The organism is Sphaerisporangium rufum, assembly GCF_016863395.1.
In the GTDB taxonomy this organism is placed as follows: domain Bacteria; phylum Actinomycetota; class Actinomycetes; order Streptosporangiales; family Streptosporangiaceae; genus Sphaerisporangium; species Sphaerisporangium rufum.
Genome location: NZ_BOOU01000009.1, coordinates 1 through 40949, shown reverse-complemented (window position 1 = coordinate 40949; position 40949 = coordinate 1). Strand labels below are relative to the sequence as shown.

52 protein-coding genes are annotated in these 40949 nt (G+C 72.1%); 41 read left to right on the top strand and 11 right to left on the bottom strand.

Annotated elements, in window-relative coordinates:
* The 32 genes from rplD to truA form a co-directional block, all read left to right on the top strand.
* Nucleotides 1-547, top strand: a 547-nt coding sequence (gene rplD, locus Sru01_RS03280) for a 50S ribosomal protein L4 (protein WP_203982326.1), incomplete at its 5' end; no start/stop codon positions are given.
* A complete protein-coding gene (rplW, locus tag Sru01_RS03275) occupies nt 547-849 on the top strand; it encodes a 50S ribosomal protein L23 (protein ID WP_203982325.1) in 303 nt (100 codons plus the stop codon). The genes rplD and rplW, both read left to right, overlap by 1 nt.
* A gap of 42 nt (nt 850-891) precedes the next feature.
* Nucleotides 892-1728 (top strand): 50S ribosomal protein L2, encoded by an 837-nt coding sequence (rplB, locus tag Sru01_RS03270; RefSeq protein ID WP_203982324.1) that lies wholly within the window; start codon nt 892-894, stop codon nt 1726-1728.
* Nucleotides 1729-1739: 11 nt separating this feature from the next.
* The gene (gene rpsS / locus Sru01_RS03265) at nt 1740-2018 is read left to right on the top strand and encodes a 30S ribosomal protein S19 (protein ID WP_203982323.1); all 279 of its coding nucleotides are present in this window, start codon (nt 1740-1742) and stop codon (nt 2016-2018) included.
* 27 nt (nt 2019-2045) lie between these two features.
* A complete protein-coding gene (gene rplV / locus Sru01_RS03260; protein ID WP_203982322.1) occupies nt 2046-2414 on the top strand; it encodes a 50S ribosomal protein L22 in 369 nt (122 codons plus the stop codon).
* Nucleotides 2414-3283: a 30S ribosomal protein S3 gene (rpsC, locus tag Sru01_RS03255; RefSeq protein ID WP_203982321.1), complete on the top strand. Its 870-nt coding sequence runs from the start codon at nt 2414-2416 to the stop codon at nt 3281-3283. Before rplV ends, rpsC begins: the two co-directional genes overlap by 1 nt.
* Nucleotides 3284-3285: 2 nt before the next feature.
* Nucleotides 3286-3705 (top strand): 50S ribosomal protein L16, encoded by a 420-nt coding sequence (gene rplP / locus Sru01_RS03250; protein WP_184608221.1) that lies wholly within the window; start codon nt 3286-3288, stop codon nt 3703-3705.
* Complete coding sequence (gene rpmC, locus Sru01_RS03245; RefSeq protein WP_203982320.1) at nt 3705-3941, top strand: 50S ribosomal protein L29; 237 nt, start codon at nt 3705-3707, stop codon at nt 3939-3941. Before rplP ends, rpmC begins: the two co-directional genes overlap by 1 nt.
* Entirely contained in the window at nt 3934-4218 is a 285-nt protein-coding gene (rpsQ, locus tag Sru01_RS03240; protein WP_203982319.1) for a 30S ribosomal protein S17, read from the top strand. The genes rpmC and rpsQ overlap by 8 nt, the downstream gene beginning before the upstream one ends.
* A gap of 144 nt (nt 4219-4362) precedes the next feature.
* On the top strand, nt 4363-4731 hold the full coding sequence (gene rplN / locus Sru01_RS03235) for a 50S ribosomal protein L14 (RefSeq protein ID WP_203982318.1): 369 nt from the start codon (nt 4363-4365) through the stop codon (nt 4729-4731).
* A gap of 8 nt (nt 4732-4739) precedes the next feature.
* Complete coding sequence (gene rplX, locus Sru01_RS03230) at nt 4740-5039, top strand: 50S ribosomal protein L24 (protein WP_203982330.1); 300 nt, start codon at nt 4740-4742, stop codon at nt 5037-5039.
* Nucleotides 5039-5614, top strand: a complete 576-nt coding sequence (rplE, locus tag Sru01_RS03225) for a 50S ribosomal protein L5 (protein WP_203982317.1) — start codon at nt 5039-5041, stop codon at nt 5612-5614. Before rplX ends, rplE begins: the two co-directional genes overlap by 1 nt.
* 40 nt (nt 5615-5654) lie before the next feature.
* The gene (locus Sru01_RS03220) at nt 5655-5840 is read left to right on the top strand and encodes a type Z 30S ribosomal protein S14 (protein WP_203982316.1); all 186 of its coding nucleotides are present in this window, start codon (nt 5655-5657) and stop codon (nt 5838-5840) included.
* 137 nt (nt 5841-5977) lie between these two features.
* Complete coding sequence (gene rpsH / locus Sru01_RS03215; protein ID WP_203982315.1) at nt 5978-6376, top strand: 30S ribosomal protein S8; 399 nt, start codon at nt 5978-5980, stop codon at nt 6374-6376.
* 19 nt (nt 6377-6395) lie between these two features.
* The gene (rplF, locus tag Sru01_RS03210; RefSeq protein WP_203982314.1) at nt 6396-6938 is read left to right on the top strand and encodes a 50S ribosomal protein L6; all 543 of its coding nucleotides are present in this window, start codon (nt 6396-6398) and stop codon (nt 6936-6938) included.
* Between the two features lie 2 nt (nt 6939-6940).
* Nucleotides 6941-7321, top strand: coding sequence for a 50S ribosomal protein L18 (gene rplR / locus Sru01_RS03205; RefSeq protein WP_203982313.1), 381 nt, complete (start codon nt 6941-6943; stop codon nt 7319-7321).
* A gap of 70 nt (nt 7322-7391) precedes the next feature.
* Nucleotides 7392-8024 carry a 30S ribosomal protein S5 gene (rpsE, locus tag Sru01_RS03200; protein ID WP_203982312.1) on the top strand — a complete coding sequence of 211 codons (633 nt, stop codon included), beginning with the start codon at nt 7392-7394 and terminating at the stop codon, nt 8022-8024.
* Nucleotides 8025-8027: 3 nt separating this feature from the next.
* Complete coding sequence (gene rpmD / locus Sru01_RS03195) at nt 8028-8210, top strand: 50S ribosomal protein L30 (protein ID WP_080043226.1); 183 nt, start codon at nt 8028-8030, stop codon at nt 8208-8210.
* Nucleotides 8211-8212: 2 nt separating this feature from the next.
* Nucleotides 8213-8683 carry a 50S ribosomal protein L15 gene (rplO, locus tag Sru01_RS03190; protein WP_203982311.1) on the top strand — a complete coding sequence of 157 codons (471 nt, stop codon included), beginning with the start codon at nt 8213-8215 and terminating at the stop codon, nt 8681-8683.
* A 165-nt stretch (nt 8684-8848) separates the two neighbouring features.
* Nucleotides 8849-10156: a preprotein translocase subunit SecY gene (secY, locus tag Sru01_RS03185; RefSeq protein ID WP_203982310.1), complete on the top strand. Its 1308-nt coding sequence runs from the start codon at nt 8849-8851 to the stop codon at nt 10154-10156.
* Nucleotides 10156-10809 carry an adenylate kinase gene (locus Sru01_RS03180; protein WP_203982309.1) on the top strand — a complete coding sequence of 218 codons (654 nt, stop codon included), beginning with the start codon at nt 10156-10158 and terminating at the stop codon, nt 10807-10809. Before secY ends, Sru01_RS03180 begins: the two co-directional genes overlap by 1 nt.
* Nucleotides 10810-10938: 129 nt before the next feature.
* The gene (gene map, locus Sru01_RS03175) at nt 10939-11778 is read left to right on the top strand and encodes a type I methionyl aminopeptidase (RefSeq protein ID WP_203982308.1); all 840 of its coding nucleotides are present in this window, start codon (nt 10939-10941) and stop codon (nt 11776-11778) included.
* 51 nt (nt 11779-11829) lie between these two features.
* Nucleotides 11830-12252, top strand: coding sequence for a DUF1707 SHOCT-like domain-containing protein (locus Sru01_RS03170; protein WP_203982307.1), 423 nt, complete (start codon nt 11830-11832; stop codon nt 12250-12252).
* Nucleotides 12253-12443: 191 nt separating this feature from the next.
* Nucleotides 12444-12938 (top strand): hypothetical protein, encoded by a 495-nt coding sequence (locus Sru01_RS03165; protein WP_203982306.1) that lies wholly within the window; start codon nt 12444-12446, stop codon nt 12936-12938.
* A 511-nt stretch (nt 12939-13449) separates the two neighbouring features.
* Nucleotides 13450-13671: a translation initiation factor IF-1 gene (gene infA, locus Sru01_RS03160; protein WP_012887858.1), complete on the top strand. Its 222-nt coding sequence runs from the start codon at nt 13450-13452 to the stop codon at nt 13669-13671.
* A gap of 106 nt (nt 13672-13777) precedes the next feature.
* A complete protein-coding gene (rpmJ, locus tag Sru01_RS03155; RefSeq protein ID WP_003956441.1) occupies nt 13778-13891 on the top strand; it encodes a 50S ribosomal protein L36 in 114 nt (37 codons plus the stop codon).
* 206 nt (nt 13892-14097) lie between these two features.
* Complete coding sequence (rpsM, locus tag Sru01_RS03150) at nt 14098-14478, top strand: 30S ribosomal protein S13 (RefSeq protein ID WP_203982305.1); 381 nt, start codon at nt 14098-14100, stop codon at nt 14476-14478.
* A gap of 87 nt (nt 14479-14565) precedes the next feature.
* Nucleotides 14566-14970 carry a 30S ribosomal protein S11 gene (gene rpsK / locus Sru01_RS03145; RefSeq protein ID WP_091090131.1) on the top strand — a complete coding sequence of 135 codons (405 nt, stop codon included), beginning with the start codon at nt 14566-14568 and terminating at the stop codon, nt 14968-14970.
* Nucleotides 14971-14990: 20 nt separating this feature from the next.
* On the top strand, nt 14991-15617 hold the full coding sequence (gene rpsD / locus Sru01_RS03140) for a 30S ribosomal protein S4 (RefSeq protein WP_203982304.1): 627 nt from the start codon (nt 14991-14993) through the stop codon (nt 15615-15617).
* Between the two features lie 122 nt (nt 15618-15739).
* Nucleotides 15740-16756 carry a DNA-directed RNA polymerase subunit alpha gene (locus Sru01_RS03135; protein WP_203982303.1) on the top strand — a complete coding sequence of 339 codons (1017 nt, stop codon included), beginning with the start codon at nt 15740-15742 and terminating at the stop codon, nt 16754-16756.
* Nucleotides 16757-16866: 110 nt separating this feature from the next.
* Complete coding sequence (gene rplQ / locus Sru01_RS03130) at nt 16867-17424, top strand: 50S ribosomal protein L17 (protein WP_203982302.1); 558 nt, start codon at nt 16867-16869, stop codon at nt 17422-17424.
* Nucleotides 17425-17734: 310 nt separating this feature from the next.
* Nucleotides 17735-18631, top strand: a complete 897-nt coding sequence (gene truA / locus Sru01_RS03125) for a tRNA pseudouridine(38-40) synthase TruA (RefSeq protein WP_239136843.1) — start codon at nt 17735-17737, stop codon at nt 18629-18631.
* A 34-nt stretch (nt 18632-18665) separates the two neighbouring features.
* On the opposite strand, the gene Sru01_RS03120 is transcribed toward truA, so the two are convergent.
* The 3 genes from Sru01_RS03120 to Sru01_RS03110 form a co-directional block, all read right to left on the bottom strand.
* Complete coding sequence (locus Sru01_RS03120; RefSeq protein WP_203982301.1) at nt 18666-19376, bottom strand: hypothetical protein; 711 nt, start codon at nt 19374-19376, stop codon at nt 18666-18668.
* Nucleotides 19377-22871: 3495 nt separating this feature from the next.
* Complete coding sequence (locus Sru01_RS03115; protein ID WP_203982300.1) at nt 22872-24320, bottom strand: hypothetical protein; 1449 nt, start codon at nt 24318-24320, stop codon at nt 22872-22874.
* 35 nt (nt 24321-24355) lie between these two features.
* The gene (locus Sru01_RS03110) at nt 24356-25144 is read right to left on the bottom strand and encodes a CAP domain-containing protein (RefSeq protein ID WP_203982299.1); all 789 of its coding nucleotides are present in this window, start codon (nt 25142-25144) and stop codon (nt 24356-24358) included.
* Between the two features lie 330 nt (nt 25145-25474).
* Between Sru01_RS03110 and rplM the strand changes: the two genes are divergently transcribed.
* The 3 genes from rplM to glmM are packed head-to-tail and all read left to right on the top strand — an operon-like array spanning nt 25475 to nt 27856.
* A complete protein-coding gene (gene rplM / locus Sru01_RS03105) occupies nt 25475-25918 on the top strand; it encodes a 50S ribosomal protein L13 (RefSeq protein WP_203982298.1) in 444 nt (147 codons plus the stop codon).
* Between the two features lie 49 nt (nt 25919-25967).
* Nucleotides 25968-26498 carry a 30S ribosomal protein S9 gene (gene rpsI / locus Sru01_RS03100; protein WP_203982297.1) on the top strand — a complete coding sequence of 177 codons (531 nt, stop codon included), beginning with the start codon at nt 25968-25970 and terminating at the stop codon, nt 26496-26498.
* Complete coding sequence (gene glmM, locus Sru01_RS03095) at nt 26495-27856, top strand: phosphoglucosamine mutase (protein WP_203982296.1); 1362 nt, start codon at nt 26495-26497, stop codon at nt 27854-27856. Before rpsI ends, glmM begins: the two co-directional genes overlap by 4 nt.
* A 122-nt stretch (nt 27857-27978) precedes the next feature.
* Here glmM and Sru01_RS03090 read toward each other — a convergent pair whose 3' ends face one another.
* The gene (locus Sru01_RS03090) at nt 27979-28515 is read right to left on the bottom strand and encodes a hypothetical protein (RefSeq protein ID WP_203982295.1); all 537 of its coding nucleotides are present in this window, start codon (nt 28513-28515) and stop codon (nt 27979-27981) included.
* A gap of 109 nt (nt 28516-28624) precedes the next feature.
* Nucleotides 28625-29809 (bottom strand): FAD-dependent monooxygenase, encoded by a 1185-nt coding sequence (locus tag Sru01_RS03085; protein ID WP_203982294.1) that lies wholly within the window; start codon nt 29807-29809, stop codon nt 28625-28627.
* A 70-nt stretch (nt 29810-29879) separates the two neighbouring features.
* On the opposite strand from Sru01_RS03085, the gene Sru01_RS03080 reads away from it, so the two are divergent.
* Both Sru01_RS03080 and Sru01_RS03075 read left to right on the top strand, forming a co-directional pair.
* Nucleotides 29880-30647, top strand: a complete 768-nt coding sequence (locus tag Sru01_RS03080) for a TetR/AcrR family transcriptional regulator C-terminal domain-containing protein (protein ID WP_239136839.1) — start codon at nt 29880-29882, stop codon at nt 30645-30647.
* A gap of 44 nt (nt 30648-30691) precedes the next feature.
* On the top strand, nt 30692-31063 hold the full coding sequence (locus Sru01_RS03075; RefSeq protein ID WP_203982293.1) for a hypothetical protein: 372 nt from the start codon (nt 30692-30694) through the stop codon (nt 31061-31063).
* Nucleotides 31064-31095: 32 nt separating this feature from the next.
* On the opposite strand, the gene Sru01_RS03070 is transcribed toward Sru01_RS03075, so the two are convergent.
* The 6 genes from Sru01_RS03070 to coaA are packed head-to-tail and all read right to left on the bottom strand — an operon-like array spanning nt 31096 to nt 36498.
* On the bottom strand, nt 31096-31812 hold the full coding sequence (locus Sru01_RS03070) for an ABC transporter permease (RefSeq protein WP_203982292.1): 717 nt from the start codon (nt 31810-31812) through the stop codon (nt 31096-31098).
* Nucleotides 31809-32726, bottom strand: coding sequence for an ABC transporter ATP-binding protein (locus tag Sru01_RS03065; RefSeq protein ID WP_203982291.1), 918 nt, complete (start codon nt 32724-32726; stop codon nt 31809-31811). The genes Sru01_RS03070 and Sru01_RS03065 overlap by 4 nt, the downstream gene beginning before the upstream one ends.
* On the bottom strand, nt 32723-33631 hold the full coding sequence (locus tag Sru01_RS03060) for an ABC transporter permease subunit (RefSeq protein ID WP_203982290.1): 909 nt from the start codon (nt 33629-33631) through the stop codon (nt 32723-32725). The genes Sru01_RS03065 and Sru01_RS03060 overlap by 4 nt, the downstream gene beginning before the upstream one ends.
* Nucleotides 33624-34532, bottom strand: coding sequence for an ABC transporter ATP-binding protein (locus Sru01_RS03055; RefSeq protein WP_203982289.1), 909 nt, complete (start codon nt 34530-34532; stop codon nt 33624-33626). The genes Sru01_RS03060 and Sru01_RS03055 overlap by 8 nt, the downstream gene beginning before the upstream one ends.
* Before the next feature lie 39 nt (nt 34533-34571).
* Complete coding sequence (locus Sru01_RS03050) at nt 34572-35531, bottom strand: DUF389 domain-containing protein (RefSeq protein ID WP_203982288.1); 960 nt, start codon at nt 35529-35531, stop codon at nt 34572-34574.
* A gap of 43 nt (nt 35532-35574) precedes the next feature.
* Nucleotides 35575-36498 (bottom strand): type I pantothenate kinase, encoded by a 924-nt coding sequence (coaA, locus tag Sru01_RS03045; RefSeq protein WP_203982287.1) that lies wholly within the window; start codon nt 36496-36498, stop codon nt 35575-35577.
* Between the two features lie 67 nt (nt 36499-36565).
* Between coaA and Sru01_RS03040 the strand changes: the two genes are divergently transcribed.
* The 4 genes from Sru01_RS03040 to Sru01_RS03025 all read left to right on the top strand — a co-directional run bounded on the left by Sru01_RS03040 (nt 36566) and on the right by Sru01_RS03025 (nt 40875).
* On the top strand, nt 36566-36916 hold the full coding sequence (locus Sru01_RS03040; protein ID WP_203982286.1) for a holo-ACP synthase: 351 nt from the start codon (nt 36566-36568) through the stop codon (nt 36914-36916).
* A gap of 49 nt (nt 36917-36965) precedes the next feature.
* Nucleotides 36966-38468 carry an NAD(P)H-hydrate dehydratase gene (locus Sru01_RS03035; RefSeq protein ID WP_203982285.1) on the top strand — a complete coding sequence of 501 codons (1503 nt, stop codon included), beginning with the start codon at nt 36966-36968 and terminating at the stop codon, nt 38466-38468.
* A gap of 106 nt (nt 38469-38574) precedes the next feature.
* Nucleotides 38575-39717 carry an alanine racemase gene (gene alr / locus Sru01_RS03030; protein WP_239136837.1) on the top strand — a complete coding sequence of 381 codons (1143 nt, stop codon included), beginning with the start codon at nt 38575-38577 and terminating at the stop codon, nt 39715-39717.
* 24 nt (nt 39718-39741) lie between these two features.
* Complete coding sequence (locus tag Sru01_RS03025) at nt 39742-40875, top strand: alpha/beta fold hydrolase (RefSeq protein WP_203982284.1); 1134 nt, start codon at nt 39742-39744, stop codon at nt 40873-40875.
* Nucleotides 40876-40949 lie beyond the last annotated feature (74 nt).

Here is a 40949-nt window from a genome sequence, read left to right as displayed (position 1 = left end):
CCAGGTCGTCGTCGCCCAGCTGGCCGCGCGCCGGCAGGGCACCCACAAGACCAAGACCCGTGGCGAGGTCAGCGGTGGCGGTAAGAAGCCGTACCGCCAGAAGGGCACCGGCCGGGCCCGGCAGGGCTCGACCCGCGCTCCGCAGTTCGCCGGCGGCGGCATCGTCCACGGCCCGCAGCCGCGTGACTACAGCCAGCGGACGCCCAAGAAGATGAAGGTGGCCGCGCTGCGCGGCGCCCTCAGCGACCGGGCGAGCGGCGGGCGCGTGCACGTGGTGGACGGCCTGGTCAGCGGGGACACCCCCAAGACCAAGGCCGCCCTGCAGGCGCTGCGCACCATCACCGCGGCCCGCAGCGTCCTGGTCGTGGTCGGCGAGGACGACGAGCGGACCTGGCTGAGCCTGCGCAACGCGCCGGAGGTCCACCTCCTGGACGCCGGCCAGCTGAACACCTACGACGTGCTGTGCTACGACGACGTGGTCTTCACCCGTGAGGCCTACGACGCGGTCGTGGCCCGGCTCAGCAAGAGCGGGAAGGAAGACGCCTGATGCAGAAGATCGCCGACCCGCGCGACATCATCATCAAGCCGATCGTCTCCGAGAAGAGCTACGGCCTGATCGACGAGCACAACAAGTACACCTTCCTGGTTCGCAAGACGGCCAACAAGACCCAGGTGAAGATCGCGATCGAGCAGATCTTCGGTGTCAAGGTCACCAGCGTGAACACCATCAACCGGCAGGGCAAGCGCAAGCGCACCCGGTTCGGTTACGGACAGCGCGCCAGCACCAAGCGAGCGATCGTGAGCCTGGTGGAAGGCGACCGGATCGACATCTTCGGTCAGATCAGCTGATCCACGCTGCCGAGCAACATCGACAAGGGATGAACGAAAAAGATGGGCATCCGTAAGTACAAGCCGACGACTCCGGGTCGTCGCGGCGCGAGCGTCTCGGACTTCGCCGAGATCACGCGCAGCACGCCGGAGAAGTCGCTGCTTGCTCCGCTGCACAACAAGGGTGGTCGCAACGTCCACGGCCGGGTGACCGCGCGTCACCAGGGCGGCGGGCACAAGCGCGCCTACCGGATCATCGACTTCCGGCGGCACGACAAGGACGGCATCCCGGCGAAGGTCGCGCACATCGAGTACGACCCGAACCGCACGTCCCGTATCGCCCTGCTGCACTACGCCGACGGCGAGAAGCGCTACATCCTCGCTCCGACCGGCATCAAGCAGGGCGACCGCATCGAGAACGGCCCCGCGGCCGACATCAAGCCGGGCAACTGCCTGCCGCTGCGCAACATCCCGACGGGTACCTTCATCCACGCGGTGGAGCTGAAGCCGGGCGGTGGCGCCAAGCTGGGCCGGTCGGCCGGCGTGCAGATCCAGCTGCTGGCCAAGGAGGGGCAGTACGCCACGCTGCGTATGCCCTCCGGTGAGATGCGCCAGGTGGACGTGCGCTGCCGCGCCACGGTGGGTCAGGTCGGCAACGCCGAGCAGGCCAACATCAACATCGGTAAGGCGGGCCGTAACCGCTGGAAGGGCAAGCGCCCGACCGTTCGTGGTGTCGCCATGAACCCGGTCGACCACCCGCACGGCGGTGGTGAGGGCAAGACCTCCGGTGGTCGTCACCCGGTCAACCCGAACGGCAAGCCCGAGGGGCGCACCCGCCGGCCGAACAAGGCCAGCGACCGCCTGATCATCCGTCGGCGGAGCAAGAGGAAGAAGCGGTAGGAGCAGCCTAAATGCCACGTAGCCTTAAGAAGGGTCCTTTCGTGGACGACCACCTGATGAAGAAGGTGGACGTCCAGAACGAGAAGGGCACCAAGAACGTCATCAAGACGTGGTCGCGGCGCTCCATGATCGTGCCCGACATGCTCGGCCACACGATCGCCGTCCACGACGGGCGCAAGCACGTCCCGGTGTTCGTCACCGAGTCGATGATCGGCCACAAGCTGGGCGAGTTCGCGCCGACGCGGACCTTCCGCAGCCACGTCAAGGAAGACCGGCGTAGCCGGCGGTAAAGCGCCTTTAGAAACGAGGAGTAAGCGATGGAAGCCAGGGCTCAGGCGCGGTTCGTCCGCGTCACGCCCCAGAAGGCCCGCCGCGTGGTGGACCTTATTCGCGGGCTGCCCGCTTCGGAGGCGCAGGCCGTGCTGCAGTTCGCCCCCCAGGCGGCGAGCGAGCCGATCTACAAGGTGCTGTCGAGCGCCGTCGCGAACGCCGAGCACAACTTCAAGCTCGAGCGCGACTCTCTGGTCGTGAGCCGGGCGTGGGTCGACGAGGGCCCGACGCTGAAGAGGTTCCGTCCCCGTGCGCAGGGCCGTGCCTATCGGATCAACAAGCGGACGAGCCACATCACTGTGATCGTCGAATCCCGGCCCGAGGGCCAGGGCAGGCCGAAGGGAAGGACCCGATAGTGGGCCAGAAGGTTAACCCGCACGGGTTCCGACTCGGCATCACGACCGACTTCAAGAGCCGGTGGTACGCCGACAAGCTGTACAAGTCCTACGTCGCCGAGGACGTGTCGATCCGCCGCATGCTGCAGAAGGGCATGGAGCGGGCCGGTATCTCCAAGGTGGAGATCGAGCGGACCACCGACCGAGTCCAGGTCGACATTCACACCGCCCGGCCGGGCATCGTCATCGGCCGCCGCGGCGCCGAGGCGGACCGTATCCGTGGCGACCTCGAGAAGCTGACCAAGAAGCAGGTCCAGCTGAACATCCTCGAGGTCAAGAACCCCGAGGTCGACGCCCAGCTCGTCGCCCAGGGCGTGGCCGAGCAGCTGTCCAGCCGGGTGTCGTTCCGGCGCGCGATGCGCAAGGCCATGCAGTCGGCGATGAAGAGCGGCGCCAAGGGCATCCGTGTCCAGTGCTCCGGTCGTCTCGGCGGCGCCGAGATGTCCCGCTCGGAGTTCTACCGCGAGGGCCGCGTGCCACTGCACACCCTCCGCGCGGACATCGACTACGGCTTCTACGAGGCCCGCACCACCTTCGGCCGCATCGGCGTGAAGGTGTGGATCTACAAGGGCGAGGCGCCCACCAGCCGCGCCGAGCGCGAGGCGGCCGCCGCCGGCGCCCGGGCCGGCCAGCGTCGCGACCGCACCGACCGGCCGCAGCGCGGCCGGGGCGGCGCGGGCGGCGGCGGCGGGCGTGGCCGTGACGGCGCCCGTGGTGGCGGCCGCGGTCCGAAGACGGACTCGGCTCCCGCCACCTCCACTGCGTCCACCGCGCCCGCCGGGGCGCCCGAGACCGGCCCGGCGGAGCAGCCGGGTGCTGAAGGGAGCTGACCATGCTGATCCCGCGCAGGGTCAAGCACCGCAAGCAGCACCGGCCCGACCGCAGCGGAGCCGCCAAGGGCGGTACCAGGGTCGTGTTCGGCGAGTTCGGCATCCAGGCGCTTGAGCACCACTACGTGACCAACCGCCAGATCGAGGCCGCTCGTATCGCCATGACCCGCCACATCCGCCGTGGCGGCAAGGTGTGGATCAACATCTATCCGGACCGTCCGTTGACGAAGAAGCCGGCCGAGACCCGCATGGGTTCCGGTAAGGGTTCGCCGGAGTGGTGGATCGCCAACGTCAAGCCCGGCCGCGTCATGTTCGAGCTGTCCGGTGTGTCGGAGCCCGTGGCCCGCGAGGCACTGCGGCGCGCGATGCACAAGCTCCCGATGAAGTGCCGGTTCGTCAAGCGTGAAGTGGGTGAGGCGTGATGGCCAGGGGCCTGACCGCCGGTGAGCTGCGGGTTTCGGACCAGGAGGAACTGGTCCAGAAGCTGAAGGAAGCCAAGGAGGAACTGTTCAACCTCCGCTTCCAGGCGGCGACCGGACAGTTGGAGAGCCATGGGCGGCTGCGTGCCGTCCGCCGCGAGATCGCCCGTATCTACACCGTGATGCGTGAGCGCGAGCTCGGAATCATCACGGTCGAGAAGGAGCCGAGCGATGGCTGAGACAACTGAGAGCACCGAGAAGCAGGCGCGGAACTACCGCAAGACCCGCGAGGGTCTGGTCGTCAGCGACAAGATGGACAAGACCGTCGTCGTCGCCGTCGAGGACCGCGTCAAGCACCCGCTGTACGGCAAGGTCATCCGCCGTACGACCAAGTACAAGGCCCACGACGAGGGCAACACCTGCGGCGTCGGCGACCGCGTGCTCCTGATGGAGACCCGGCCGCTGTCCGCCACCAAGCGGTGGCGGGTCGTGGAGATCCTCGAGCGCGCCAAGTAAGCGGCCGGCGGGAGGCCCCCGGAAGGGGCCTCCCGCCCGGGCGTCCCCCCTGGCGGCGGCACCGGCCGCGGTCAGGGTGTAAAGACCAAATCTAGTTCCGCCAGGCTCAGCGAATGAGAACCGGCGTGACACACGGGAGTTGACGTGATCCAGCAGGAGTCGCGGCTCAAGGTCGCCGACAACACGGGTGCCAAGGAGATCTTGTGCATCCGCGTGCTCGGTGGCTCGGGTCGGCGCTACGCGGGTATCGGCGACATCATCGTCGCGACGGTGAAGGACGCCCTTCCCGCCGCGGGTGTCAAAAAGGGTGATGTGGTCAAGGCTGTCGTGGTGCGCACCAGTAAGGAGCGCCGCCGCCCCGACGGCTCCTACATCCGCTTCGACGAGAACGCCGCGGTCATCATCAAGGACAGCGGTGACCCTCGGGGCACGCGTATCTTCGGTCCGGTGGGTCGCGAGCTGCGCGAGAAGAAGTTCATGCGCATCATCTCGCTCGCGCCGGAGGTGTTGTAATGCCGAAGCTGCATGTGAAGAAGGGTGACCTCGTCCAGGTCATCGCCGGTAAGGACAAGGGTGCCAAGGGCCGCGTCATTCTCGCGCTGCCGCGCGAGGACCGCGTGGTGGTCGAGGGCGTCAACCTGATCAAGAAGCACTCCAAGGTCACGCACCAGGGCCCGCGCGGCGCCAAGGAAGGCGGCGTGCAGACCATGGAGGCCCCCATCCACGTGAGCAACGTCAAGAAGCTCAAGGATGAGGCGAAGAAGGACGACAAGCCCGCCAAGATGGCCGACAAGGCCGACGAATCGGGTGAGGACAACTGATGACCGCCACCACCACCGAGACCGACCGCCTCCAGCCGCGGCTCAAGGAGCGCTACCGCGAGGAGATCGCCGGCAAGCTCCGCGAGCAGTTCGGCATCGAGAACGCCATGCAGATCCCCCGGCTCACCAAGATCAAGGTGAACATGGGTGTCGGCGAGGCGGCCCGGGACTCCAAGCTCATCGAGGGCGCGGTGCGCGATCTCACCGCCATCACCGGCCAGAAGCCGGCCGTCGCCCACGCCCGCAAGTCGATCGCGCAGTTCAAGCTGCGCGAGGGCATGCCGATCGGCGCGCACGTGACGCTGCGCGGTGACCGGATGTGGGAGTTCCTCGACCGGTTGCTGTCCCTGGCGCTCCCGCGCATCCGGGACTTCCGCGGCCTGTCGCCCAAGCAGTTCGACGGCAACGGGAACTACACGTTCGGTCTCACCGAGCAGGTCATGTTCCACGAGGTGGACCAGGACCGCGTCGACCGGCAGCGGGGCATGGACATCACCATCGTGACGACCGCCGTGAACGACGACCAGGGCCGGGCGCTGCTGAAGCTTCTCGGCTTCCCCTTCAAGGAAGCGTAGGCAGTCACACGATGGCTGTGGATCGCAACAAGGAGGCCTGATGGCCAAGAAGTCTCTGATCGCCAAGGCCGCGCGCAAGCCGAAGTTCGGCGTCCGGTCGTACACTCGTTGCTCGCGCTGTGGCCGGCCGCGCGCCGTTTACCGCAAGTTCGGCCTGTGCCGGGTGTGCTTCCGCGAGATGGCGCACCGGGGCGAGCTGCCGGGCATCACCAAGTCCAGCTGGTAGTCCGGTGCGGGCCTCCTCGCGAGGCCCGCACGGCCGCCGGCCGAAGATAAGTCATATCAACCGGGTGCCGCCTGAGGCGCCCACGACCACACCGTAGGTCCCGATCCGGGAAACCGCGGTGAGGAGGGCCACCGGCCATGACGATGACCGACCCGATCGCAGACATGTTGACACGTCTGCGCAACGCGAACTCGGCATACCACGACACCGTGGCCATGCCGTACTCGAAGATCAAGGCGCACATCGCCGAGATCCTCCAGCAGGAGGGTTACATCCAGTCCTGGTCCGTCGAGGACGCGAAGGTCGGAAAGAACCTCGTGGTGGAGCTCAAGTTCGGGCCCACGCGTGAACGGTCGATCGCGGGCCTGCGGCGGGTTTCCAAGCCCGGCCTGCGGGTCTATGCGAAGAAGGACAACCTGCCCAGGGTCCTCGGCGGACTGGGCGTCGCGATCATCTCGACGTCCGGTGGCCTGATGACCGACAAGCAGGCCGGCAAGCGTGGTGTGGGCGGGGAAGTCCTCGCCTACGTCTGGTAACGAGGGGAGGCACAACAGCATGTCGCGAATTGGACGGCTGCCCATCCCCGTACCGAACGGTGTCGACATCACCATCGACGGCCGGGATGTCACGGTCAAGGGGCCGAAGGGCACGCTTTCACACAAGATCGCCGAGCCGATCGACGTCGCCCGCGGGGACGACGGCAACATCACGGTCACTCGGCCGAACGACGAGAACCGCAACCGTGCGCTGCACGGTCTGTCCCGCACGCTGATCTCCAACATGGTGGACGGCGTGACCAAGGGGTACAGCAAGACGCTGGAGATCGTCGGCGTCGGTTACCGCGTTCAGGCCAAGGGCCCGACGCAGCTGGAGTTCTCGCTGGGCTTCAGCCACCCGGTGATCGTCGACGCCCCCGAGGGCGTCACCTTCCGCGTCGAGCGGCCGACCGTGTTCCACGTGGACGGCATCGACAAGCAGAAGGTCGGCGAGGTCGCCGCGAACATCCGCAAGCTGCGCAAGCCCGACCCTTACAAGGGCAAGGGTGTGCGGTACCAGGGCGAAGTCATCCGCCGCAAGGTCGGAAAGGCTGGTAAGTAGTCATGGCCTTCACCAAGGTTGCCAAGCACACGGCCGCGCGCGCCCTGTCGCGCTCGCGCCGTCACCGCCGGGTCCGCAAGAAGGTCGTCGGCTCGGCCACCCGCCCGCGTCTGGTCGTCAACCGTTCCGCACGGCACCTGTTCGTGCAGATCGTCGACGACACCGCCGGCCACACGCTGGTGAGCGCGTCCACGCTGGACGCCTCGCTGCGCACGGCGGAGGGCACCAAGACCGACAAGGCGAAGAAGGTCGGCGAGCTCCTCGCTCAGCGGGCCAAGGCCGCCGGGATCGACTCCGTCGTGTTCGACCGCGGCGGTAACCGCTACGCGGGCCGCATCGCGGCCCTGGCGGACAGCGCCCGTGAAGGCGGGCTGGAGTTCTGATGGGGAGCACGACGCAACCGATCACTCCGGCCAGGATCGCAATGAAGAGCATCGAGGAGAGGAACCACTGATGGCTGCAGCTCCGCGTCGCGGTGCCGGCGGCGGTGGTGAGCGGCGTGACCGTCGCGACGATCGCCGCGGCGGCGCTGCCGACAAGGGCGTCTCGTACATCGAGCGCGTCGTAAAGATCAACCGAGTGGCCAAGGTCGTCAAGGGCGGACGGCGGTTCAGCTTCACCGCCCTGGTCGTCGTGGGTGACGGCAACGGCCTGGTCGGCGTCGGGTACGGCAAGGCCAAGGAGGTGCCCGCGGCGATCGCCAAGGGTGTCGAGGAGGCCAAGAAGCACTTCTTCAAGGTGCCGCGCATCCAGGGCACCATCCCGCACACCGTGCAGGGGGAGGACGCCGCCGGCGTCGTCCTGCTGCGCCCGGCCTCGCCGGGTACCGGTGTCATCGCGGGCGGTCCGGTGCGCGCCGTCCTGGAGTGCGCCGGCATCCACGACGTGCTGTCCAAGTCGCTCGGCTCGGACAACCCGATCAACATCGTCCACGCCACCGTGGCGGCGCTGAAGGGCCTCAGCCGCCCCGAGGAGATCGCCGCGCGGCGTGGCCTGCCGATCGAGCACGTCGCTCCGGTGCGCATGCTCAAGGCGCGCGCCGAGGGTATCGCGGAGGCCGCCGCGGCGGCCAAGGCGGTGAGCTAGCCGATGGCTCGTCTGAAGATCACCCAGGTCCGATCCAAGATCGGTGGCAAGCAGAACCAGCGTGACTCGCTGCGCTCGCTGGGCCTGAAGCGAATCGGCGATGTCGTCGTCAAGGAGGACCGTCCCGAGATCCGGGGCATGGTCTCCGTGGTGACGCACCTCGTCGAGGTGGAAGAGGTCGACTAGTCATGGCTAACGAGAACACCGGCGGCGCCGCGCCGCTGCGCATCCACCACCTGCGGCCGGCTCCCGGCGCCAACAAGGCCAAGATCCGCAAGGGTCGCGGCGAGGCGTCCAAGGGCAAGACCGCGGGTCGTGGCACCAAGGGCACCCGCTCGCGGACGAACGTCCCTCTCGGCTTCGAGGGTGGCCAGGTTCCGCTGCAGCGGCGACTGCCCAAGCGGAAGGGCTTCTCCAACGCCCTGTTCAAGACGACCTACCAGGTCGTCAACCTGGACAGGCTCGGCGAGCTGTTCCCCGACGGCGGCGACGTCACCGTCGACACCCTGGTCGAGCGCGGGGCCGTCCGCAAGAACCAGCCGGTCAAGATCCTGGGAACCGGTGACATCTCGGTGGCGTTGAACGTGCAGGCGCACGCATTCTCCGCCGCGGCGAAGGAGAAGATCGCTGCGGCCGGTGGCGCCGTCACCGAGCTGTAGGCAGGCAATACGAGGCGCGGGGGCTCACATGGAGCCTCCGCGCCCGTAGTGCGTTAGAGTGCGCTGGACAGAAGGCTGTCCAGGGCTCGTTCACAGAGATGCGCCGATGGATCACTCTCAGACCTTCGCTGACCGACACCGCCTTTCAGGCGCGCAGGAGGGACCGTGCTGACCGCTGTTACCCGGGCGTTCCGTACGCCCGACCTGCGCAAGAAACTGCTGTTCACGCTGGGGATCATCACGCTGTTCCGGCTCGGATCGGTGCTGCCCACCCCCGGGGTCAACACCATCAATGTGCAGCAGTGTCTGAAAGAGGCGCAGGCGAGCGACTCCGCCAACATCTACGGCATGGTGCAGCTGTTCAGCGGTGGCGCCCTGCTGAAACTTTCAGTCTTCGCGCTCGGCATCATGCCGTACATCACCGCGAGCATCATCCTGCAGTTGCTCACCGTGGTGATCCCGCGCCTGGAGGCCCTGAAGAAGGAGGGCCAGTCCGGCACCGCCAAGATCACGCAGTACACGCGGTACCTGACGATCGGCCTCGCCGTGCTGCAGTCGACCGCCTTCGTGGCGCTCGCCCGCACCGGCCAGCTCTTCCCGAACTGCCGCCAGCCGGTGTTGATCAACAACGACGTCTTCACGATCGTCACGATGGTGATCACGATGACCGCCGGCACCTCGGTGATCATGTGGCTCGGTGAGCTCATCACCGACCGCGGCGTCGGCAACGGCATGTCGATCCTGATCTTCACCCAGGTCGTGGCCTACTTCCCGTCCGAGCTGTTGAACATCTACCGGCAGAACGCCTTCACCTTCTTCGTGGTGATGGTGGTCGGTGTGTTCATGATCGCGGCGGTGGTCTTCGTCGAACAGGCCCAGCGCCGCATCCCGGTGCAGTACGCCAAGCGCATGGTGGGCCGGCGCATGTACGGCGGCACCTCGACCTACATCCCGCTGAAGGTCAACCAGGCGGGCATCATCCCGGTCATCTTCGCCTCCTCGCTGCTCTACATTCCGCAGCTGGTCGTGTCGCTGTTCAGCAACAAGGAGGACCCGGGCCCGGTCGTGCAGTGGCTGTCGCGGAACCTGGTCACCGGTGACCACCCGACATACATGATCACGTTCTTCGTGCTGATCATCTTCTTCACCTACTTCTACGTGTCCATCACCTTCAACCCCGTTGAAGTCGCCGACAACATGAAGAAGTACGGTGGATTCATCCCGGGCATCCGTCCGGGACGACCGACGGCCGAATATCTCAACTACGTGCTCACGAGGCTGACCGCCCCCGGATCGCTCTACCTGGGCCTGATCTCCATGGTGCCGATCATCGCGCTGGCGGTGGCCGGAGCGAGCCAGAACTTCCCGTTCGGAGGCACGAGCATTCTCATCATGGTCGGTGTTGGGCTGGACACCGTGAAGCAGATCGAGAGCCAGCTGCAGCAGCGGAACTACGAGGGCTTCCTCAAGTAGTGCGCGTCGTCCTGGTCGGGCCCCCCGGAGCGGGCAAGGGGACACAGGCCCAGTTCATCGCATCGAACCTGTCCATCCCGAAGATCTCGACAGGTGACATCTTCCGTGCCAACGTGTCGGGCGGCACGGAACTCGGCAAGCTTGCCAAGGAGTACATGGACCGTGGTGACCTCGTGCCCGACGAGGTGACCATCGCCATGGTCCGCGACCGTCTGTCCGAGGCCGACGCGCAGGAGGGGTTCCTGCTCGACGGTTTCCCGCGCAACGTCCCGCAGGCGCAGATCCTGAACAAGATGCTGGCCGAGTTCGGCACCTCGCTGGACATCGTGCTGGAGCTCGTCGTCGACGACGAGGAGGTCGTGCGCCGGCTGGCCGGCCGGCGCACCTGCCGGTCCTGCGGGAAGGTCTGGCACATGGTCTTCGACCCGTCGACCAAGGAGGGCGTCTGCGACGCCTGCGGCGGCGAGCTGTTCCAGCGGGACGACGATCGGGAGGAGACCATCCGGCACCGGTTGGAGGTCTACCAGGAGCAGACCGCGCCGCTGGTCTCGTTCTACGCCGATGAGGGCATCCTGCGCGGGGTGGACGCGACCGGCCCGGTCGAGGAGATCACCCAGCGGGCGATGGCCGAGTTGCGGCGGTTCGCCGACTGAGTCGATCTTCATGAGTTGAGCGCCACTTCTGGAGCAAAGTCCCAGGAGTGGCGTTCGGCGTATTTGGGGGACAATCAGGGAATTGCGCTGTCGGGCCGTCCGTTGATTCACCCCAGGGGGTGCCACCAAGTGTTCAAGAGGAACAAGCACGGAATCCAGCTCAAGACACCGGAGCAGCTGGAGAAGATGCGAGCCGCCGGCCTGGTCGTCGGCCGCACGCTCGACCTGCTGCGCCGTTCCGTGCGGCCCGGGATGACCCCGCTCGACCTGGACGCCATCGCCGAGAAGGCCATCCGCGACGAGGGCGCCGTCCCCTCGTTCAAGGGTTACCAGGGCTTCCCGGCGACGATCTGCGCCTCGGTCAACCACGAGGTCGTGCACGGGATCCCGACCGACCGGCGGCCGCTCCAGGACGGTGACATCATCTCCATCGACTGCGGCGCCATCCTGGACGGATGGCACGGCGACTCGGCGATCACCGTGCCGGTGGGCGAGGTCGAGCCGGCGCTCACCGAGCTGATGCGGGTCACCGAGGAGGCCATGTGGCGCGGCATCGCCGCGCTGACCGTCGGCCGCCACCTGTCCGACATCGGGTACGAGGTCGAGCGCTACGTGCGCTCTCAGGGCCGGTACGGCATCCCGCAGGAGTACGGCGGCCATGGGATCGGCACCGAGATGCACATGGACCCCTGGGTGGCGAACCACGGCCGGCCCGGCCGCGGCCCCCGGTTCGAGACCGGTATGTGCTTCGCCGTCGAGCCCATGGTGAACCTGGGGACCGACCGCACCAAGGTGCTGGCCGACGACTGGACCGTGGTGACGCAGGACGGGAAGGTCTCCGCGCACTTCGAACACAGCGTCGCGGTGACCGATAATGGACCTTGGGTGCTCACCGCGCTGGACGGCGGGCGGGCAAGGCTCGGCGAGCTGCTGGAGGGCCCAGGCGTCGCCGGGGAAGGGGCCGGGTGACCCCCGGTCCCGGCAGCGGGCTCCGGCACGAGCGCGGGAGTTGAGGAAACGATGGCGGCGACACCGGAGATGCGGGCCTCCGACGGCGACCGGGACAAGGTCGCGGCGGCGCTGCGCGAGCACTGCGCGCAGGGCAGGCTCACGATGGAGGAGTTCCACGAGCGCCTGGAGCTGGCGTACCAGGGGCGCACGATGGGCGATCTGCAGAAGCTCACCGCGGATCTCCCCGACATCGATCTCAACGCGATGCGCGCGGCGCAGCCGGCCCCGGTGAAGCGGTCCAAGCGCGGTGACGTCCGGGAGGCCTGGACGGCTTGGGCGGTCGTGGTGGCGGTCTGCACCACGATCTGGTTGATGACCGACGCCGGAGGATATTTCTGGCCCATGTGGGTGGCCGGGCCCTGGGGCGCCATCCTGCTGGTCGCCACCGTCGCCGGCGCCGCGGGCAAGAAGGGTGAGGGCCGGGGCCGCTGACCCGGTGAGGAGCGGTCCGCGGCTGATCGGCGGGCCGTTCCCCGTTGTGTGGTGAATTGCACCTTGGGCATTCGTGCGCGGAGCGTGGCGCCGATCCTTCCTAACGTGAGCGCTGTCCGGAGACGAGCCTGGTGGCTCGGGCCGGCCGGAAGCCGTCCCATCCGGGGGCGCTCGCTCACAGGAGGAAGAAAGTGCCAAAGATCCGTGATCTGCTCGCCGGTGCCGCGCTCGCCGGTTCGCTGGCGGCGGCCGCGCTGACCGTGGTGCCCGCGGCCGCCTCGGCCGATGCCGCGGCCGCCACGCCCACCTCGTCCGCCACGTCCGCCACGTCGGTCTCGGCGGGGAAGGTGCACCGCTTCGGGCCGTTCTTCTCCGGCTTCGGCCGGGGGGAGAACCGCGGCCACCGCTCGTACGCCACCGGGTCGTGGTCGTTCAAGGGCGGCCGCTACCACCTCGACTTCGACCTGTTCGACCGGGACCGCGACCGGCAGTACAGCTGGTTCGACGTCTACTACCACGACAACCGTGGCTGGCACGCCTTCGCCCGGTACCGCACCTTCGGGCACCTCGGCCGGCACGTGGCCTTCCCCCGCGACCGGCGCATCGACGGCTTCCGCTTCCGGGTGGGCGAGGGCACCACGCGCGACTACGACTGGAGCGGCTGGCACCGGTACGGCCGGTTCTGAGCCGGTCCGGTCCGGCGGACTCCGGGGGAGATGAGCGGGCGTTCCACCGAACGCCCGCTCATCTCCCGGTAACCGGCATCGGACCCAGCTTTTACCGCTCACGACTCTTTCCTGGCGGGTGGCCGGGTAAGTGATCTTTATCGGACAGCGGCGGCCGGCGCGCCCGTGCGGCGGGCCTCGGCGGCCGCATCCGCCGCGAGCGGCGGAGCCACACCCGAACCCATGGTCACGCGCCTGCTCCGGGCCGGCGTCGGCGGAGCCGCGCACCGGGGCGGGCGCGTCCCCGACCCCCTGCCACCGGAACCCGTGCTGAGGTATCGTGGTGGTCGGTTGTGTCCGGACAAGCGCCAGGCGTTTCGCAATTCTCCGCCGGTTGTCGTACACTCCTTTGTCGGCTCACTATGACCAATCGCGCGTCGGCGATCCAAGATCGCCCTCTCTGGCGCGCTCCAGGTCGCGGCTGCGTAGTGTGCCGAAACCTCAGACGACCGATCAGTGAAACGCGAGGGACATGGCCAAGAAGGACGGCGCCATCGAGATCGAGGGCACTGTGGTCGAGTCGCTGCCGAACGCAATGTTCCGGGTGCAGCTCGACAACGGCCATAAGGTCCTGGCCCACATCAGCGGACGGATGCGGATGCACTACATCCGGATCCTGCCCGACGACCGGGTGGTCGTGGAGCTGAGCCCCTACGACCTCAGTCGTGGGCGGATCGTCTACCGATACAAGTAAGCCTCTCTCCGGCAGCGCGAGGGGACAGTCCGGACATGCGGCATGCCGCACGGCGCGTCCCAACGGGCAGCGCCGGCGGGCGGCCGTCTGAGGAACGACAGGGACTATGAAGGTCAAGCCGAGCGTCAAGAAGATCTGCGACAAGTGCAAGGTGATCCGCCGGCACGGTCGCGTCATGGTGATCTGCGACAACCTGCGCCACAAGCAGCGCCAGGGCTGATCGCGTCCGGGACGCGGGCGCCGGGCCGTTCTCGGTACCGGGCCGAAGCGCCGGAACGAAACTGAATCACGCATCACACCCGCGCAGGCGGCGTACGCGCCGCACCACGCGGGAGACCCCCGGTCGGAGGCCGGGGCCCTCACCCCGGGCATGGGGAGGGGTGGTGACGCGTAGGACCTCCGCCACAACGAAGGAGAATGCCCGCCATGGCTCGCCTGGTCGGCGTCGACCTCCCCCGCGACAAGCGGCTGGAGATCGCTCTCACTTACATCTACGGAATCGGCCGCAGCCGCGCCCAGGAGATCCTGCAGGCCACGGGCGTCAGCGGTGACCTTCGGGTCCACCAGCTGAGCGACACCGAGCTCGTGCCGCTGCGTGACTACATCGAGGCCACCTTCAAGATCGAAGGTGACCTTCGCCGCGAAGTTCAGGCCGACATCCGCCGCAAGATCGAGATCGGCTGCTATCAGGGCATCCGACACCGCCGCGGCCTTCCCGTGCACGGTCAGCGCACGCAGACCAACGCGCGGACCCGCAAGGGCAAGAAGAAGACCGTGGCCGGCAAGAAGAAGCCCGGCAAGAAGTAGTCCGCGACGGGGCGACGGGCGGGGCTCGTCCCCGGGCCGCGCCCCCGTCCACGCAGCAGGACCGACCACCTCAGGAGATAGCGCTACATGCCTCCGAAGAGCCGCCAGGGTGCACCGAAGAAGGTGCGCCGCAAGGAGAAGAAGAACGTCGCTCACGGGCACGCCCACATCAAGAGCACGTTCAACAACACGATCGTTTCGATCACCGACCCGACCGGGAACGTGATCTCCTGGGCCAGCGCGGGCCACGTCGGGTTCAAGGGTTCCCGCAAGTCCACGCCCTTCGCCGCCCAGATGGCCGCCGAGAACGCCGCCCGCCGCGCCATGGAGCACGGCATGCGCAAGGTCGACGTCTTCGTCAAGGGCCCCGGGTCCGGCCGCGAGACCGCCATCCGGTCGCTGCAGGCCACCGGCCTGGAGGTGGGGTCCATCCAGGATGTGACCCCGGTTCCCCACAACGGTTGCCGTCCGCCCAAGCGCCGCCGCGTCTGAGGCCCAGGAGATAGAGAGAAATGGCTCGTTACACCGGAGCGGACTGCAAGCTCTGCCGCCGCGAGAAGACCAAGCTCTTCCTCAAGGGCGCCAAGTGTGATTCCCCGAAGTGCCCCATCGAGATCCGTCCTTACCCGCCGGGTGAGCACGGCCGCGGCCGGCCGAAGGAGTCGGAGTACCAGCTCCAGCTCCGCGAGAAGCAGAAGACCCGCCGCATCTACGGCATCCTCGAGAAGCAGTTCCACAACTACTACGAGGAAGCCAACAGGCGTGCCGGCAAGACCGGCGAGAACCTCCTGCAGATCCTGGAGAGCCGCCTGGACAACGTCGTCTACCGCGCGGGTCTGGCGACCTCGCGCGACGCCGCCCGCCAGCAGGTGCGCCACGGCCACTTCCTGGTGAACGGCAAGAAGGTCGACATCCCGTCGTACCGCGTCCGCGAGCACGACATCGTCGAGGTGCGGGAGAAGTCCCGCAACCTGATGCCGTACGAGGTGGCCCGGGCCGCCTTCGGCGACCGGACCGTCCCGGCCTGGCTGGGCGTCGTCCCGGACAAGCTCCGCGTCCTGGTGCACCAGCTGCCGGTCCGGCAGCAGATCGACACCCAGGTGCAGGAGCAGCTGATCGTCGAGCTCTACTCCAAGTAAGAGCTCGCCGGACGTACGCTGGATGCCGTACCGCCTCGTCAGGGGTCGTACGGCACCGGCGGTGAAATGAATGATCGCGGTGGTCAAATAGCGGGCCCCGCGGAACCCAGGGGAGAACCCACATGCTGATCGCACAGCGCCCGTCCCTCGTCGAGGAATCGATCGAGGAGACCCGGTCCCGGTTCGTCATCGAGCCGCTGGAGCCCGGATTCGGTTACACCATCGGCAACTCGCTGCGGCGCACGCTGCTGTCCTCCATCCCGGGGGCGGCGGTCACCAGCATCCGCATCGAGGGCGTGCTGCACGAGTTCTCGACCGTGCCCGGGGTCAAGGAAGACGTCACCGACATCATCCTCAACCTCAAGGCGCTGGTCGTCTCCTCCGAGCACGACGAGCCGGTCGTGATGTACCTGCGCAAGCAGGGCCCGGGCGAGGTCACCGCGGCCGACATCGCGCCGCCGGCCGGGGTCGAGGTGCACAACCCCGACCTGCACATCGCCACGCTGAACGGCAAGGCCAAGCTGGAGATGGAGCTGACCGTCGAGCGCGGCCGCGGCTACGTCTCCGCCGCGCAGAACAAGCAGCCCGGCCAGGAGATCGGCCGGGTGCCGGTCGACTCGATCTACTCGCCGGTCCTCAAGGTCACCTACAAGGTCGAGGCGACCCGTGTCGAGCAGCGCACCGACTTCGACCGGCTGATCCTGGACGTCGAGACCAAGCCGTCCATGAAGCCGCGGGACGCGGTGGCCTCGGCCGGTAAGACCCTGGTGGAGCTGTTCGGCCTGGCGCGCGAGCTGAACGTCGAGGCCGAGGGCATCGACATCGGGCCGTCCCCGACGGACGCCGCGCTGGCCGCCGACCTGGCGCTGCCGATCGAGGAGCTGAACCTCACGGTCCGCTCCTACAACTGCCTCAAGCGCGAGGGCATCCACACCGTGGGCGAGCTGGTCGCGCGCAGCGAGCAGGACCTGCTGGACATTCGCAACTTCGGTGCGAAGTCCATCGAGGAGGTCAAGCAGAAGCTGCACGAGATGACCCTGTCGCTCAAGGACTCCCCGCCCGGATTCGACCCGACGGCCGTCGCCGGCGGCGACTACGACGACGACGACGCGCGTTACGTCGAGACCGAGCAGTACTGACGGCTCCGGCCGCATCGCACATCTGACGACGGGCGCCCCCGACTCGGGGCGCCCGGCCCGACCCCGGTACCTGACACGGCCGGGGCGGGTGATCCCAAAGGAGTAGGACCATGCCCAAGCCTGCCAAGGGCGCGCGTCTCGGCGGCAGCCCGGCCCACGAGCGACTGATCCTGGCGAACCTCGCCACGCAGCTGTTCCAGCACGGCCGCATCCGGACCACCGAGACCAAGGCCAAGCGTCTCCGGCCGCTCGCCGAGCGTCTGATCACCAAGGCCAAGCGGGGCGACATCCACAACCGCCGCCAGGTCCTGACCGTGGTGAAGGACAAGGGCGTCGTGCACCACCTGTTCACCGAGATCGCGCCGACGTTCGCGACGCGTCCCGGTGGCTACACCCGTATCACCAAGCTCGGCCCGCGCAAGGGCGACAACGCTCCGATGGCGATGATCGAGCTGGTGACGGAGCCGCTGAACGCGGTGACGACCACCCGCGCCACATCCGCCCAGCAGCCGGCCGCCAAGCCGGCCGAGGAGGTCGTGGAGCTTCCGGAGAACGACGCCCGCGCCGAGGACGCCCCTGCCGGCGAGACCGCGCAGGACGAGACTCCGCAGGACGCGGCTCCGCAGGACGCGGCGAAGAAGGACGAGGCGAAGAAGGACGACGCCTGATCGAAGCGTCGGCCGAGCGAGTACGGGCCCAGCGCACCGGTATGGTGCGCTGGGCCCGTCGCGTTGGTCGGGGCGCGCCGGAGACGGCATGCTGGAACCGGCATTCTGGACGGGAAGCCGCCCCGGGCAGCCGGGCCTGGCACGAAGGGGAGGGGACGGCATGACCGACCCGATCGAGCCGCCCAGGGCGAGCGGGCCGCCCGGGCCCGCCGGCCCGCTCGAGCCGGATGGGGCAGCCGGGACGGTCGAGCCGATCGAGACCCTCGGGACATCCGAGCCCCCCAGCACGGTCGAGACGCCCGGCATGATCATGGCGGCGGGGAAGGGCGAGCCGGCCGGGACGGTGCGGCTGCGGCTGGACCTGGCCTACGAGGGCACCGAGTTCTCCGGCTGGGCGCGGCAGCCGGGCCGGCGCACGGTGCAGGGCGAGCTGGAAGCGGCACTCGGCCGCGTGCTGCGCCTGCCGGACCCGCCGTCCCTCACCGTGGCCGGCCGCACGGACGCCGGGGTGCACGCCCGCGGCCAGGTGGCCCACCTCGATCTCGTCCCGGACGCGCTGGACGCCCTTGAGCGGCGCGGTGGCCGGGAGCGGGGTCCGATGACCGTCGCGGAGCGTCTGGACGCGCTGACCCGGCGGCTGGCCGGGGTACTGCCCGCGGACATCCGGGTGCACGCGGTCGGCGTGGCACCGGACGGCTTCGACGCCCGGTTCTCCGCGCTGTTCCGCAGGTACGCCTACCGGGTCTGCGACCGGCCGGCCGGGGTCGACCCGCTGCGCCGGCGCGAGGTGCTCTGGCATCCGCGGCCATTGGCCGACGACCGGCTGAACGCGGCGTCCGCCCGGCTGCTGGGCGAGCACGACTTCGCCGCGTTCTGCCGGCGGCGCGACGGCGCGACCACCATCCGGGAGTTGCAGCGCCTGGACTGGGCGCGCGACGGCCAGGGGCTGCTGGTCGCCACCGTCGTCGCCGACGCGTTCTGCCACTCCATGGTGCGTGCCCTGGTCGGATCGCTGCTGGCGGTCGGTGAGGGGCAGCGGCCCGTCGAGTGGCCCGGCGATGTGCTGGTGAAGGGAGTCCGCGACTCGGGGGTGAACGTCGCCCCCGCGCACGGACTCTGCCTGGAGGAGGTCGGCTACCCGCCGCCCGCCGAACTGACCGGCCGGGCCGCGATGACCCGCCGCCTGCGCACGCTGACCTCCGGCTGACCGGGCCGGCGGGGCGCCGGCCCGGTCGGGACCGTCAGCTGGTGATGCGCTTCTCGATCACCTTCGCCGTGTGGTCGCGGAACGCCCCGCTGACCGGTCCGAGGTCCTTCTCCTGGGCGGTCGGGGTGTGCCCGTCGCTGTAGGTGGCGAAGCTGAAGATGATGTAACGCCCCCACACGACGCCGGCCGCATACCCGCCGGAGATGTCCGCGCGCTCCGCCCCGGTGCCCTTCGCCCCGGCCAGTCCGCGGAACCAGACGGTCTTGCCGAGGTTCTTGCGCCGGTCGGCCGCCATCGCCGCCTTCTTGGTCGGGAAGACCGCGATGCCGGTGGTCACGGCGTACCGCTTGTCGCTGTCGACGTACGTCGCGCGCAGCACCCGGTCGCACTTGGCGCTCTTCAGCGCGGCGGCGAAGGCGCCGACGGCCACCTTGTCGCAGCTCCCGGTGATGTCCAGCTTCGCGCGGGTGTAGGTGCGGCCGTCGACGCTGGGGCGCCGCTCGGCGAAGGCCTCCTTGAGCGTGAGCTTCTTGGGGTCGGTGCGCGCGGAGTCCAGCACCGTCGTCGGGACCGGTGTCGGCTCGGCGGTCGCCGTCGCCACCGGCTCGGGGACGGCGACGTCCACCGAGGGCAGCGGTGTCGGCAGGGCCGTCGCCGGCTCATCACCGCCGAGCGCCTTGACGCCGAACCATCCCGCGGTGCCGAGCACCGCCACGGCCACCACCGCACCGACGATCAGCGGCACCTTCCGTCCGGGACCGGGCGCCGGGCGGCCGGCCTCCGGCACGGACGGCGGAGACTGCGGAGACAGTGGGGACGGCGGAGAAGCGGCGCCCGGCGGGACGAACGGCGGCCGCTCGGCCGCCGCCCCCTCCGCCGCCCGCCGGCCGGCCGGTGGTTCGCCGCCGTGGGCCCCGGAGGCGCTGTGCGGCGCCCCGGCGGCCGGTGCCGCCGGTACGCCCGCGGGACGGGTGGCGACCCCGCCCTGTTGAGGGCCGGCGGTCGTGATCTGGCTGGTGGTGCCGCCGGGACCGAGGGCCGCCGCCGGACCGCCGGCGTCCGGGGTCGCCGGCCGGGAGGCGAGGCCGCCCGGGCCACGGCCCGGCGGGCGCGTTCCGGGATCCGCCGCCGGGAGCGGCGGGCCGGGAAGGGCCACCTGCGGCGTGCCGGGACCGGCGGCCGGTGATGGCGCGCCCGGTCCGGCGGCCGGGTCGCTCGCGGTACTCCGCGGGGTGGCCGGCGCGTGCGGGGGACGCCGCCCCGGGCGAGACGGGGCACCGAGCGCGTCGCTGGTCACCGGGGCGGGTGGCAGCGGTGTACCTGGCGGCGGTGCCGCGGTGAGACCGCGGACGCCAGGGCCGCCAGGATCGGCGGCGCGGGGGCCGCCGGGACCGTTGCCGCCGGGGCCGGTGGCAACGGGGCTGCCGGCGTCGCCCACGTTCGGGCCGCCGAGGCCTGGGCCGCTCCAGGTCGGGTTCCCGGCCGGCGACAGCGTCACCGGTGCGGGCGGCAGCGGAGTGCCCGGCGGGGGCGGGGGCGTCTCGGGTGTGGCGGCAGGCGGGCGTACTGCGCGGGATCGGCGGATCCCCGGGATCGTGAGCCGGCGCCCGGTCGGGATCTTGGCCGGTGCCGCGGTCGTGGCCGGCTCCGTCGCCGCCTGGGGCGCCTCTCCGCCTGATGCCGCCTGAGGCCCCTCTCCGCCCGATGCCGGCGATGACTTGGCCGGCCCGGAGGCGGGCGCGCCCGCAGGCGCGCTCGGGCCGTGCGCCCCTGGGACGGGCGGCGTCCCCGGGCCGCCGGGTCCCGGCGGAAGGTACGGATCCGGTGCGGGCCCCCCGGAGAACGGACCCGGCCGATGGTAGGGGAACGTCCCGGGCGGCGAGACGGTCGACCCGGCCGGCCCGGTGCCGCCGGGAGCGGGGCCGGCCGGCGGAGCCGCCGGGAACGCACCCGCCGAGTCCGGCCGCATACCGTCGCCGGTGCCTGACCCGCCCGCCGGGACGGTGCCGAAAGCCGGCGGCGCGTCCGGTCCGTGGCCGGCGGAGAACGGATGCGCCGCACGATGCCCCTGGCCGGGCGGGCCGGGCTGGGGCTGCGGACCTGGCTGGTTCGGGATCGGCTGGTGCGGACCCGGCCGGTGTGGGCCGGGCTGGTTCGGGCCGGGCTGGTTCGGGCCGGGGCCCGGCTCGGGGCCGGGTGCCGGCGGGCGCGGCGCCGGGATGGCCGGGCCGGGCTCGGCCGGCCGGGACGGCGCGGGCACTACGGGCGGACCGCCGGGCTCGGGGAGGGACGGTTCAGGGGCCGGTGGCGGCCCGTACGGATCCCCGGCCGCACCGGGGGCCGCCGTGGCCTGGCCCGCGACCGGCCGGTGGTCCTCGGCCTCAGACGCACCGGTCGTCCCGGGAACGCCGGATGCGCCAGGAACGCCGGGTACGCCGGATGCGCCAGGTACGCCGATCGCGCCGGGTACGCCGTGGGCGCCGGCTGCACCGGCTCCAGTGATGCCGGGCGCGGGGGGCATGGCGGCACCACCGGCCAGGAGGGCGTGCCGTCCGGTCTCGCCGGCGGTGTCCGGGCGGCCGGTGGCGAGGTCGCCCGACGTGCCGGCGTGCCGCCCCGGGTCGGCGGCGAGCGGATCCGGGCCGGCGGGCGGAAGGCCGGACTCTCGGCCTGCGGGGGCGGTGAACCGCAGCCGGCGGGTCGTGTCATCGGCCGCCGGCTCGGCGGCGGGTGCGGTGCCCGGCCGTTCGCCGTCGTCCGGGCCGCTGTGGAGCCGCCGCCGGCCGTCCGGGCTCTCCGGGCCGTCTGGGCCGCCATGGAGTGGCCGGCGGCCGTCCGGGCCGTCCGAGAGCAGGTCGGGAGACCCGCCGGGGCCGGTGGGCGGAGAGCCGGTGTCCGGTCCGCCATGGACGCCGGGACCGGCCGGCCGGTCGCCAGGGGCGGCGGGGGACATCACCGGCCGGGTGGTTTCCGGCCGGTCCGGCGATCCGGCATCGGCCGCCGGGCCGGTCCGGGCAGTGGGTGGGCCGCCCGGTCCGGAGCCCGGCGCCGCGGCGCCGGCCGCACCGTCATGGCGGGCAGGCCCGCCCGCCACCGGGGCCGCCGGCGGCCAGACCGGGATCTCGATATGGGCCTGCGGGTCCAGCACCCGGCGATGACCGCCGGCCGCCAAGCCACCGGCGGTGCCGGGGCCCGCGGCCGTACCGGGAGAGGGGCCGTCCGCGGCGAAGGGGGACGGCGGCGCCGGTGTCGCGGCGTCCTGCGGGCCGGTCCAGGGGGCGTCCTGCACGGTGTACCGCGGGACTCCCCGCGGGACGTCCCGCGGGGTGTCCCATGGGGCGTCCCGCGGGGTGTCCCGCATGAGGGCCGCCGGGTCCGCCGGTCCGCCGGCGGATGCCGGACCCGGGTCGGGCGCCCGCCGGCCGGCGGGCTGATCGACACCGTCCCGCCACCGGTCGTCCGGCCGGTCGGTGTGCTGCGGAGGTGTCCACGGCGCGTCCTGCGGTGTCGCGGGGGACGGGCCGGCGGTGGTGCCCTGGACCGGGCCACCGGGAGGCGGTGGCGGCGCCCACGGCCGGTCCGCCGGCGGCGGGATCGTGGGGGAGGACGGGGCCGCCGCGGGGGTGCCGGGGAAGGGGGGTGGCGCCCACGGGCCGTCCGGTGACGGCGGGATGGGGGGAGAAGAGGGGGCCGCCGCGGCGGTGCCGGGGAAGGGGGGCGGTGCCCACGGGTCGTCCGGCGGCGGGATCGTGGCGGAGGACGGGGCCGCCGCGGGGAACGGTGGCGATGCCCAGCGGCCGTCAGCGGGCGGCACGGTGGGCGGGCCGGCCGGAGCGGACGGTGGGGCCGCCGGCCGAACGCCGGCATTCGGCGACGCGGCCCACGGGCCGTCCGGCGGTGGAGCCGGAGCGGCGGGCGGGGTGCCGGGTGACCGGGGCTCCGCCGGGGCGGCGGGGTCGGCGGAACCTGGTGCCCGCGCCGGTTCCCCGGGGGATGCGGCACCCGTCACGTCCCGCTCGGGCCGTGGCGCGTCGGGACGCACCTGGCCGAAGCTGGGGGGCGGCATCGCCGGAGCCGCCGCGTCTCCGGTCTCGCGATCACGTTCGGACCCGGAATCCTGGCCACGCATACGCGGAAGCGTATCCAGACTCGGAGATCGGCATACCGCTATGGGCGTTCCCGGTCACGAATTCCGGGCTCTTTGCGCTGCTAGATAGCCATTTATGCGGATTTGTCCAACTCAGCTGGTCCGCGCTCCGGTGAGGGCCCGGGTGTCCAGGGCCGAGAAGACCGCCTTCTCGACGATGTCCACCGCCGCGGTGTTGAGGCGCTTGAGCTCGGCCTTGGAGGGCTTGTGGCCGTCCTTGTACTGGAACCAGAGCAGCACCAGGTAGTGCCCCTGCGGCCAGGCGGTGGCGTAGGAGTCGCCGCCGCCGCCGAGGAACTTGGTCACAGAGTCCTTCCCCTGCAACGGGTTGACGTAGTCCTCCAGCTCGCCGCCGCTGCCCGCCTTGGCGGCCTTCTTGGCGGCGTTCGCGGTGCTCAGATTGGCGACGCCGACGGTGCCGATGAGCTTGCCGGTGCCGTCCCGGAAGCTGGCCCGCAGGAACTGCGTGCATCTGCCCGCCGTGAGCGCCTTCTGCAGGCCGGTGCCGTGCACGGCGGTGCCGCACTTCTTGTCCGACCGCCGCACGGTCATCTGGTACGTGCGGGCACCTACGGTGATCTTCTTACGGCCGAACACCTCGTTCAGGGTGAGCGGCTGCGGATCGGTCTTGCGTGAGGCGGCCAGGCCGTACTCGCCCTTGGCGTCGCCGACGGCGGGCGGCGGCGGCGCGACGGAGGGACGCGCGGACGCCGGCGCGGTCGCCGTGGGCACCGGGTCGTCATCCTGGTTCATCACCAGGATCACCGCGACCAGCGCGCCGATCATGGCGATCACCCCGCCGGCCAGATAGAGCGGGCCCCGGGACCGCGGCTCGCCCAGGTACGGCTCGCCGGGCCGCTCGGCCCGGGACCGCGCCGATGCGGTCCGCGCCGCCGCGGGCCCGGGCCCGGCGGCCGCCGGGTGGCCCGCCGGCTGCTCCCGGGACCGGTCCGGCCCGGCCCCGGCGGGCTCGGGGCCGCTGAAGGGGCGGCCGGGCGGCTGCGCGGGCGGGAAGGCGCCGGTGCCCGCCTGGGCGGCCGGCGGGCCGGGCTGGGGCGGCGGCGCGGCCGGTGACCCGCCGGGCGGCCGCGGGGCCTCGAACGGCCGGCCCGGCGTTTCGGGGGCCCGGCCGGTGTCGGGCCACGCCGCCCCGAACCCCGGCCCGGGGCCCGGTGCCGGCGGGTTCGGCCGGCCCGGAGCCGGTGACGCCTCGAACGGGCGGCCGGCGCCACGGGTGTCGTGACCGCCGGACTGCCGGGCCCTGAACGCCTCGAACTCCCGGCCGGTTCCGGTACCGCCCGCGGCCGTATCCGGGTCACCGTGGCCGCCGGCGGCGGGCGCCGTGCCGCCAGGCGGCGTGCCCTCGCCCGGCCCACTGCGCCGGGCGGGCGACCACTGCTGCAGGTCGGGATCGCGCACCGTCGGCCAGAGCCCGGAGTCGCCGCCCTCCTGCCGCGGCTCCTGCCCGGGCTCGCCGGCCGGCGACTGCTCGTACGGGCGTCGTGGCTGGCGTCGTGGCTGTCTGTCCCCGGGGTAACCCATGCGCCGAGACTAGCCCGGCCCCGCGACCGGACAGGTCACGAATAACCGAAGTCCTGCGTCCACCAGATGTCGCCCGCGCCCTCGGCGACCCCGATGCCCATCGCCACGATCTGGCAGTTCAGGATGTTGCGGCGGTGTCCGGGATCGGCCATCCAGCCGTCGACCGCCTCCTGCGCGGTCTGGTAGCCGCGGGCGATGTTCTCCGCGGCGCTGTTGGTGTATCCGGCGCGGGCCATCCGGTCCCAGGGGGACCGGCCGCCGGGGGCGGTGTGGCCGAAGTAACCGCGCCTGGCCATGTCGGCGCTGTGCGCCCGGGCCGAGGCGGTGAGCCGGGTGTCCACCCGCAGTGGCGCGCACCCCTGGCGGGCGCGCACCCGGTTGGTCAGACGGGCGGCCGCGGCCTCCAGCGATCGCGTGGCGGCACTGCCGGCCGGCGCTTGCTGCTCGCCGCGCCCGCCCTGCTCGCCACCACCGGCGGCGCCGACGCTGGTGCCGGGGGCCACCGACGAGCCGGAGCCGTCGATGGCCGAGGGCGGCCGCGAGGCCCGGCCGGGCGCGGTGCCGCGCGGGCGGGCCTCGCCGGTGACCCGGATCTCCGGGTGCGCCACATGGCCGAGCGGTGGGCGGCGGCGCGGGCCCGTGCCGGGCTCGGCGCCGGCGGTGGGCTCGGCGGTGGGCTCGGCGGCGGCGAGGATCCGGGAGGGACCGGTGGAGGGCGTGGCCCGGCTGAGGTGCACCTGGTCGACCCCGGCGCCGGAGCGGTGGGCGAGCATCGCGGCGACCAGCGCGGCCGTCGCGAGGCATGCCAGCAGACCCACGTGCATCCGCCGATCGGGACGCCGCATGGTGAGCAGAGAGTGAAAGGACCGCCACATGCCGGTCCCCAATATAGAGAGGTCGGCTCACGTTAAAGAAGGGGTCGGCGGGACCGGATCCGGGGTTCGCCGCCGCCGGGCGGCGGGAGCACCGGTGTCGCGTTTTGACCGGCGCCGATGGCGCGGGTAGTCTGCTGAGTTGTTGTGTGCGGATCGGTCCGTCGAGACCGAGCGCGGCGCGTCCGGCGTCATCTCCCTGCTCGCGGAGACGGAAGCTCTGGGCTGTCGTGCGCCCGCTCACCATCCTTCGTAGCCGCCATCCGACAGAAGGCTTCCACCGTGCGCACGTTCACCCCTAAGGCCACCGACGTACAGCGTCAGTGGTACGTCATCGACGCCACCGACGTCGTGCTGGGTCGGCTGGCCGCCCAGGTCGCGACGCTGCTCCGCGGTAAGCACAAGCCGATCTTCGCGCCGCACGTCGACACCGGTGACTTCGTCATCATCATCAACGCCGACAAGGTGGCGCTGACCGGTAACAAGCTCGCGCAGAAGCGGGCGTACCGCCACTCCGGTTACCCGGGCGGCCTGCGCTCCCTCACCTATGGCGAGCTGATGGAGAAGCACCCGGAGCGGGCCCTGGAGAAGGCCGTCAAGGGCATGCTCCCCAAGAACTCCCTCGGCCGGAGGATGGCCAAGAAGCTCAAGGTCTACGCCGGCGCCGAGCACCCGCACCAGGCGCAGCAGCCGGTCCAGTTCGAGATCACCCAGGTCGCCCAGTAGCCGCACCGTCCGCCGCCGGCTGACGCAAGATCAAAGTTAGAGGAGAACCGTGGCCGAGCCCACCGGTGTCGAGACGCCCTACGAGGGCGGGCTGGACATTGCGGACAGCACCTCCGCTGAGGAGTTCCCGTCCGAGTACACCAGCGAGTCCGCTCCGAGCAGTGACGTCGCCGCGCGCAAGCCCATCACCACGGGCAACTCGTACGGCACGGGCCGCCGCAAGGAGGCGATCGCGCGCGTGCGCATCGTTCCGGGCTCCGGCAAGTGGACCATCAATGGTCGCTCGCTGGACAACTACTTCCCGAACAAGGTCCACCAGCAGATCGTCAACGAGCCCTTCGTGACGCTCGGCGCCGAGGACCAGTTCGACGTGCACGCCCGCATCGACGGCGGCGGCGTGACCGGCCAGGCCGGCGCGCTGCGCATGGGCCTGTCCCGCGCGCTCACCGCGCTGGACACCGAGGTCAACCGCCCGCCGCTGAAGAAGGCCGGCTTCCTGACCCGGGACGCGCGGGAGAAGGAGCGGAAGAAGTACGGCCTCAAGAAGGCCCGTAAGGCTCCCCAGTACAGCAAGCGTTGACGGCCCGCCTCTTCGGCACCGACGGGGTACGTGGGGTCGCGGGACGCGACCTCACGGCCGAGCTCGCCATGGACCTCTCGGTCGCGGCGGCCCACGTCCTCGGCGATGCCGGTGCCTTCGAGTCGAGTGTCGGGCGGCGGGGCCGCCCGGTGGCCGTCGTGGGCCGGGACCCGCGCGCCTCGGGGGAGTTCCTGGAGGCCGCCGTGGTCGCCGGTCTGGCGTCGTCGGGGGTGGACGTGCTGCGCCTCGGGGTGCTGCCCACCCCGGCGGTCGCCTACCTCACCTCGGCCCTCGGCGCCGATCTCGGCGTCATGCTGTCGGCGTCGCACAACCCGGCGCCGGACAACGGCCTGAAGTTCCTGGCGCGCGGCGGGTTCAAGCTGCCCGACGCGACCGAGAACGAGATCGAGCGGCGGCTCGGCGAGAAGTGGACGCGGCCGGTGGGCCCGGCCGTGGGCCGGGTCCGGGACGCGTTCGGGGAGGCCGACCGGTACGTCTCGCACGTGCTGACGTCGGTGTCCGGCCGGTTGGACGGGTTGCGGCTGGTCGTCGACTGCGCGCACGGCGCGGCCCATGTGGTCGCTCCAGAGGCGCTGCGGCGGGCCGGCGCGGTCGTCGAGACGATCGGCGCGGCACCGGACGGGCTGAACATCAACGACGGGGTCGGCTCCACCCATCTCGGCGCGCTGCGCGAGGCCGTGCTGGCGAGCGGCGCGGACGCCGGGATCGCCTACGACGGTGACGCCGACCGGTGCCTGGCGGTGACCGGGTCCGGCGAGGTGGTGGACGGCGACCAGATCATGCTGGTCCTGGCGCTGGCCATGCACGAGGCCGGCACCCTGGCCAAGGACACCGTGGTCGCCACGATCATGTCCAACCTGGGCTTCAAGATCGCGTTGCGGAAGGCCGGGCTCGGCATGGTCGAGACCGCGGTCGGCGACCGCTACGTGCTGGAGGCCATGCGGGCCGGCGGCTACAACCTGGGCGGCGAGCAGTCCGGGCACGTGCTGATGCTGGACCACGCGACCACCGGCGACGGGCTGCTCACCTCGCTGCACCTGCTGGCCGAGGTGGCGCGTTCCGGGCGGTCGCTGGACGAGCTGGCCGGGGCGATGACCCGCCTGCCGCAGGTGCTGGTCAACGTCCGGGACGTCTCCAAGGCCAAGGCGGCCTCGTCGGCCGAACTGGCCGACGCGGTGGCCGACGCGGAGAAGGCCCTCGGCGATACCGGCCGGGTGGTCATCCGGCCGAGCGGCACCGAGCCGATGGTCCGGGTGATGGTCGAGGCCGAGACGCAGGACGAGGCCGAGCAGGTGGCGAACCGGCTGGCCGAGGTGGTCCGCACCAGCTGCGGCTGAACTCGCGCCTGAACACACCGGCGGCGGGGTCCCCTTTCGGGGGCCCCGCCGCCGTCGTTCCGCCGCCGTCCTGCCACCGGTGGACGTGATCAGGTCCGGTGGCCGCCCGGCGCGGGCGCGGGTCAGCCGTGCGCGCGCAGCGCGGCGGCGAACCATTCGAACGCCGGCACCAGGGCCGGGGCAGGGGAGTCGCCGGCCAGCACGGTGAACAGCGTCCAGTAGCGCTCCACCCGGCGGTCGCTGAACAGCTCCACCTGATCGGCCAGCCGGGCGCGGTCGCCCGGCGGCAGGCCGGCGGGCAGGATCCGCCCGAGCACCTCCTCGGCCGCCGCCGAGCCCGGCGCCACCCCGCCGGCCAGCGCCTGGCCGGCGTGGGTGATGACGGCCTGCCCGTCGTAGGCCGGCGGTTCCTCGGTGGACGCCGCGCCGGCCAGCGCCATCTCGCGGACCCGAGCCCGGAAGGCGGGGTCGCCGACCAGCCCGGCCAGCTCCCGCCAGGCCGCCGCCCGCCCGGGGTTCTCCGCGTCGAAGTCCGGCAGCCGGCGCATCCGCTCGCCGATGCCGGCGCCGGGCGTGCCGGGATCGACGCCCGCGAACGTCTCGTCGACGAACTCGTCGATCAGCCGCTGCCGGGCGGCCCGCGTCGCGGTCTCTTCCATGTCTTCGATCTCCTCGGTTCGCCGGAAGGTGCCCGGGCCGGCCGTGGCCAGGGCTCAGGTCCAACCTCCACCCTCCAGCAGGGGGAGACTCAAGCCGGTTTTATGTCGATCACGCGGCGGGTGCCGCGAGGAACTCGTCCAGCCGGTCGTTCTCCGCGCGCCGGTCGGCGTCCCTGATCATCATGTCCATCATGAACCGGGTGTTGAGCATCCGGTTGCGCGCCCACAGGCCTCGCCGGGTCCGCGGGGCGAGGAACCGGCCGGCCGTCCTGCTTCCCTGCTGGCAGCGCCGGGCGAAGTCGCGGATCCGCTCCTCGTACCGGGCGAAGGCCACCCGATGGTCGGCCTCGGCGGCCAGCTCGGCGGCCAGGACGCAGGCGCCCACCATGGCGGCGCCGGTGCCCATCCCGCTGAGCGAGGCGCCGTGCGCGGCGTCGCCGGCCAGCGCCACCCGCCCGGCGGACCAGCGCGGCACGTCGACCCGGCTGATGGTGTCGAAGTACAGGTCGTCGGCCCGCCACAGCGCGTCGATCAGCTCGGCGGTGTGCCAGCCCGCACCGGCGAACCGGTCGGCGATGATGCGTTTCTGCGCCGCCGTGTCGTGCCGGTCGTGAACCGGCGGCCCCTGGGTGGCGAACACCGCCATCGCGTCGGCCCGGCCCGGGTCCCGGTGGTCGGCGGCCACCCCGATCAGCCGGCCTGGGGTGTTGTACTGCAGCCGGGTACGGCCGGCGCCGAGATGGTTGGGCATGCTCCAGCCGGCGACGTGGTACCCGAAGTGGGTGACGTAGTCGCTCTCCGGGCCGAACGCGAGCCGGCGGACGGTGGAATGCAGGCCGTCGGCCCCGATGACCAGGTCGAACGTCCGCAGAGCGCCGCTGCGGAAGGTCACCTCGACGCCGCCAGGGGTCTCGGTGAGCGAGGTGATCGTGTCGCCGAAGACGTACTCGGTGGTGGGGGCGCTGTGCCGGTACAGGACGCGGGCCAGGTCGGCGCGCAGCACCTCCACGGCGCCGCCGGCGAATTCGCCGGGCATGGCCGCGACCTCGCGGCCGCCGGCGTCGACGAAGCTGTACGGGCTGCCGCCGGTCTGTACCTCGCGCAGCTCGTCCAGGATGCCGAGCCGCGCCAGCATCGGCAGGTGCGCCGCGCGGAAGTCGACCGCGTAGCCGCCGTCGCGCAGCCGGGGCGCGATCTCGACCACGGTGGGGGCGAAGCCGTGCCGGCCCAGCCAGCAGGCCAGCGCGGGCCCGGCGATGCTCGCTCCGGAGATGAGAACGGTCTTGCCTGCCATGGCTTCCTCTTCCGTGTACTCAGCAAACTGTTTGCCGTATAAGCAATTGGTTTATGTTATACACAGTTCTATGGACCAGGGCAACACCGGTGACGGCGATCTGTTCGGCGAGGAGGCGCGGAGCGTCGAGCTGCTGTGGGGGGAACGGGCCGGGCCGAGCCGGGGTCCCAAGCCCGGGCTCACCCTGGCCGCCATCACCGCGGCCGCGATCGAGATCGCCGACACCGAAGGGCCGGCCGCGCTGTCCATGCAGCGGGTGGCGAAGACCTTCGGTTTCACCACCATGGCGCTGTACCGCTACGTGCCCGGCAAGCGGGAGCTGGTCGCCCTCATGGTCGACACGGCGATCGGCCCGCCGCCCGACCTCGCGGCGGTGCCCGGCGGCTGGCGGCCCCGGCTGGCCGAGTGGGCCATGCGGTTCTGGGCCGCGCTGGTCCGGCATCCGTGGGCCACCCGGTCGACCGCGGGGCATCGGGCGCTCGGGCCCAACGAACTCGGCTGGATGGACGCGGGGCTGCGCGCCCTGGAGGGCACCGGGCTGACCGGCGCCGAACGGCTGGACACCCTCGCGCTGGTCACCAGCTACGTGCGGGGCATGGCCCAGCAGACCGTCACGGTGGCCGGCGGGCCGGCCGGTACCGACGAGCACGCGATGGCCAAGATGATCGCCGGGCTGGTCCACCGGTACGGCGACCGTCACCCGGCGGTCACCGCCGCGCTGGCCGAGGCGGCCGCGGTGCCCGAAGCGCAGGAAACCGGCCTGCGGTACGGGCTGGACCGCATCCTGGACGGCCTGGCCCGGCTGATCGACTCCCGCAGGCACCCCGAGCGGTCCTGACCGCCCGCACCCGCCGGGCCCGCCGTCCTCTAGGGTGAACCTTCGTGCTCCCCCGGTACCGGATCCCGCTGATCGCCGCCGTCTCCCTGGTCGCGGGCGGGTTCGCCACCTGGGCGGCCTGCGCCACCGGCACCGGCGGGCTGTTCTTCCGCTCGCCGCTCTATCCCTGGCTGTTCGCCGCGGTCCTGCTCGGCGGCGTGGGGCTCGGCGCCACCGTGGCGGTCCGCACGGCCGTCGCCGTGCTGGTGCCGTTCTGCGCCCCCCAGCTGCTGGCGGCCGCCTGGGGCGGGCTCACCGCCGGGGCGGCGGAACGGCGGCTGTGGACCCTCGGCCTGCTGCCCGCCACCGTGCTGATGCTCTTCTCCGTCGGCTGCGTCGCCACCGGCGTCTGCGTCCGCCTCATGTTCCGCCGCTGACGGCAACTCCGGAAACCCCCGGACGCCGCCGGTCACTCCTCGCCGGTGAGGGAGAGGGAGCGCAGGCGGTGGCCGGCCCACAGCACCGAGCCGATGGTCACCACCAGGATGGCCGGGACGGCGAAGCCCATGGCGACCGAGGACTTCAGGAAGCCCGAGGTGGAGATCTGGTCGGCGAAGGTCTGCGCCCACTGCTGGATCGACAGATCCCGCGCGCCGGGTACGAACCGGCCCACCAGGTTCTCCCACACCACCGCGTAGATGATGCCGACCGTCACCGCGTGCCGGGTGAGCACTCCCAGCAGCAGGAACACCGCCGCGTAGGCGACCCCGCCGGCGAGCGCGCCGACGCCGAACCCGGCGGCGACCCCCGCCTCGTCCCGCAGCAGCAGGTAGCCGGCGGCGAAGGTCGGCAGCGCGGCGAAGACCGCCAGCATGGACGCGGCGACCACGAATTTCGTCACCGCGATCACCGGCCGGGAGATCGGCTTGGACAGCAGGTGGATGATGGTGCCGTCGTCGATCTCCGGCGCGATCGTGCCGGTACCGGCGATCAACCCGAGCAGCGGCAGCATGGTGCCGATCGCGTAGACCTGCATGAGCGTGACGGCGGCCTTCTCGTCCGCGCTGCCGACCCAGCGCAGCACCAGGGCCAGCGCGATCAGCAGCAGCGGCAGCAGCACCATCAGCAGCACCCGGCGGCGGCCGAGCACGGCCCGGTAGGTGATGCCGGCGACGACGGCGTTCAACGGGAGCTCCCGGAGATCAGATAGGAGAAGACGCTTTCCAGGTCCTCGTCGGCCGGGGAGACCTGCCACACCGACACCCCGGCGTCCCGGGCGACCCGGGGCAGCAGCCAGGTGAACCGGCGGAAGTCCAGCGCCTGGACCTCCAGCCCGCCCTCGGCCAGCGACACCGCCCCGGACGAGGCGTCGGCGATCAGCGCGGCGGCCAGCCGCCGGTCGTCGCTGGACCGCACCCGGAACAGGTGCGGCCGGTCGGTCATCCGGCGGCGGATCTCCCGGAAGTCGCCGGAGGCGGCGTGCCGGCCGGCCACCAGCACCTCGATGTGCTGGGCGACCCGCTCCACCTCCTCCAGGATGTGCGAGCTGAACAGGATGGTGCGGCCCGCCGCGCCGAGCTCGCGCACCAGGTCCATCAGGTGGAGGCGCTGGCGCGGGTCCATGCCGTTGAACGGCTCGTCCAGCAGCAGCACCCGCGGGTCGTGCACCAGCGCGGCGGCGACCTTCACCCGCTGGCGCATGCCCTTGGAGTAGGTCTCGATCCGCCGGTCCTTGGCGGCCTCCATCTCCACCAGGGCCAGGGCCTTGGCGGCGGCGTCCTCCGGTTCGGGCAACCGGTGCAGCCGGGCGCTGCTCAGCACGAACTGCCGGCCGGTGAGGAAGCCGTACACGCCCTCCCGCTCGGGCACCAGCCCGATCGACCGGTAGATGTCGTGGTTGCGCCAGATCGGCCGGCCGTCGAGCGTGGCGGTCCCGGTGGACGGCGCGAGGAACCCGGCCATCACGTGCAGCAGGGTGGACTTGCCGGCGCCGTTCGGGCCGAGCAGGCCGGTGACGCCGGGGCCGACGTTCATCGAGACGTCGTTGACCGCGACGACGTTGCCGTACCAGCGGGAGACCTGGCGCAGTTCGATGTTCATGAGGCGGCCGCCTTGCGGTAGCGGAACAGGAGCGCGGTGACGGCCAGGATGATCAGCACCAGCGCGGCGAGCAGCGCGACCGGCCCGCCGATGCCGGGCGGGTAGCCGTCGCCGCTGGCCGACGGGGTGTCGAACAGCCAGTTCTGTACCGCGTCCACCAGGAAGAACGGGTTGATCAGCCACGCCCACAGCGCGGCGGTGTGCCGGCCGACCGACTCCAGCACGCCGACCAGCACCCCGGAGATCGCCGAGGACAGCAGGTACACCGCGATCACCGCCGCCACGCCGAGCCCGCGGCGCGGGGTGAAGGAGGCGATCGCCACGCCGATCGAGCCCAGCAGCAGCGCGTACAGCACCGAGGTGGCCAGCGCGGCCAGGTAGTGCGACGTCTGCGGCGGCCCGGGCAGGTCGACCAGCAGCTCGCCGACGAACATCGTGGTCAGCGGGACCGCGAGCAGCAGCAGGATCGCGGCGGCCATCGCGGCGAGCTTGGCGATCACGTAGTCGGCGGTGGAGTTGGGCCGGGACAGGTACAGCGGCAGCACCCGGAAGCGGAGGTCCGGCGCCACCAGCCCGGGCGACTGGGCGGCCAGGAACACCGCGAGCACCGCCTGCATGATCCCCGCGTAGGCCGGATAGGCGATCCCGCGCTGCTTGAGGATCGCCATCATGGCGATCGACACCGCCGCGGGCAACATCATGATCCCGGCCAGCAGGAACGGCATGATCTTCGCGCGGGCCGGGCGGCCCAGGCCGAAGACGCCGCGCAGGCTGTGGCCGGTGAGCGCGGCCAGCGCGTGGCCGCGGCCCAGCCGGCGGCCCTGGTAGTGGCGGTAGCCGATGTCGTGGATGACGCCGGTGGGCGCCGCCGCCGGGGCGGGCGGAGCGGGCGGTGGCTCAGACACTGGAGACCTCCTCGCGGAAGACGTCCTCGATGCGGTGCCGGCCCTGCTCCAGGCGCACCAGGCGAAGGTCGAGGTCGCACACCGCGTCGCGGACGGCGTCGTAGGTGGCGGGGGAGCTCACCGCGACGGTGAGCAGGCGGCCGTGCGCGGTGACCTGCTGGCCGAGCTCGGCGAGGCGGCCGGCCAGGGCGTCCTGCCCCTCCTCGACCTCCACGGTGACCGACTGGGTCCGCTGGGTGAACTCGCCGATCGAGGACGAGCGCAGCAGCCGGCCGCCGTCGATGACGATGACGTGGTCGCAGACCCGCTCCAGCTCGCCGAGCAGGTGGGAGGTGACGATCACGCTGATGCCGAACTCGGTGCCCACCCGGCGGATCAGCGCCAGCATCTCGTCGCGGCCCTGCGGGTCGAGGCCGTTGGTGGGCTCGTCGAGGAAGACCAGCTTCGGGTCGTGCACCAGGGCCTGGGCCAGCTTGACCCGCTGGCGCATGCCGGTGGAGTAGCCGCCGATCGGCCGGTAGCGCTCCTCGTACAGGCCGACGTGGCGCAGGGTGTCGGCGGCGCGCTCGCGGGCGGCGGCCCGCGGCAGGCCGGACATGCGGGCCATGTGCACCACGAACTCGGTGGCGGAGACGTCCGGCGGCAGGCACTCGTGCTCGGGCATGTAGCCGACGGCCCGCCGGATGTCCAGCGCCTGGGCGGCGGGATCGAGACCGAGCACGGTGGCCCGGCCCTCGGTCGGCGGCGTCAGCCCGAGCAGCAGCTTGATCAGCGTGGACTTCCCCGCGCCGTTCGCGCCGACCAGGCCGGTCACGCCCGGCTCCGCCGAGACGGTGAGGCGGTCCAGCGCCGTCACGCGCGGGAAGCGCTTGGTCAGGCCCTCGGTGGCGAGGATGGTCATGCCCGGACCCTAGTCGACCCGGCGGCGGGGTGGACTCCTTCACACGGACGAACCGTGCCTCCTTCCTGGGGTGGGGGCGGCGACGCGCAGCCCGTGGCGCGCCCAGAAGAACCGCTGGAGGAACAGTACGAGCGTGCCGGAGATCACCATGCCGGCGATGTTGATCCCGAGCTGGCCCACCGAGCCGATCACGTCGCCCCACTGGCCGAGCGCGATCGCCAGCGCGGCGTAGCCGGCGGCCGGGACCGTGGTGACCGAGATGAAGACGCCGACCAGCGCCGAGGACTTGCCCGCGGTGACCGACAGCACGCCGGCCGCCCCGGCGAGCAGGGCCACGATGAACGACCACCGGTCGGGCTTGACGATGAAGTCGACCTCGTCGTGCCTGGCCAGACTGGGGATCCAGTCGAGCCAGTGGGCGGCGAGGGCGGACAGCGTGGTGATCGCGATGGCGACCCCGAACCCGATGGCCAGCGCCCGCAGCGCGGAGCCGATCATTTCCCGATCGCCGCGCAGCAGCCCGAAGGAGACCGCGGCGACCGCGCCGAACTCCGGGCCCAGCACCATCGCGCCGACGATCAGGATGAGCGAGGGGAGCAGCACGCCGATCGCCGCCAGGTGCGTGGCGATGGTGAGGAAGGCGAGGAACGCCCAGGTGATGCGGCAGTCGCCGGACACCTGGCGCGACAGGTCCTCCCAGACGACCGCGTCGTCGGGGGCGCCGGGCACCGCCGCCTCGGCCTCGTCGGCGACCCGGGACACCGAAAGGTCGACGTGCTCGATCGCGATCGACCCCTCCTGCTCCAGGCCCAGGTCCTTGAGGCAGTCGATGACCCCGTTGGCCGCCTCGCGGGCGACGTCGAAGAGCACCAGGTCGCCCGCCGGCCGCCGGGCGGCGCCGGCCATCACGACGAGGTTGGTCACGCCTTCGTTACCGGTGAGCAGCTCGACCACGGCGGACGTGCGGTCGGCCGGTGTGATCACGCGCAGGTGCAGCACGGGCAAAGCCTAGTGAGCCCGGACGCGCGCGGACCCGCGGGGATCACGCCCGGCGCAGGCGCACCCGGCGGACGGCGTGATCGGGACCCTTCTGGAGCACCAGGCTCGCCCGGCCGCGGGTCGGGGCGATGTTGTCCACCAGGTTGCGCTCGTTGACGTCCCGCCACACGTTGCGCGCGAAGGCGGTCGCCTCCTCCTCCGACAGGTCGGCGATGTAGGAGAAGTAGGACTTGGGGTCGGCGAAGGCGGTCCGGCGCAGCTTGTGGAAACGCTCGACGTACCAGGCGCGGATGTCCTCCACCCGCGCGTCGACGTAGATGGAGAAGTCGAAGTAGTCGTTGACCGCCAGCGCCGCCGGCGGAGCCGGCTGCAGCACGTTCAGCCCTTCGACGATGAGGATGTCCGGCCGGCGCACGGTCTGCACGGCGCCCGGCACGATGTCGTACTCCAGGTGGCTGTAGACCGGCGCCCGCACCTCCTCGGCCCCGGCCTTGACCGCGGCGACGAACCGGACCAGCGCCCGGCGGTCGTAGCTCTCCGGGAAGCCCTTGCGGTGCGGGATGCCGCGGTCCTCCAGCACCTTGTTGGGGTAGAGGAACGAGTCGGTGGTGATCAGCCCTACCCGGGGGTGCTCGGGCCACTGGGCCAGCAGAGTGTGCAGCAGCCGGGCGGTGGTCGACTTGCCGACCGCGACGCTGCCGGCGATCCCGAGGATGTACGGCGGGGGCTCGCGGTCGTCGCCGAGGAAGGTGTTGACCGCCGCGCTGCGCTGCCGGGCCCCGGTGAAGTGCAGGTTGAGCAGCCGGGTCAGCGGCAGGTAGATGTCGGTGACCTCGGCCAGGTCGATCGGGTCCTGCACGCCGCGCAGCTCTTCCAGCTCCCGCGCCGTCAGGGTCAGAGGCGTGTTCTGGCGCAGGTCGCGCCACTGCTCGCGGCCGAGCTCGACGTACGGATTCGGTGCCTCCATGTGCGACGACTCTACTGATGCCCCCGGCCGAGCCCGCGGCGGGGCGGGGATGCGACACCATGGAGTCGTGATCGTGGGCATCGGAGTCGACATCGTGGACATCGCCCGGCTGGCGGCGGCGCTGGAGCGCACTCCCACGCTGCTGCGGCGGCTGTTCACCGAGGGCGAGCGCGGGCTGCCGGCCGCCTCGCTGGCCGCCCGGTTCGCCGCCAAGGAGGCGGTGGCCAAGGCCCTCGGCGCCCCGCCCGGGCTCGGCCACCAGGAGGCGGAGATCGTCACGGCCGAGCACGGCCGGCCGACGCTCCGGGTCACCGGCCGGGTCGCCGAGGTGGCCGCGGGGCTCGGCGTGCGCACCTGGCATGTTTCGCTCAGCCACGACGGCGGGTTCGCCGTCGCGTACGTGATCGCCGAGGGGTGACGGCGGGTGGCCTTCTCGCGGGTGATCGCGGCGGGCTAGATTCGGCAGGGTGCTGAACGCGTACACGTCCGACGAGATCAGGGCGGCCGAGCGGAAGCTGATGGCCCGGCTGCCCGAGGGCACGCTGATGGGGCGGGCCGCCGCCGGCCTGGCCGTGGCGTGCGCGCGGGCCCTGCCCCGGGTGTACGGCGCCCGCGTCCTGCTCCTGGTGGGGGCCGGGGACAACGGCGGCGACACGTTGTACGCGGGGGCGCTGCTCGCCCGCCGGGGCGCCCGGGTGGACGCCGTGCTCGCCGCGCCGCGGGCGCACGCCGGTGGCCTCGCCGCGCTGCGGCGCGCGGGCGGCCGGGCCGCGGGCCTGCCGGACGGGCCCCCGGACGCCGATCCGCGGCTCACCGGGCTGGTCCGCCGGGCCGACCTCATCATGGACGGGCTGGTCGGCATCGGCGGGTCCGGCGCGCTCCGCGAGCCGTACGCCGCGCTGGCCAGGCTGGCGGGCGGGGCGCCGGGGGTGGTGGTCGCGGTCGACGTGCCGAGCGGGGTGGACGCCTCCACCGGCGAGATCGCCGGCGAGGCGGTGCGCGCGCATCTCACCGTGACCTTCGGCGCGGTGAAGGCCGGCCTGCTGGTCGACCCGGGCGCGTCCCGGGCCGGCACCCTGCTGCCGGTGGACATCGGGCTCGGACCCGACCTGCCCGAGCCGGGCGTCGTCGCCCTCACCGGCGCCGAGGTGGCCGGCCTGCTGCCCCGGCCCGGCGCCGAGTCCGACAAGTACCGCAGGGGCGTGGTCGGCGTCGTGGCGGGCAGCGACCGGTTCACCGGCGCGGCGGTGCTGGCGGTCGGTGGCGCGGTGCGGGCCGGCGCCGGGCTGGTCCGCTTCGCCGGCGCCGCCGACCCGGTCCGCCAGGTGCGGGCCCGCTGGCCGGAGGCGGTCACCAAGATCATCGCTCCGGAGGAGGGGGTGGCCGAGGTGGGCCGGGTGCAGGCCTGGGTGCTCGGCCCCGGCATGGGCACCGGCGACGGCGCGCTGGAACTGGCCAGGGCGGTGCTGGCCACCGACGTCCCGGTGCTGGTCGACGCGGACGGGCTCACCGTGACCGCCCGGGAGCCCGGACTGCTGCGGCGCCGCGCGCCCACCCTGATCACCCCGCACGCCGGTGAGCTCGGGCGCCTGCTGGACGTCCCGGCCGGCGACGTCGAGGCGCGCCGGCTGCACCACGCGCGCCGGGCGGCCGCCGAGTTCGGCGTGACGGTACTGCTCAAAGGGTCGACCACGGTGGTCGCCGAGGAGGGCGGGCCGGTGCGGGTCAACCGCACGGGTACCCCGTGGCTGGCCACCGGCGGTACCGGTGACGTGCTCGCCGGCATCGCCGGGGCCTACCTGGCGGCCGGGCTGGCGTGCGCCGACGCGGCGGCGTGCGCCGCCCACGTCCACGGGCTGGCCGGCCGGGCCGCCGCCACCGGCCCGGAGGGCGGGGAGGCGCCCATCGCCGCCATGGACGTGGCCGAGCGGCTGCCCGCCGCGGTGCGCGCCCTCACCTCCGGCTCCTGACCGCTCCCGGTCGCCGCCTTTACCCGCCCTTCATCCGGTGCCGGGTTGACGGCGCCTTGGCCGGGAAGAGGTCCGCGCGTCCCTCACCTGCTGCGAAACTGGAAGGGTGAGTCTCCCCATTCACGGTTCCGTCGTCACCCCGGCCGAGGCCCGGGTGGACCTGGCGGCGATCAGGCACAACATCGAGGTGATCGCCGGGCATGCCCCCGGCGCCGAGGTGATGGCGGTGGTCAAGGCGGACGGCTACGGGCACGGCATGGTGCCGTGCGCCCGGGCCGCGCTCGCCGGCGGCGCCACCCGCCTGGGCACCGCCTACGTCCAGGAGGCCCTGGACCTGCGCGCCGCGGGCATCACCGCGCCGGTGCTGGCGTGGATCATCACGCCCGGCGAGCCGCTCGACGACGCGGTGGCCGCGGCCGTCGACCTCTCGGCGGGTACCGGGTGGCTGCTGGACGAGATCGCCGCGGCGGCGCGGCGGGCCGAGTTGCCGGCCCGCGTCCACCTCAAGGTCGACACCGGGGTCACCCGGGGCGGCGCCACCCTGGCCGAGTGGCCGGCGCTGGTCGACCGCGCGCTCGCCCTGCAGGCCGCCGGGCTGATCCAGCTGGCGGGGCTGTGGTCGCACTTCGCGTGCGCCGACATCCCCGGGCACCCGTCCATCGCCCGGCAGATCGCGGTGTTCGAGGAGGCGCTGGCGGTGGCCGAGAAGGCGGGCGCGTCCGGGCCGGGCATCGTCCGGCACATGGCCAACTCGGCGGCCACCCTCACCGTGCCGGACGCGCGTTATGACATGGTCCGTCCAGGCATCGCGATCTACGGTCTCACGCCCGTGCCGGCGCTCGGTGACTTCGGGCTCCGCCCGGCGATGACGCTGGCCGCCCGCGCCGCGCTGGTGAAGCGGGTGCCGGCCGGTACCGGAGTGTCCTACGGACATCTTTACGTCACCGAGCGGGAGACCACGCTGGCCCTGGTCCCCCTCGGATACGCCGACGGCGTGCGGCGGGCCGCGACCAACCGGGCCGAGGTGCTCGCCGCCGGCCGGCGGCGCCGGGTGGCCGGCCGGGTCTGCATGGACCAGTTCATGATCGATGTCGCCGACGACGCCATCCGGGAGGGGGACGAGATCATCCTGTTCGGCCCGGGCACGGCCGGTGAGCCGACCGCCCAGGAATGGGCGGATTCCCTGGAGACGATCAGCTATGAGATCGTGACCGGGATCGGATCGCGCGTCCCGCGCGTTCACCGGTAAAGCCCCTGGAAGGAGGAGGTCGCCATGCCCGCACGGCGCAGGGTCGGGATAGCGGGAGCGGTCGTCGGCGCCACCTCGGCGAGCGTCGCCGCCGCCGCGCTGGCCAAGCGATACGCCGTCGGGCGCATCCGGCTGCGTCCCGACACGGCGGCGAGCGAGCCGTTCGGCGAGCTGCGCGGGCGCGCCACGACGGTGCGCACCTCCGACGGCGTGGAGCTGCATGCCGAGGTCGACGGGCCGGAGGACGCCCCGCTGACCGTCGTGTTCTGCCACGGTTACACCCTGAACCTCGACTCCTGGCACTACCAGCGCCGCCACCTGCGCGACTCCTGCCGGCTGGTCTTCTGGGACCAGCGCTGCCACGGCCGCTCCACCCGCACCCCCGCGGAGGACTGCACCATCGACCGGCTCGGCGCCGACCTGGCGGACGTGATCGAGGCGCTGGTGCCCGGCCCGTGCGTGCTGATCGGCCACTCCATGGGCGGCATGACCGTCATGGCGCTGGCCGAGAGCCACCCGGAACTGTTCGGCGACAAGATCCGCGGGGTGGCGCTGATCTCCACGTCGGCCGGTCGGCTGGCGGAGGTCACCCTGGGCCTGCCCGCGCTGATCTCCAAGGCCGTGCACTGGGCGGCCACCCCCACCGTGTCCTTGCTCGGCCGCCGCGCCGCCCTGGTGGACCGGGGCCGGCAGGCCGGCAGCGACGTCGCGTTCCTGATGCTGCGCTATCTCGGCTTCGGGGACGCCACCGCGGTCAGTCCGACCGTGGTCGACTTCGCCGAGTCGATGATCCGCTCCACGCCCACCGACGTGATCGCCGACTTCTACCCGGCGCTGATGTCGCATGACAAGCTGGCCGCGCTGGACGTGCTGGACCGGGTGCCGACCGAGATCATCGTCGGGGACAAGGACTGGCTGACGCCGCCGGACCACAGCAGGTCCATCAACGCCGGCCTGCCCTCGGCCCGGCTGACCGAGGTCAAGGGCGCCTCCCACCTGGTGCTGCTCGAGCGGCCCGCCGAGGTGAACGAGGCGATCGGGGAACTGCTCAAACGGGTGCAGGACACCGGGGCGGCCGGCGCCGCCGAGGGCATCGAAAATCTGGAAGAGACCACCGGGCCGCCCGGCGGCGCGGCCGTGGCCGAGGAGAGCGGATGAGGCGCGCGAGCACCACCGAGGACATGCGATCGCTGGGCGAGGAGATCGCCCGCCGGCTCGGGCCGGGTGACCTG

Coding starts and splice junctions, on each gene's coding strand:
- rplW (WP_203982325.1), top strand. CDS start 547: ATGCAGAAGATCGCCGACCCGCGCGACATCATCATCAAGCCGATCGTC.
- rplB (WP_203982324.1), top strand. CDS start 892: ATGGGCATCCGTAAGTACAAGCCGACGACTCCGGGTCGTCGCGGCGCG.
- rpsS (WP_203982323.1), top strand. CDS start 1,740: ATGCCACGTAGCCTTAAGAAGGGTCCTTTCGTGGACGACCACCTGATG.
- rplV (WP_203982322.1), top strand. CDS start 2,046: ATGGAAGCCAGGGCTCAGGCGCGGTTCGTCCGCGTCACGCCCCAGAAG.
- rplP (WP_184608221.1), top strand. CDS start 3,286: ATGCTGATCCCGCGCAGGGTCAAGCACCGCAAGCAGCACCGGCCCGAC.
- rpmC (WP_203982320.1), top strand. CDS start 3,705: ATGGCCAGGGGCCTGACCGCCGGTGAGCTGCGGGTTTCGGACCAGGAG.
- rpsQ (WP_203982319.1), top strand. CDS start 3,934: ATGGCTGAGACAACTGAGAGCACCGAGAAGCAGGCGCGGAACTACCGC.
- rplE (WP_203982317.1), top strand. CDS start 5,039: ATGACCGCCACCACCACCGAGACCGACCGCCTCCAGCCGCGGCTCAAG.
- Sru01_RS03220 (WP_203982316.1), top strand. CDS start 5,655: ATGGCCAAGAAGTCTCTGATCGCCAAGGCCGCGCGCAAGCCGAAGTTC.
- rpsH (WP_203982315.1), top strand. CDS start 5,978: ATGACGATGACCGACCCGATCGCAGACATGTTGACACGTCTGCGCAAC.
- rplF (WP_203982314.1), top strand. CDS start 6,396: ATGTCGCGAATTGGACGGCTGCCCATCCCCGTACCGAACGGTGTCGAC.
- rplR (WP_203982313.1), top strand. CDS start 6,941: ATGGCCTTCACCAAGGTTGCCAAGCACACGGCCGCGCGCGCCCTGTCG.
- rpsE (WP_203982312.1), top strand. CDS start 7,392: ATGGCTGCAGCTCCGCGTCGCGGTGCCGGCGGCGGTGGTGAGCGGCGT.
- rpmD (WP_080043226.1), top strand. CDS start 8,028: ATGGCTCGTCTGAAGATCACCCAGGTCCGATCCAAGATCGGTGGCAAG.
- rplO (WP_203982311.1), top strand. CDS start 8,213: ATGGCTAACGAGAACACCGGCGGCGCCGCGCCGCTGCGCATCCACCAC.
- Sru01_RS03170 (WP_203982307.1), top strand. CDS start 11,830: ATGGCGGCGACACCGGAGATGCGGGCCTCCGACGGCGACCGGGACAAG.
- infA (WP_012887858.1), top strand. CDS start 13,450: ATGGCCAAGAAGGACGGCGCCATCGAGATCGAGGGCACTGTGGTCGAG.
- rpmJ (WP_003956441.1), top strand. CDS start 13,778: ATGAAGGTCAAGCCGAGCGTCAAGAAGATCTGCGACAAGTGCAAGGTG.
- rpsM (WP_203982305.1), top strand. CDS start 14,098: ATGGCTCGCCTGGTCGGCGTCGACCTCCCCCGCGACAAGCGGCTGGAG.
- rpsK (WP_091090131.1), top strand. CDS start 14,566: ATGCCTCCGAAGAGCCGCCAGGGTGCACCGAAGAAGGTGCGCCGCAAG.
- rpsD (WP_203982304.1), top strand. CDS start 14,991: ATGGCTCGTTACACCGGAGCGGACTGCAAGCTCTGCCGCCGCGAGAAG.
- Sru01_RS03135 (WP_203982303.1), top strand. CDS start 15,740: ATGCTGATCGCACAGCGCCCGTCCCTCGTCGAGGAATCGATCGAGGAG.
- rplQ (WP_203982302.1), top strand. CDS start 16,867: ATGCCCAAGCCTGCCAAGGGCGCGCGTCTCGGCGGCAGCCCGGCCCAC.
- truA (WP_239136843.1), top strand. CDS start 17,735: ATGGCGGCGGGGAAGGGCGAGCCGGCCGGGACGGTGCGGCTGCGGCTG.
- Sru01_RS03115 (WP_203982300.1), bottom strand. CDS start 24,320: ATGGGTTACCCCGGGGACAGACAGCCACGACGCCAGCCACGACGCCCG.
- Sru01_RS03110 (WP_203982299.1), bottom strand. CDS start 25,144: ATGCACGTGGGTCTGCTGGCATGCCTCGCGACGGCCGCGCTGGTCGCC.
- Sru01_RS03090 (WP_203982295.1), bottom strand. CDS start 28,515: ATGGAAGAGACCGCGACGCGGGCCGCCCGGCAGCGGCTGATCGACGAG.
- Sru01_RS03085 (WP_203982294.1), bottom strand. CDS start 29,809: ATGGCAGGCAAGACCGTTCTCATCTCCGGAGCGAGCATCGCCGGGCCC.
- Sru01_RS03080 (WP_239136839.1), top strand. CDS start 29,880: ATGGACCAGGGCAACACCGGTGACGGCGATCTGTTCGGCGAGGAGGCG.
- Sru01_RS03065 (WP_203982291.1), bottom strand. CDS start 32,726: ATGAACATCGAACTGCGCCAGGTCTCCCGCTGGTACGGCAACGTCGTC.
- Sru01_RS03055 (WP_203982289.1), bottom strand. CDS start 34,532: ATGACCATCCTCGCCACCGAGGGCCTGACCAAGCGCTTCCCGCGCGTG.
- coaA (WP_203982287.1), bottom strand. CDS start 36,498: ATGGAGGCACCGAATCCGTACGTCGAGCTCGGCCGCGAGCAGTGGCGC.
- Sru01_RS03025 (WP_203982284.1), top strand. CDS start 39,742: ATGCCCGCACGGCGCAGGGTCGGGATAGCGGGAGCGGTCGTCGGCGCC.